Origin of the sequence: Centipeda periodontii DSM 2778 (assembly GCF_000213975.1) — a bacterium.
Lineage (GTDB): Bacteria > Bacillota > Negativicutes > Selenomonadales > Selenomonadaceae > Centipeda > Centipeda periodontii.
The window spans coordinates 906,235-951,352 of sequence record NZ_GL892076.1 but is presented as its reverse complement, the minus strand read 5'-3'; the positions used below and the strand labels follow the sequence as shown (position 1 = coordinate 951,352).

Genomic DNA, 45,118 nt, shown 5'->3' with positions numbered 1-45,118 from the left:
GCCGTGTTCTCACGAAAACACGGCTTTTTTTATAGATTTTCATCCCAGATCGTCACTTATGTGAATTATTTATCACATAAGTGACAGTATGTGCTACTTGTCCATCATCGCATACATCCACTCCCGCAAAACACGGGCATGATTAATCTCAGGATCCTTCGCGCCATAGAGCAATGTGATATTCTCCCCTGCTTTGAGATGCTCGGCGACGGTGACCATATGCGTTGGTCCGGCCGTACCGGTCGAGAGCTCCACGCGGTATTTTTCGGCAAACTCCGCAAAGTGCTCCGCCTTGTGCCCGAACCATGTGCGCAGCTCCGGCGACGGAGCAATGTCCTTCCACCAGTCCGCGAGTGCCGCACGCGACTTGGAGATGCCGCGTGGCCAGAGGCGATCGACGAGCACGCGGAACCCGTCATCCGGCTCTGCCGCCTCGTAGATGCGCTTGATGCAAATTTCCGCCATGTTACCCCGCCTCCCGTTCCATATAGTCGCGCACAGAGGTCGTCTCCCCCGATTGGAGTGCATCGATCAGGCGATTGATACGCGGCGGCGGTGTCCATGCGAGCGGCAGGAAGCAATCCGTGCAGCTGTTATACATCGCACGCAGATCGTTCTCCGCATGGCGGCGCAGAAGGGCATACTCTGCCTTGCGATGCTCATAGCGGCGCCCGGCGCGCAGATAGCCGATCGTCGTGACCACTCCCCAGAGGACGAAGTAGTACGCCCAGATGAAGTTCGGCAGAAACGGTGACAGCGGGAAATAGACGAGTGCCGCGACGAGTCCGCCGACGAGCATCCAAAGACCGATGGATGGGCGACTCATTCCACTTTCAATGTAGTCCAGATCCTCAACCACCTGATAGAGATTGCTGTGCTGTACAAAGTACCCTCGCATCCGCTCCAACCCGTCGATCTGTGCCGAACGCTCCTCTGGAATCGGCGCCGGGGCGTTCAGCACAATTTCCTCCGGCATGGCACGCCTCTTCTTTTCTGCCGTATCCGCAATAAAGCTCCATGTTTCAAGTTCATCATCGATGAGAGCCCGCTCGCCACAATGCGGACAAATACGCGTAAGTCCCTCGATTTTCGCACCACATTCCTTGCAAATCATATTATTCCTCCTTACTGTTAAATTTTTATTACGTATTTTAACATACATCGCCATTTTTGTCTAATGAAAAAGTCAGTATACATAAAGAGGCTGCTATGCGAGATTCTCAGCTTCACATAGCAGCCTTATTCGTCCTTTCCCCGCATGTGGGGCAGGCTATAAGGGAGTTATTCTTTTTCCCGCCGCTTCTTCGAGCGATAGCCGAGCCACAGCACGAGCAGCCATGCGGGCAGGATCGGCACGGCGAGCTGCATGCCCGGAATCTGCGCCATCATGACGACGACGCCGATGAGGAACACGATGCAGAGATAGTTGATCCACGGATAAAACGGTGCACGGAATTTGATATGCCCCCTCTCGCGCTCCATCTTGCTGCGAAATTTCAGATGCGTCACAACGATCGTCACCCAGCTGATGACGGCGGCACACGTTGCGATCGAGATGAGGTAGAGGAATGCGTCGCCCGGGAAGAAATAGTTCAGAAATACCACAATGAGGGTAATGCCCGAGGAGATCAGAATGCCGAGCACGGGTACGCCGCGTGCGGAGAGACTCTTCAATACGGATGGCGCGTCTCCGCGCTGTGCGAGTCCGTAGAGCATGCGGCTGTTGCTGTAGATCGCGGAGTTGTAGACGGAGATCGCGGCGGTGAGCACGACGAAGTTCAGGATGTGCGCGGCGGCGGGAATACCCACGTTTTGGAAGATCTGAACGAAGGGACTTGCCTCCATACCGACCTCGTTCCACGGCCAGAGTGCCATGAGCACCGCCATCGTTCCGACATAGAAGATCAAAATACGCCAGATGACCTGATTGATCGCCTGCGGAATCGTGCGGTCGGGATCCTCCGCCTCGCCCGCAGTGATGCCGATGAGCTCGATGCCGCCGAACGAGAACATGACGACGGCGGTTCCGAGGAAGAAGCCCCACCAGCCGTTCGGCAGGAATCCTCCGTGTGCCCAGAGATTGCTCACATTGTCGGGAAACGGCGCACCCGTCACGAGCAGCCAGCCGCCGAGTCCAATCATGAGGACGATCGCCGTGATCTTCACGAGCGCCATCCAGAACTCCATCTCACCGTACGCGCGCACATTCGTGAGGTTGAGCACGGTGATGACGGCGAGGCAGATGAGGGCGGAAAGCCACTGCGGGAGGTCAGGCAGCCAAAAGTTCATGTAGATGCCGACTGCCGCCAGCTCCGCCATGGAAACGATGATGTAGTTGAACCAGTAGTTCCAGCCGGAGAGGAAGCCCGGAAAGTCGCCCCAGTATTTGCCCGCATAGTGACTGAACGAGCCCGAGACCGGCTCATCGACCGCCATCTCGCCGAGCATGCGCATGATGAAGAAGATCATGACGCCGCCGAGGAGATAGGCGAGCATGACCGCAGGTCCCGCGAGCGCAATCGTGGATGCCGAGCCATAGAAGAGCCCCGTCCCGATCGCGCCGCCGAGGGCGATCATCTGGAGATGTCTGTTCTTGAGCCCGCGCCGAAGCGCGGGTGATGCTTCCTTTTCCTGCATAAAAACTCCTTAATTGTTAGCCGCGCTGACGATCCTTGAGTGCCTGCTCCATCTCGCGCTTGGCGTCCTTTGCCTTGAGCGTCTGACGCTTGTCATAGTTGTGCTTGCCGCTCGCGAGTGCGAGCTCGAGTTTTGCCCGTCCGCGCTTGAAGTAGACCTTGAGCGGGACGAGTGTCATGCCCTTCTCGCGTGTCTTGCCGAAGAGTTTCAAAATCTCCGCCTTGTGCATGAGCAGACGGCGAACGCGCAGCGGGTCATGGTTGAACCGATTGCCCTGTTCGTAGGGGCTGATGTGCATGTGGTCGAGGAATACTTCCCCGTTCTTGATGTAGGCGTAGCTGTCGCGCAGATTCGCACGACCTGCGCGCAGGGACTTGACCTCCGTTCCCACGAGCTCAATGCCCGCCTCATAGGTCTCATGGATGAAATAGTCATGCCGCGCCTTGCGGTTCTCGCAGGCGATCTTAATGCTTTCGTTCTTCTTCCCCATAGAAATTCCTCACTCGGCGTTCCCCGTCCCGCCCTCGGTTTTGCGATTCATACGACGCGTGGGACGCGGGGCACGACGCGGCTTCTCGGTTGTCTCCGCCTCCGGCCGCTGCGCACGGTAGCCCGGTGGATCCGGCCAGACGGCGCTGTTGAGGCCCGTCACCCTGACGCGGTGGTAGTCGCGCGGCTCGCGCTCGTCACCGTAGCGATCATTCCCTCTGCCGCCGCGTGCACGATCACGACGATCGCCGTCATTCCGCGTGGGACGCTGTCCGCGCCCGCCGTCCGCTTTGGACGCTGCGGCACGCGGCTTTGCAGGGACACTCGCAGCTGCCTTGCGCGCCGCACGCTCGCCCTCCTGCACACGCTTGCCGTGTGTACCGTGCGCGCCGCGTGTCTTCTTGCGGCGCTCGGCAGGTGTCACTTCAATATCGGCGATGATGGGCTCACTCTTGCGGTCGCCCTTCTTTTTGCGTGAGCGGCGTCCGCGCCCGCCCGAAGAGGTCGTTTTTTCATCCGCCTTGGTCTTTGCCGGAGCCTTTACAGGCGCCGCCATGTTCGGCTCATAGACACCGTTGTCCTTCAACACGAAGTCGAGCGTCCGCGCCTGTACGTCGGCGCGCGTGATGATGATGGTCACCGTGTCGCCGAGGCGGTAGCGTGCGCCCGTGCGTTCGCCGACCATCGCATACTGCTCCTCGATGTAGCTGTAGTAATCGTTGATCATTGTGGAGACGTGCACAAGTCCCTCAACGCCGTTCTCGAGTTCGACGAAGATGCCGAACGCCGTGACACCGCTGACAACACCCTCGAACGTCTCACCGACGAACTGCGCCATATACTCGATCTTCTTCATATCCGTCGTCTCGCGCTCTGCCTCGATGGCGATGCGCTCACGCGCGGAGGAGTGTTCCGCCGCGTCCGGCAGCATCGCGCGCAGCCGCTCCCGCTTCTCCGGGTCAATATGCCCTGTCGCAAAGGTCTCGCGCAGGAGTCTGTGCACAAGGAGATCGGGATAGCGGCGGATGGGCGAAGTAAAATGCGTGTAGTAGCGTGCGGCGAGCCCGAAATGTCCGAGGCTCTGCGTCGAATAGCGCGCCTGCTGCATGGAGCGCAGCGCAACCGCGCCGATGATGCGCTCCTCGGGCGCGCCCTTCACACGGTCGAGGACAGCCTGAATGTCGCGCGGGCGCACCTTTCCATCCTCATCGACGTTCAGCCGCAGTCCGAGTGCGGCGAGAAGACTCTGAAAGCGCTCGATCTTCTCGGCGTTCGGCGTCTCGTGCACGCGGTAGACAAACGGCTCCTCCTTCAGCTCCATGTGGCGCGCAACCGTCTCATTCGCGATGAGCATACACTCCTCGATGATGGACTCACCGATCGAACCCGTGCGCTTCACGAGCGCGACGGGATGCCCCTCCGCGTCGAGCTTCACCTTGATCTCGGGCAGCTCAAAGTCAATGGAGCCGCGGCGGTGCCGCTTCGCACGCAGAGCTTCGCGCAGACGGCGCAGGGTCCCAAGCATCGGGTGGATGTCCTCGTTGTCCGAAACAAACGGCTCCTCACCCGCAAGGATTTTATTCACCAGTGTATAGGTCAGCCGACGTGCGACGTGAATCACACACGGCACAATCTCGTAGCTTTTTACCTCACCGTCCGCACCGATCTCCATCTCACACGCCATCGAGAGGCGATCAACGCCCTCGTTCAGGCTGCAGATCCCGTTCGAGAGCTCCTTCGGCAGCATGGGTATGACGCGGTCAACGAGATAGACACTCGTGCCGCGCCGCGCTGCCTCCACATCCAGCGGCTCGCCCATGCGGACGTAGTGACTCACATCGGCGATGTAGACGCCGAGGAAGAATCCGCCGTCCTTCTCATATGCGTAAATGCCGTCATCGATGTCCTTCGTGTCCTCGCCGTCGATCGTGACAATGGGGAAATCACGGCGGTCACGCCGCCCTGCATACTCCTCGGGCAGCGGGTTCTCGGGGCAGCACGCGGCTGCCTCTGCCACGGTGGGCGGGAATGCTTCGTCAAGGTCATAGGCGCGCATCACAGCGAGCACATCCACACCGGGATCCCCCGTCTTGCCGAGCACCTCGACCACACGTCCCTCGGCGCTGCGCCGCTCCTCGGGCCACTTCGTGATCTCTACGACCACCTTGCTGCCCGTCTTTGCGCCGCCGAAGTCCTTTTTCAGAATGAAGATGTCGCGCCCGATCTTCGCGCTGTCAGGCGTGACGAAGCCGAATGCCTTGCTGCGCTCAAACGTGCCGACAATATGCGTATTCGCACGTTCAAGGATGCGGATGATCTCGCCCTCGCGTGCACGTCCCGGCATCTCGGACGGGGTCACACGCGCCACGACGCGATCGCCGTGCATGGCGGTCGCAAGCGCAGAGCCGGGCACAAATACATCCGACTCATCCTCCGTTGCGCGCACGTCAGGGATGATAAAACCAAATCCCTTGGGCGACATGGAGAGCCGCCCCACGACGAGGTTCATGCGGCTCGGCAGTCCGTAAAGTCCGCTGCGGTTCCGAATGATCGCTCCCTCCGCCTCGAGCGCCATGAGTGCAGACGAAAGAAGCGGCTCCTCCTCAGCGGAGAGTCCGAGTCCCGTGAGAACCTCCGCCGCCGGCAGCGGGCGATAGGCGTCCTCCCGCATAAAGGCGTGAATTCTCTCTTTCAACGTATCCAATTGTTCCTGTTCCATATGTCCCTCTTTTTTCCGTTCCTATTCCGATTCATCCAGCAGGAATGATGCCGTACGCGCAAAGACACGCTCCCGGATCCCCAAATCGAGCGGCAGCAAATGCCCCGCATCCGGCAGAATGTATTTCTCGCACCGTGGGCTTCGGACGTTCTCATAGAGATAGTCCGCGCTCTTCGGATCTGCCGTGTGATCGCGCTCCCCGTGCACGATCAGGATGGGTGCCGTAACCTTCGCAATCTGCCCACAGAGGATCGCGATGACATCCATCATCTCGTGGATGGAAACGAGCGGCATGCGCCGATACGTATTGTTCGCACCGCACGGCACATTCTGAAGCCTCCGCCGCGCCTTCGGCACATAGCGATCCACGCACGCCTCACGCGTCGGCAGATGCTCGATCCCCTGCTCGGGTGCGATCATGATGGGTGCACCGAGGCTCACAACGTGGGCGACGTCCGTCTCGACGGAGAGGAGCATGGCAAAAACCGCGCCCATCGAATGCCCAACCACGGAGACTTGCTCACACACGCCGCTGAGGATGGCAGAACCGTCGCGCACAGAGTCCATCCAGTCCTCATGCTCCATGCGGCTCAGATCCTCGACCGTCGTCCCGTGCCCCGCGAGCCGAATGGCAAGCACGGTAAAGCCGCGTGCGTTCAGATATTCTCCCATGAGGCGCAGCTCTGCCGGCAGCCCCGTGAATCCGTGTATGAGGAGCACGCCATGCGCCCCACCGGGCAGCAAAAACGGCTCCGCTCCCTCAAGATGCATGACGATTTCTCCCTTCTCTCCGACATGTTTTCCACCTGAAAAAATCCCTGCACCGCTGAGACGGCAACAGGGATATTCGTCAACTCGACATCCGCGCAATCACGATCGTAATCACACCGAACAAAATCGCGAAGACGATGGTCACACGCGCGAGCAGCGCATCCATCCCGCGCGCCTTACCCGAGAATACCGTATCTCCGCCGCCGTCGAGGCCGCCCATGCCGGCAGACTTCGCCTCCTGCCCGAGCACGGACGCGATGAGAATGATCGCAACGATTGCATCAAGTACCATTAAAAGCGTGAGCAAGAAAAAGCTCCTTCCTTCACTCATATGAATTATTTCCGTCTATCATAGCACAGTAAGCGGCGTAGTGGCAAGCGAAATGTATCAAGGGCCCGTCGATTTCGATAGATCGGCACAAAGTTCAATTGGAGTATAAAAAACTACTGCCGATAAACACATGCTTATCGACAGTAGCTGGGACTCGTTAATTACGAATATTAACCATCTCTTCCCCAGTCAGATACCGCTTCAGGTCTTCCAGTCCGATCTCCACAGAGGTCATCATGGTATCGCACGAGGTGCCCGCAAGATGACTCGTCAGCGTAATATTGGAAAGCCGCAAATACGGATGATCCGCAGGCAGCGGTTCCACATCATACACATCGATGGCTGCGCCGCCAATCACATGATCCCGCAATGCGTCTGCCAAGGCTGCCGTATCGACCAAACCTGCACGCGCCGTATTGATGAGATATGCGGTCGACTTCATTTTGGACAGTTCATCCTTGCCGATGAAGTGCTCCGTCTTTTCCGAGAGCCGCAGATGAAGCGTCACCATATCCGACTGACGCAGCAGTTCATCCAGCGCTACGAATTCAACATTGTGATCGGCGAACTGTTTTGGATCGGCATACGGATCATGAACAAGAACTTTACATTCAAATCCCTGCAGACGCATTCTCACGCGCTGACCGATGTATCCATAGCCGATGATGCCAACGGTCATCTTGCGCATATCATGAATGTAACTCTGGTTATCGTACTTCTTGCACCATTTTCCTTCCATGAGGAGGTGATGACTGCGCGCAATATTCTTGTTCTCTGCAATCATCATGCCGACAGTGAAATCAGCTACCGCATTTGCGCTGCGCCACGGCGCATTGATGAGCTTTACGCCCTTCTCCGTTAAGAGAGGAACGTCTGCATTCTCGTAACCGCCGCGCAGAACGGCTGCCACCTTGAGATGCTTTGCCTTCTCGATAACCTCTTTGTTGATGGACGCGACATGCACGACAAGAATATCCTTATCCGCACAGTTTTCCAACAGAGCCTCACATGTGGGAGCAGCATCAATCCCCTTATGTTCAATGAGAGTCATACGATCCGTAATCGGCCCCATTGCATACATATCTTTATCTTCGACGATGGTGATCTCCGCGCCAAATTTCTCCAATGCGCGCAGTTCTTCCATCATCTGCACGGTAATGCCGCCATCCGCAACACAAAGGATTTTGGTTTTTTCCATAATCAATACCCCCAATATTTCTGACGAGTCTCCTGCCGATATGGCGGCAGGGACTCCCATGTCACAAATGGAGCCTCAAGCCTTTCCTGCCGAACCGACCAGATCGATCTTCTGCCGCACGACCTCCTGCAAGGCAGCAAGCGGCTTCTGATAAAGCTGGTGCGGCCAAATCGCCAAATGCTCCGCGCTCTCCAATTCCGCCTTGAGTGCTCCGTTGAACGCGGTCAGCATCTCAGAAAAGATATTCAGCTTGCATATGCCGTTTGCAACGGATTTACGAATCAGCTCATCCGGCGTTCCCGAGCCGCCATGCATCACCATCGGCACAGTCGATATTGCGTTCAGCTCTTGCAGCCGTTCAAAATGGATCTTCGGCTTGTGCACGTAAAGTCCGTGCGCCGTTCCCACTGCGACGGCAATGCAGTCCACCTGCGTGCGATCGATAAAATCTGTCAATTCATTCGGCTGTGTAAGAAAGTCATCGGGATTGTCAAAGGTATCCTTCTTCGCAGCACCGATCTCGCTGCTCCCTACAATGCCGTCTCCCACATGACCGAGCTCCGCTTCTACGCTGACATCGAAACGATGTGCATACGCGACGACCTCGCTTGTCTTTTGAACATTCTCCTCCAAAGGCAGCATAGAGCCGTCAAACATCACGGAAGAAAAACCGCCGTCGATGCAACGCTTGATAAACGAAAGGTCCACGGCGTGATCGAGATGGATTGCAACAGGAACGGTTGCTGCCTCGGCAATTTTGCGCAAATAACCGAGCCAATAGGAAAGCCGATCACCCGCAAGATCAACAGCCAACCCCATCAAGATGACCGGCGATTTCTTTTCTTCCGCAACCTCCGTGACAGCCAGTGCCATATCAAGGTTGCTCACATCAAATGCACCGACAGCATATTTGCCCGTTCTCGCGTCTGCCAACATCTTCTTCATATTTACCAAAGGCATATAGATCCCTCCTCGCCACTTCAGTCAACTGCATTCCAGTCCCACATCGTCTGCGAACTCGTCATAATCCCATCAAATCCGCGCTGATAGAGTCGCTGTGCAAAATCAGCCCGACTGACAAAACCGCTTGCAAAAATCTTACCGGAAAACACTTTGCGGAATGCATCAAGAAACTCATATGCACAGATTGCAGGTCTGAGCTCGATGGCATCCGGCTTTGTCACCTCAATGGACCGGAAAGCCATCTCCAACGACAGGGAATCTAGGAGCGCAATCCTCCAAATGGTCTTTAGCCCGACTGCCTTCGCCCTACTGACCTGGTATACATTCGAGCCGATGACGGCATCCACCTTGTAGGCTTTCTTCAGCATCTCAAAGGCAATTGTATCCGTTCCGAGACCGCCAATGAGCTCGTGGTTGACAACGACTTCCTTCCCATTCTTATGACATAGTGTCGTAAGCTCGGCAAGATTTCCGATATGAGATACCGTGCTCAGCAGAATTTCGCCCCGCTCCAATTTCAGCGCCTTGTCCAGATTCCGTATATCCCGCACGGAGGGGATCAGCATAAATGTCCTAGCCATCTTGCTTCTCACTCCAATACTCCAACAAATGACGGTTCTGCCGCTGCCATTCCACATATCGCTTTTGATAGAACGCGGCCTTTTCCGGATTGGGAACGACAGGCGATTTCAGCTTGACTGAGCGTTCGAAGGCTTCTTCATAGCTCTTGTATACACCCGCACCGATGCCGGCAACGATAGCAACGCCATGCGCCCCCGTCTCATCACACTCTACAACTTCGACCGGCAGGTTCATGGTATCGGCAAAAATCTGCGTCCACACAGGGCTCTTTGCCATTCCTCCCGTCAATCGGATGAGCGTTGCGGGCAGTCCGGAATCAATAAGAAAGTCAATATGATGTTTGTGAATGAACGCGATCCCTTCGACAACTGCATAGCACAGTTCGCCGTAAGATGTATGCGTATTTATGTTGCTGAATCCGGCACGCGCATTGACATGAATACTAGGAGATGCGACAAACGGCTGAAAATACGGCGTATCCATATTCGGCTCTGCCTTTAGAATCCACTCGTTCAACACATCATAGTAGTCGCGCTGCTCATACACGGCTGTCAGTCTTGCCTTATCCCCGAGTACATGATGGAACCATTCGTAGTTCGTCGCGGATGCCCCCGTATACGAACAGTTCAGGTATTCGTTTTTGTGAATATAGGGCATATTACTCGATGCATTTGGTATCACACGATCCGAATGCGTTTCGTTGATACACCACGATCCGGCAATGGACGTAATCACGCCTTCTCCTGTCGCTCCGGCTCCGACAAGACTCGCCAGAATATCCATCATTCCTGCAGCGATCGGAGTTCCCTCTTTGAGCCCGGTCAGTTCTGCCGCATCCTTCGTCACAGTGCCGACGATCTGCTCCGGACTCGAATACAACGTCGGCAGTTTGTCGAACATCTCCGGAATACCGTATACGTTCATCAGTTCTTCCGAGTATTCCATCGTATCCATATCAACCATGAATGAACCACCGATGACATTGAGATCCGTAGCAAACTTGCCGGACAGGCGGTACATCAGATAGTCCTTGAACATCAACACGCTGCCGATTCGGTCATAGACCGCACGCTCATGCTCCTTGTACCAGCGCAGGATCGGTCCCGGCTCTCCTGCAAACAGCGTTCCATGCACCATGCGGTTGATCTTATCATAGGTGCCCTCCCGCTGATACAGCGCGATAATATCATTGGCACGATAATCCTGCGAAAAACACCCGGGCGCAATGGACCAACCTTTTTCATCGAGGAATACGATGCCGTTGCCAAAAGAAGTAATCCCTATGCCGGCAATATCCTCTGCCGCGACACCGGACTTCTCGATCGCCCGCTTGATGCACTGCGATACCATGTGCCAGAGCTCATCGACATCGAACTCCTCAAATCCTCTGCCGCGCGGCGCAAGATGCATGCGCTCGGAGCTTTTCGTCGAGGACGAAGCGACCACCTTTCCCGCTTCATCAAAAATGACCGCCTTGCTCGATGTGTTGCCGGCATCGATTCCGATTAAATATTTTGCCATGACAGCCCCTCCTTTCGTGTCTTTACCTCATCAGCATGCCGCCCGTGGCGTCCAGCGTGATTCCCGTCAGATAGTCCGCCTTATTCGAGCACAAGAACAGGATGCTGTACGCGACTTCCTCCGGCTCTGCGACTCTGCCCAGTGGAATTCGCTGACAGTAATACTCTCTGCATGTCTTCAGCACCTCGTGAATCATGGGCGTATCCATAATTCCAGGCGCAACTGCATTGACATTGACACCATGCGGCGCAAGCTCGCGTGCAAGCGACACCGTAAAGGATACCAGTCCGCCCTTGGAAGCCGCATAGTGCGCGTGTCCCGTTGTTGACCCGGTAAACGCCGCCTGTGACACAACGTTCACAATCTTCCCTGGCCTCTTCTGATCGACCAGATACCGAGCAAAATCACGACATAAAACAAATGGACTGATCAGATTGACCTCTATTGTATGCCGAAATGCCTCCTCCTCCATATCGAGGACATAGGCCTGCGGCCAGATGCCTGCAGCATTGACGAGAATATCCAGCGTATCGAACGCCGCAAGCGCCTCACGCACGACATCGCTGCGCCCGCTTCCGCTCAAATCACATGCGATTCCCGCGGTCCGTATTCCATATCTGTCCCGCAGGTCAGCTGCAAGTGCGGCACATTCATCCCCATGCCGACTGACCGCAATGACGTTCGTTCCCTCCTGTGCAAAGAGCTCACAGGTCGCTCGCCCGAGCCCTTTCGTGCCTCCGATCACGAGCGCATTTTTTCCCTGTAATCCGAAATCCATCGCACACCTCATTTCTGCCGCACAATGCAGCGCGATGTCAGATCACCGGAGAGCGCCCCCTCCATCTCACGAGCAAGCAATACGGGCGAATGCAGGAAGGCATCTACCGTCCCTCCTGCCAAATGAGGTGTGATGGTAACGTTGTCAAGACCGACCAAGGGATCATCCTCTTTGAGCGGCTCATGCTCAAAGACATCCAACGCCGCTCCCTGAATTCGTCTTTCCTTCAGCGCCGCATACAGAGCTGCTTCGTCGACGAGTCCGGCACGCGCCGTGTTGATGAAATATGCTGTCGGCTTCATCAAGGAGAAAGCATGCGCATTCATCATCCCCTTCGTCTCGTCGGTAAGGCGGCCGTGTATTGTCACAAAATCTGCTTGTTCAAGCAGTTCGTCCAAAGAAGCGCGTACAACGTAATCCGGCAATGTGTCCGCATAGGGATCGTAGCCGAGTATCCGCACATCGAATCCATGCAGCCTCTTGGCAACCTTCCGACCGATCTGCCCCATACCGATGATGCCAACGGTCTTATCCTCCAGATCGGGTACCGTCGCAGCATTCACATAGTCGCGAACCCAACGCCCCGCTTTCAGATTTGCATGCGCACGTGCAATATTGCGGCATTCGCTCAGAATCATTCCGATGGTGAAATCAGCGACGGCAGTCGCATTGCGCCCCGGGGTATGGTAAACGGTGACACCTTTCTGCGCCGCGTATGTCACATTCACATTTTCATATCCGCCGCGCAGAACACCAATAAATCGGAGCTTCGTACAGGCATCCAGAACCTTCTTTGTAATCGGACAGAACTGCGTAATGAGGATCTCCGCATCACGCAACTTCTTGATGAGCGCGTCCGGTACGTCATAGACTTCGCTCCCCTGCGTCTCCACCTGCAGATTGATCCCCTGCAGTTCCTCATAATCTTTCAGCGGCCAGTCGAGCACCTCGATCTGCACGCCTTTCTGCCGATATCCCGCAAATCCTTCCTCGATATACCGTGCCGGTATCAGGAGATCGCCTATCCCGATGAGTTTCATATGCACCGCATCTCCTTTACTTTCCGATCATCTCACCCAATTTTACCAAAGCCCAGCCAGCCGGTGTATTGTAAGACGACACCAGATTGCCCAGCTCGGTCGACGTAACATTGCTTGGCAGCCTCACATTTGCCTGATCTGCTGCAACGCCATAAATCCCCGACAAGTTGCTTCCTGCATAGAGCGCAATTGTCACGATAAAGAGTCCCGTAATAAAGATGCGGAACATATTGCGCTTACAGAAGGGAGCCACCATGGAGATGACGAACACGATCGATGCAAGATCGACGAACGGCAGCATGCGATTCCCCGGCAGAATGATCGAGATGAAAAGTGCGGCAGGAATGAGCAGCAGCCCTGTTGCGATAATACATGGCTCGCCGATCAGAAGCGCCGTATCCATGCCGATGTTGAATTCCCGTCCCGGGAAGATCTTTTTCAGCACCGTCTCCGCCTGATCGCGGACAATCATGACGCCCTCGACAGTAATCTCTACCATTTTCGGCAGGAGGATCATAACAGCAGCCACTTGAACCGCAAGGAATGCACATTGTCCAACGCCCCAACCGGCAAGCACGCCCATGCCCGCGCCGAGAATCGTGGCAAGCGTAATGGGTTTTCCAAGAACACCTAGTTTTTGGATGACGCCCTCCGGGCTCAGATTGATCTTGTTGAGTCCCGGTATCCGCTCAATAACGGCATTGACTGCAATTCCAATAGGAACATAGACGCCACATGTGGCATGAACGAAAGCGACACCCTTGATGTTGTACATTTCCTGAATCGCCGGCGCAGTTTTATCCGCAATGATAAAGGCAATCAGATAGAGTATAAGAGCGGCTGCCGTTCCGAGAGCCAGACTGCCCGTCTCATAGTAGACCATGGAACCCGGCAAGAGAATCAGCCAGTAGTTGAAAATATCGATGTTTAAGATCTGTGTTCTCTTCAATGCCAGCAGCACCATGTTCAAAATGATGGCACCTGGCACAACCATCGGAATCAGAGGAGACGACCAGCCAATTGCTGCACTCGTTGCCCATCCTGCATCGATAACTGTCAGGCTCGCACCGAACCGCTCAACCATATCCTCCGAGGCGGGGCCCAGGCTGTTCAGAAGCATGGACACAATCAAGTTAATCCCGGTAAAGCCAACGCCGACCAGCATCCCTGCTTCAAATGCCCGACCGATCGACAGCCGGAAGCAGATCCCCAAGATAAAGAAAATCACGGGCATCATAACAGTGGGTCCCAATGCCAAAATTTGATTCAAAAACTCCATGATGGTTCACCTCGATATCAGAAATCTTTACCAGATCTGCCGACTCTCACCGATAGATCTCCTTCGCCGCAAGCATTCCGGCTAAGGTATACACTGCCGCCGTTTCTTCTTCGCCGGAAGCCTCAACCGTAACCTCGCTGCCGCATGTGATGCCGAGCCCCATGATCTGCAAAACATCCGTCGCCTTTGCCGTCTTACCATTTGCATGAAGCATGACGTCTGCCTGAAATTTCGATGCTTTGTCGGCAATCAATACTGCCGGCCGAGCGTGAAGACCAGAGGCATTTTCCATGGTGATGGTCACTTTCATCTTTTTCCCTCCTTTCCATACCTGAGAACACAATTTTACAAATAAAAAACGGTATTAGGGGACAGGCTTATGCCTTATCCCGTAATACCGAATTCATCTACATTATTCAGTAGTCAATCTATTTTGTTGTGAAAAAATTTCCTATCTTCTCTAATTGATACGATTGTATCACATCTCTAAAAAATACGCAAGAAGAATTTCTAGAATTACTGATAAAATCTTAATTCTTACCCACTCTCCACCATCGCCGCCGCGAGCGCGGCACCGAGTCCCGAGCCGCAACTGGCGAGGATCGTATCGACCTTCGGCGCATCCTCTCCGAGGAGCTCTGCAAACACGTCTGCCATCGTCTCCTTGACGAGCGGCATCTTCTCATAGACGGAACCGTCAACGGCAATATGCTGGGGACGGATCTCCCCCTCACCCGTGATCTGCCAGAGCGTCCCGACAAACGTCGCCGCGATGAGCCGCACGGAGCGTACGACAATGGTACGCGCAAGCTCACGTACGCACACGGCATCCTCTGCCGAGAGCATTTGTCCGGTCGCTGTTTCGACGATGGATGCCGCCGACTGCGCATCTCCGTTCACATCCTCAAGTATGCGGCTGATGTCGACGCTCGTAAAGGCATGCATGTGCTCCTTCGTTCCGAGAAGCTCGGCGAGTGCCATCCCGAAGAGCTCGCCCATGTAACGTCCCGAAACCATCTTTTCAAGGCGCTGCTCGCCCTTTTTCTCCGATGCAGCGTCGAGTGCGATGTCGAAACGGTTCGGAACGAGCTTCGAAAATCCCCCCGACTCCATGTTGAGGATCATCGGTGCATTTGCCGTACCCGTATAGGACTCGAGGTAGCAGGTGTTGTGCCCCGTGGCATAGATCGCACCGATCTTCGTATCGCCATAGATGTAGGCAGCCGAGAGGAGCACGGCGACCGTGTCGTTGATGACGGAGTTCGGCGTGACATTTGAGAGTCCCTGACGCACAAGTGCTGCCCGCAGGAGATCGTTGACGACCTCGCCCTCGACGCCGCGCGCAGCAAATTCCTTTGTCCAGATGATCAGGCGCGCGTTGTTGATATTCGTCTGACTGGACGGAAAGGAGAAGGTGTGTCCGAGAAGATACGGTGTCTCATGATCGCCACCAACCACCTCATCGACGAGGCCTGCAATGAAGTCAAACATCTCCTCACCCGTCGCCTCCGCGCCGATGAAGTCGTAGACACCATCGACCTTGAGCGGCTTTGCGACGTGGGAGAGCATTTCATATTTCCCGTTGCCCGCAAGGCGGTAGAGCAGGACGCGCACGTTCGTCCCGCCGAAGTCGAGTGCGAGATAGTCGCCGCGCTCCTCGCCCGTCGGGAGTCCCAGATAGGACGGCAGCATGCGCAGGGAGGAATCGGGCGATCCCGTGAGACCGAGGCGCATGTCCTGTCGAAAAGCTGCTGCCGCCTGATGCAGATGCTCCGTATCTATCGTAAACGCAGCGATAATATCATCGTAAAGCACGGGATCAAATGCCATATCTATTCCTCCTCATGGACCGGAGGCTCGTCTTGCTCCTCCGCTACCGTATGCAGGAGATGAACAAGCACGCGCGTAATGCGCACGCCGTCCACCTCCTCGACGTAGAACAGCGTTCCCGCATGGGCCGCCATCTGCCCCACGCGCGGCGCCTCGCCGAGCTGGTCATAGAGCCAGCCGCCGATGCTGTCCACATCCTCATCCTCGATCCGCACCGCGAGGAGGTCGGCAACCTCCTCGAGCAGCAGTTTCGCATCCACAGAGCACACATCTCCTGCGCGCCACTCGACGCTCTCACGCTCCTCGTCGAACTCGTCGCGGATATCACCGACGATCTGCTCGATGATATCCTCAACTGTCACCATACCTGCCGTGCCGCCGTACTCGTCTACCACGATCGCGAGCTGCGAGCCCTGCTCCTGCATCGTACGCAGGAGGACACTGCCATCCATGCTCTCAGGCACAACGAGTGCCTTTCGGATATAGCGGCGCAGGTTCAGCCGCTCCCCGCGGATGAGCGGCGGCAGGAGGTCCTTGACGTGGATAAAGCCGATGATGTGATCCTTGTCCTCGTAACAGACAGGATAGCGCGTCTGCTGTTCCTCGAGGATGGTCTTGATGCGCTCGGCAGACGTATCGTCGAGATAGAGGCAGATCATGTCCGTGCGCGGCACCATGATCTCGCGTGCGTTCAGCTCCGTAAACGAGAATACATTGTCGACGAAGTCCGCCTCCGTGCTGTTGATCAGCCCTTGGCGGAAACTCTCCTTCATCAGGAGACGGATCTCCTCCTCCGTGTGCGCGTCCTCATTCTCCCCCTTCACATCATAGCCGAGGCGGCGGCTGATGTAGTTCGCCACTGTGTTCAGGATCCAGACAAATGGACGCATGACGCGACCGAAGAGCACCATCGGGAACGCGATCGCGAGCATGATGTTCTCGACGTTTGCAATCGCCATGGATTTCGGCGTCAGCTCACCGAGCACGATGTGCAGCGAGGTGATGATCGTGAACGCAATCGCAAGTGCGGCCGTGTGCCCCACCTCATCGGGCAGACCTGCCGCCTGTGTCACAGGCAGAATGAGTGTCGCAATCGCAGGTTCGCCCACCCAGCCGAGTCCAAGCGATGCAAGTGTAATGCCGAACTGTGTCACCGAGAGCGAGTAGTCCAGATGTTCCGTGAGCTGCTTGGCGTATCCCGCGCGACTGCTCCCCTCTGCGATCAGCGTCTCGAGGCGCGATGTTCGCATCTTCACACAGCAGAACTCCGCCGCAACAAAGAAGCCGTTCATAAAGATCAGAAAAGCAACGAGCAATATGTCAAGCAATGTGGGCAATATGTCCACGAACGATTTCCCCCTTTGGAAATGGATAACGCAGTGCCGCGTACTCAGGCGCGCGGCAATCGCACCAGTTCAATCTCCATGCGTGCGGCGAGTGCCCTGAGTTTGTCCATCTCCCGCTCATCCACGAGCGAGATGACAGCCCCCGCCTTACCCGCACGTGCCGTGCGTCCCGCGCGGTGGCGGTAGGTGCGCACATCCTCTGGCAGATCGAGATGGATGACATAGTCCACATCCTCGATATCGAGTCCGCGCGCGGCAAGATCGGTGGAGATGAGGAGCTCGGCGCGTCCTGTGCGAATGGCGTCAAGCGCCGCGCGCCGCTGGTCGCGCCGTTCCTGTCCGATCAGTGCAACGGCTTTGATGTCCTCGAAGCGCAGCTTTTCGAGTGCGTGCGCTGCATCGAAGCTGCGTCCGACAAAGACGAGTCCGCGTTTGATCGGCAGACGGCGCGTCAGCTTTTGCACCGCCTTTATTTTATCACGAAACGATACAATATGATAGTAATTTTCATACGTATCATTCGTACCCTCCACGCGGATGCAGCGCAGCGTGCAAAGACTCTCTGCCATGCGTATGGCGGACGTCCCCGCCGTTGCAGAGAGGAAGAGCATCTGTGTTTCCTTCGGCAGAAGCCGGATGACGGAACGCACGTCATCCAGATGCTGCTTACCGAGGAGTCGGTCGAACTCGTCCAGAACGAGAACCTTTACACCCGTGAGCTTCAGCTTGCCGAGGCGGTTCAGTTCCTGCACGCGCGGCGCGGAGCCGACAACGAGTGCTGGCTTCTTCTTGAGCGCCTCGATCTGCCGCTTGATGTTCGCCCCACCGATGAGCGCCTGCACACCGATCGGCAGTCCTGCCGCCTGTGCAAGTTCGCGCGCGACCGTCGCGATCTGCATGGCGAGCTCGTGCGTCGGCGCGAGGATGAGCACCTGCGTCGTGCGCACGGCGGGATCGACGCGCTCTAGGATCGGCAGGAGATAGGCGAGCGTCTTGCCCGTCCCCGTCGGCGCCTCACCGATGAGGTTCTCCCCTGCACGTGCGGCAGGGATGAACGCCGTCTGTATCTCCGTCGGCGCCGCGATGCCGCGCTTTTCGAGCGCGGCGATATAGTTTTCGGGCACGCCGAGCGATGAAAATGTCCTCATAGTATTCTCCGAGTCAATCAAAAAACAGCGCATCCATCTCCGCCTGTTCATCTGCTGTCGGCGTGTAGCTGCCGCGCGCAACGGGCGTAGGTGCAGACGCGGGCGACGGCGCTCCCGCCGCTCCATTCGCGGCGCGTGGGATCCGCTTCCCCGTAAAGTCCGGCTTACCGTCCGTATCATTCGCTGTCATACGGCACTGAGGGAATGCGGAGCAGCCCCAGAAATCACCGTGCTTCCCCTTGCGCTTCATCATAACGCCGCGCCCGCATGCGGGACAGGGGACGCCTCCGCCGCCCGAGATTGTCGCCGTCAATGCCGCAGCGCAGAGCTCGCGCGCAAACGCCGCCTGTCCCGCGAGGAATTCCTCGGGCGTCCCCTCGCCCTGTGCCATCGAATGCAGACGATCCTCCCAGACTGCCGTCGCATCGGGATAGGTCATCGCATCGGGGAGCGCGTCGATGAGGAGATACGCCTCCGCCGTCGGCGTCAGCACCTTCTTCTTGCCGGCGGCGTTCAGGAATTTGCGCCGGATCAGATCCTCGATGATGCTCGCGCGCGTCGCCTCCGTCCCGATGCCGGAGACATCGCGCAGCATCTTCTTCGCCGCCTCATCCTTCACATATTTGTGGATTTCCTTCATGCCCTGCAAAAGTGTCGCAGGCGTAAAGCGCGAGGGCGGCTTCGTCTGGCGCGTGGAAAGGTCTGCCGACACGTAGTTCGCCGCGTCTCCTTTCTTCATCGGAGGCAGTACGGCGCTCTCCTCGTCCTCCTTCTCCGCGTCCTCGGTCTCGCTCTTTCCCGTGCGATACATCGCGCGCCAGCCCGCCGCGCGCTCCGTGCGCCCGCTCGCCGCAAACAGCTCACCGTGATAGGTGACTTCGACCTTCGTCTGATCGTAGACGTAGTTCGGATGAAACTGTGCGATGTAGGCACGCGCAATCAGTCCGTAGATATTGCGCTCCATCTCACTGAGCCGCGCGAGATTCACGGGCACGGTCGTCGGAATGATCGCGTGATGCGCGGAGATCTTCGCGTCGTTCCACGCGCGCGACTTCTGCTTTGCATCCGCCTCACGCGCCCATGCAGAGAGCTCCGAACCGTCAAGTGCGGCGAGATTGCCAAGGATCTTCGGCGCGTCCTTGTGCTGACTCACGGGCAGATACTCCGCATCCGAGCGCGGATAGCTCGTCAGCTTCTCCTCGTAGAGTTTCTGCGCCGTGTCGAGCACCTGCTGCGGCTCGTAGCCGTAGCGCTTTCCCGCAAGCACCTGCAATGCGGAGAGCGAGAATGGGAGCGGCGGCGGCTCCTCCTTCTTCTTGCGCTCGTAGCGCGTGATCTGGGCGTCCTGCGGCGCGCCGCCAAATGACTCCAAAGCTGCGCGTGCCGCCTTTTCGTCTACGAGCCGTCCCTCTGGATCGAGCGGCGTGTACTCCTCCGACGGCTTCCATCGTGCATGAAACGATTCGCCCGACTTCTCGTGACGAAATACCGCATCGAGCAGATAATATGTCGCGGGTTTGAAGTTCTCGATCTCGCGCTCACGGCGCACAACGAGCGCGAGCGTCGGCGTCTTGACGCGTCCGATCGGGAGCACAAGCCGATCGTGCCCCGCACGACGTGCTGCCAGCGTGTAGGCACGCGAGAGATTCATCCCGATGAGCCAGTCCGCGCGTGCCCGCGCGAGCGCCGATCGTTTCAACGGCAGGAAATCGCGATTGTCGCGCAGATCATTAAGCGCGTCGTGGATACTCTTATCGTCGAGTGCATTGATAAGGATGCGTCGTACAGGCTTTTCATTGCCGAGATAGTCCAGAACCTCGTCCACGAGCAGCTGCCCCTCGCGGTCGGGGTCGCCGCCGTGCACAATCTCATCCGCGCGCTCGATCAGCCCCTTGACGACCGCGAACTGCTGCGCCGCACTCTCGTTTACGACGAGCCACCACTCTTTGGGCAGGATCGGCAGATCCTCCGTGCGCCAGCGTTTCAGTTTTGGATCGTATTCCTCCGGCTCCGCCTGCCGCAGGACATGGCCGAAGAGCCACGTCACCACGCCGCCGCCCGTCTCGATCCACCCCTGCCCCTTGCGGTGCGGATCCGGCAGACACGCAGCGAGCGCGCGCCCGACACTCGGCTTTTCCGCGATATAGAGCCTCATGCAAACACCTTCGTGAGCGCCCAAACAAGGAGCACAAGCCAGAGGATCAGAACAACGGACGCCACGACAAGTACGAGTGTCCCATAGTGAGTCACGTTACGTTCCGCCTCTGCGCGCGCATCCTTCGGCAGCATGCGTACGAGAAACTCCGTCGCCGCCGGCAGGATAATCATGTCGTCCACGGCACCGAGCAGCGGGATCGTATCAGGCACGATGTCAATCGGACTCACGAGATAGAGCAGCGTGAGGGGGAACAAGAACTTCACCGCGCGCGGCGTATCACGCCGCAGCATTGCAAAGAGCAGCACGGCAATATCACGCCGCAGTGCACGCAGCAGCACCAAGAATCGCAGCATAGAAACCTCCGATCATTTCACGTCATCATGCCCAGTATACCATTCCACCCGCACTCTTTCAAATGGAAAAGGACAGACGCACGACGGCGTCTGCCCCTATTTATCCTAATCCCATAACTTCCACGGTGCCATGCCGGTCTGCCACAAGTTTTCCAGTACTATTTTCTCCCGCAAAGTATCCATACATTGCCAAAATCCACGGTGCAGGTAGCTCTTCAATTCATTCTCCCGCGCGAGCCGCATGAGAGGTTCTTGCTCAAAAACCGTATCATCTTTCTGGATTAAATCGAACACAGTAGGTTCCAGCACCATATACCCAGCATTGATCGGCGCACTGTCCTCCATCGCTTTTTCGCGAAAGGCGTGCACCGTATTGTCTAATCCAATATCCAAGATCCCCTTCTGCTGTTTCTGCATGACGGCAGTCAATGTCGCAGCCTTTCCATGCTCCTTGTGAAAGTGCACCACCTTTTTGAGATCTACGTCGCAGACGCCGTCGCCGTAGGTCATCATGAACGTCTCATCTCCAATATATTTCCGTATCCGACGAAGGCGTCCGCCCGTCATGGTTTCAAGCCCCGTATCGACGATAGTGACCTTCCACGGCTCCGTATGCTGATTGTGTACGATCATACGGTTCTCCTGCGTAAAATCAAACGTGATGTCCGATGTATGCAGAAAGTAATCAGCAAACCATTCCTTAATCATGTGCTGCTTATACCCGGCACAGATAATAAAGTCATTGAAACCGAAATGACTGTAGCCCTTCATGATATGCCAGAGAATCGGCATGCCACCGATCTCCACCATTGGTTTCGGGCGGCGTTCAGATTCCTCCGTGATTCGCGTTCCAAGACCTCCTGCTAAAAGCACTGTTTTCATAGAATCCTCCCCTGTGTATGATCTTTCTCCAAAACAAGCGGGACATACATATTGCGCTTCAATTCCTCCTCCGGCAAAAACGGCGCCATATCCTCAAGCTGTGGAGAGCAGAGGTGCCCGTTCGGCAGCCGCTTGGTCACAAACTTTGCCCTCGCTCCTCCACAGAGCAGTAGTCTGCGTCCGGTTTTCCTTCCGTTTCGTTTTGAACGAAAAATCAACGCCAATCTGAGGTTCTATTTTATCAGTAATTCCCTAAAATATCAAAATAATTTTTACGAACATCGATGAGATGATAGGTTTAGGGAATCGCTGATAAAATGAAGTCCGTCAGATTGGCGTAGATTTTTTCGTCCGAACAAGGAGGTAAACCGGACGCATAGCCAGAGCTATGTGGAGGATTTGCTGACGAAGTGCGGGCAAAAAAGATGCGCCAAGATGATGGTGCTGAATTTATCAGTGCTTCCCTAAATTGTGAGCCCAATACAAAAAACCTCAGGACTCCTAAGAAATAGAAGTCCTGAGGGACAGATTCATTTCATCATGCTTTACGCAAGCGTAACCAGCGGCTTGCCCGTCATCTCCTTCGGGATCGGCAGCCCCGCCAGCGTCAGGAGCGTCGGCGCGATGTCGCAGAGCGCGCCCGTATGCACCTCCTTGATGCGGTCAGAGACCACGATGAACGGCACGGGGTTCGTCGTGTGCTTCGTGAACGGCTGATTCGTCTCGTAGTCCCACATCTTGTCCGCATTGCCGTGATCCGCCGTGATGCAGACCTCGCCGCCGACCTCGCGGATGGCATCGACAAAGCGCCCGACGCAGGTGTCGACCGTCTCGACCGCCTTCACAACCGCAGGGACAACACCCGTGTGTCCGACCATGTCGCAGTTCGCATAGTTGAGGATGATGAAGTCGTACTTCTTTGACTTGATCGCCTCGACCACCTTGTCTGTGACTTCGATCGCACTCATCTCGGGCTGCAGGTCGTAGGTCGCGACCTTCGGCGAGTGCACGAGGATGCGGTCCTCGCCCTTGTACGGCTCCTCAACGCCGCCGTTGAAGAAGAACGTGACATGCGCGTACTTCTCCGTCTCAGCGATGCGCAGCTGCGTATAGCCGAGATCCTGCACATACTGACCGAACGTGTTGTCGATCTCCTCGGGTGGGAACGCCACGAGTGCATTCATGCCCGCCTCGTACTGCGAGAACGTCGCAAACGGGATCTTCAGCGACTCATCGCGCTGGAAGCCGTCAAATTTCTCATCCACAAATGCATGCGTGAGCTGACGCGCACGGTCGGGACGGAAGTTGTAGAAGATCGCGCCGTCGCCGTTCTTCATACCGAGATATCCCTCGACCACGAACGGAACAACGAACTCATCCGTGACACCCTCTGGCTTCTCGCTCGTGTCGGCGTAGGAGGCAAGCACGCCGTCGACCGCCGTCTTTGCCGTCGACTTCGCCTTTGCATGCGCAATCGCCTCGTAGGCGAGTTGCTCGCGCTCCCAGCGGTGATCGCGATCCATGGCGTAGTAGCGGCCGCTGACCGTCGCGATCTTGCCGACACCGATCTCCGCCGCCTTTTTCTCGACCGCCGCGAGGTATTCCGTCGCGCTCTTGGGCGGCACATCGCGCCCATCGAGGAACGCGTGGATCCAGACCTCGGTCAGCCCCTCGCGCTTCGCGAGTTCGAGCACGCCGAAGAGATGATCGTCATGGCTGTGCACGCCGCCCGGCGAGACCAGTCCCATGACATGCAGGGCGCCGCCGCGCTCCTTCACGCCGCGTACAATCGTGAGCAGCGCCTTGTTCTTGAAGAAGTCGCCGTTCTTGATGTCACGCGTAATGCGCGTGAGCTGCTGATAGACGATGCGCCCCGCACCGATGTTTGTGTGCCCGACCTCGGAGTTGCCCATCTGCCCGTGCGGCAGTCCGACGTATTCGCCGGATGCATTGATCTGATTGTATTTGTATTTTTTCTTCAGCCCGTCGATAACCGGCGTATTCGCCATGGCAATGGCGTTGTACTTCATATCGTTCGGGTCACCGTTGCCGAAGCCGTCCATGATGATGAGGGCGACAGGTGCATTCTTAAGTTTTGCCATAATATTGATATCTTTCTAAGAGCTTTCGCTCAAGACTCAGGAGGCGCAGATTCTCTGCCTCTGCAAAGAATCCGCGCCAACCTAAGTTCATTTATGTATCTTGGGGAAAATCAGAAATTGACGATCGCCGCGAAATCCTTTGCCTTGAGCGCCGCACCGCCGACGAGTGCGCCGTCGACGTTCGGCTTCTCCATGAGCCCCGCGATCGTATCGGGCTTCACGCTGCCGCCGTACTGGATGCGCACACCCTCGGCTGCCGCCGCGCCGTACTTCACCTCGATGGTCTTGCGGATGTGTCCGCAGACCTCCTCTGCCTGCTCGAACGTCGCCGTCTTGCCCGTACCGATCGCCCAGATCGGCTCATAGGCGATGACGAGCTTCGCCACGTCCGACGCCGCAAAGCCCGCAAGCGCCGCCTCGATCTGGTACGCAACATAGGCGAGGTACGTGCCCGCCTCACGGATCTCAAGCGACTCACCGCAGCAGATGATCGGCGTGATGCCCGCCGCATATGCCGCATGGGCACGCTTGTTCACGCCCTCGTTCGTCTCGCCGAAGTAGTCGCGGCGCTCGCTGTGACCGAGCACGCAGTAAGAGACGCCGAGCTCCGTCAGCATATCCGTCGAAATCTCGCCCGTGTAGGCACCGCTCTTCTCCCAGTGCACGTTCTGTGCGCCGACTGCGATGTTCGAGCCCTTGACCGCCTCCGTGACACCCGCGAGCGCCGTTGCCGTCGGGCAGACCACAACCGTCGCCTTTGCGTCCTTGACGAGCGGCGCGAGCTCCTTGACGAGCGCGACACCTGACGCGACCGTGTTGTTCATCTTCCAGTTGCCTGCAATAATCGGTGTTCTTGCCATATATATTTTCTCCTCTGTTGTCTTTCTTACTCGTCTGCGAGCGCCGCGATGCCCGGCAGCACCTTGCCCTCGAGCAGCTCGAGCGTCGCGCCGCCGCCCGTCGAGATGTGCGAGATCTTCTCGGACAGCCCCGTCTTCTTCAGCGCCGCGATGGAGTCACCGCCGCCGACAATCGAAACTGCGCCTTCCTTCGTTGCCTGTGCAACCGCACGCGCGACCGCCTCTGTGCCCTTTGCAAATGCGTCGAACTCGAACACGCCCATCGGGCCGTTCCAGATCACCGTCTTTGCACCCTTGAGGGCATTCACATACTCCTCGGATGTCTTCGGCCCGCTGTCGAGCGCCTGCCAGCCGTCAGGAACCTTGTCCACATCGACAATCTTCGTATTCGCATCTGCCGCAAACTTGTCGGCAATGACAAGATCGACGGGCAGAACAACCTTGACGCCCTTCTTCTCCGCCTTCTCAAGCAGCTCCTTCGCGAGATCGATCTTATCGCGCTCGCAGAGGGAGTCGCCGACGGCGTAGCCCTTCGACGCGTCAAAGGTATGCGCCATGCCACCGCCGATGATGATGGTGTCCACCTTGTCGATCATGTTCTCGATCACGCCGATCTTGTCCGAGACCTTCGCGCCGCCGATGATGGCGACGAACGGACGCTTTGGATTCTCAAGCGTCTTGCCGATGTAGTTGATCTCCTTCTCCATGAGGAAGCCCGCAACCGTCTCAAGATACGCCGTGATGCCGACATTCGAGGCATGTGCGCGATGTGCCACGCCAAAGGCATCATCGACTGCGATGTCCGCAAGCGAGGCGAGCTGCTTTGCGAACTCCGGATCGTTCTTCTTCTCCGCCTTGTGATAGCGCAGATTCTCAAGGAGCAGCACCTCGCCCGGCTTCAGATCGGCGGCAGCCTTCTCTGCCTCGGGTCCCACGCAGTCCGATGCCCACTTTACCGGCTGACCGAGGCACTCCTCCAGACGCGCCACGATCGGACGCGTCGAGAACTGCGGCTCGCGCGCCTCCGTCGGGCGTCCGACATGGCAGGCGAGAATGACCGCAGCGCCCGCATTCAGGAGATGCTGAATCGTCGGGAGCGTCGCACGGATGCGCGTGTCATTCGTGATATGTTGATTCTCATCCATCGGCACATTGAAATCCACACGGACGAATACTTTTTTCCCATGCGGATCAATGTGCATCATTGTCTTTTTATTCATATTGTCCCCTCCAGAAAGGAATCGCTGAACGTATCAGTGTTTCCCTAAATAAAAACGAGGTTCGGCCCAAACGTCGGCCGGACCTCGTGAAAGATCGTATGCACACGGTAACCGAATCAAAGCGCTAGCAACTCCGATCCGTGTCCCGTATATCTCTGTTTACTTGTCTCAGCCGAGTTCCGCAAAATACTTGATCGTGCGAACCATCTGGCTCGTGTAGCTGTTCTCGTTGTCGTACCAAGAGACCACCTGAACGAGCGTGTTGCCGTCGCCCGTGTCGCTGACCATCGTCTGTGTTGCATCGAAGATCGAGCCGTACGTCGTACCGATGATGTCGCTCGAAACGATCTCGTCCGTGTTATACCCGAACGATTCCGTCGCTTCCTTCTTCATCTGCGCGTTGACCTGATCGACCGAAACCTTGCCCTCGACCACAGCGTAGAGAAGCGTTGTGGAGCCCGTCGGGGTCGGAACGCGCTGCGCCGAGCCGATGAGCTTGCCGTTGAGCTCGGGAATGACGAGACCGATCGCCTTCGCTGCACCCGTGGAGTTCGGAACAATGTTGAGTGCTGCTGCACGGCTACGGCGCAGATCGCCCTTGCGCTGCGGACCGTCAAGCACCATCTGATCGCCCGTGTAGGCGTGGATCGTCGCCATGATGCCGCTCTTGATCGGAGCGAGATCATTGAGTGCCTTTGCCATCGGCGCAAGGCAGTTCGTCGTGCAGGATGCTGCCGAGATCACCTTATCGTCCTTCGTCAGCGTCTTGTGGTTGACATTGAATACAACCGTCGGGAGATCATTGCCTGCGGGAGCGGAGATGACGACCTTCTTCGCACCGGCCTTCAGATGCGCCTCAGCCTTTGCCTTTGCCGTGTAGAAGCCCGTGCACTCGAGCACGACATCGACATCGTGCTTGCCCCAAGGGATCTCTTCCGCCTTTGCCTGTGCATAGATGTTGATCTTCTTACCGTTGACCGTGATGGAATCCTCGCCGGCCTCAACAGAGTCCGCATACTTATAACGACCCTGCGTCGAGTCATACTTCAGGAGATGTGCGAGCATCTTCGGGCTCGTCAGATCGTTGATTGCGACGACCTCATAGCCGGGAGCATCGAACATCTGACGGAACGCGAGACGACCGATACGGCCAAAACCATTGATAGCAACTTTTACTGCCATTGAAATACCCCCTGTTGAGTCCCAAATTCTTGGCGCCGCGTGCCCTTGCCGCTGCGCTCTTCATACGATTTATATTATAAACCATTCCCAATAAAAGTCAAACTTTTTATCTTTCGTGGAGGGCTTTTCGTGCAAGATTTTATACAGATGTAAAATTCACTTGCCACATCACACAAATCTTCGGTAGAATGTGGCTGTAACGTTCGCGCCCGTATTTTCGATCATGAAAAGAGGAAAGCTTATGACCACAAACATTCTTGACATGGAAACTCTCGCCCTCGATGAGGAGGAGCGTGCCCTCGTCATTATCGATCAAACGAAGCTCCCGAACAAAGCCGAATACCTGCACCTCAAAACGCAGGGCGAAATTTGGACAGCGATCCGCGAACTCCAAGTACGCGGCGCTCCCGCAATCGGCGATGCTGCCGCCATCGGCATCTACCTCGCCGCGCTTGAGATCGACACGGACGACTACGACGAATTTGCGCGCCGTTTTCATACCGCTGCCGACTATCTCAACTCCTCGCGCCCGACTGCCGTCAACCTCTCATGGGCACTGAACCGCATGGAGAATATCGTCAAGAACGCAGAAGGAAAATCCACCGCCGAGATCCGCACACTCCTACGTGACGAAGCCCTCCGCATCAAGCAGGAGGACATCGACATCTGCAAAAAAATAGGCGAGCACGCGCTCACCCTCGTAAAACCCGGCTACGGACTTCTCACCCACTGCAACGCCGGACAGCTTGCCACCGCCAAATACGGCACCGCAACCGCCGTCATGTACCTCGGACACAAAAAAGGCTACAACTTTAAAATCTACGCCGATGAAACGCGCCCCCTTCTGCAGGGCGCACGTCTCACTGCCTATGAACTCAGTGCCGCAGGAATGGACGTCACACTCATCTGCGACAACATGGCTGCCACCGTCATGAAAAACGGCTGGATCGACGCCGTCTTCGTCGGCTGCGACCGCGTCGCTGCCAACGGCGACGTCGCCAACAAAATCGGCACCTCCGGCGTCGCTATCCTCGCCAAGCACTACGGCATCCCCTTCTACGTCTGCGCCCCTTCCTCCACCATCGATCGAAACACGGCAACCGGCGCCAACATCTGCATCGAACAGCGCCCCTCAGAAGAAGTCACCGACATGTGGTATAAGGAACGTATGGCTCCCAAGGGAGTGAATGTCTATAACCCAGCGTTTGATGTCACGGATCACGAGCTGATTACGGCGATCGTGACAGAGGGGGGGATTTTTAAGAACTTTGCGCGAGACTTTGTAAGAGAACTATAAATTTCGTTCTTGGTAAAAAGGGCAGTTGCACGAGCCTATAAGACTTCGTGCAACTGCCCTTTTCATTCCTACAACTTTTCTTTATACCACTGAATTGCTTCTTTAATCCCATTCTCGAAATCATATTCCGGTTCATAGCCGAGCTTTTCCCGAATCTTCGAGATATCCGCGCCGCTATGTCGAATATCACCCTTGCGTTCCGATCTGAAAATCGGCTTCAAATCTTTTCCGAGAAGCTTGCTGAGAACCGTATACATCTCGTTCAGACTCGATCGTTTCCCGGAGGCGACATTGTACGCCTCGCCCGCCGCCTCATGCGGCGCAACACACGCGAGAAGATTTGCCTGAACAACATCCTCCACATAGACAAAATCACGCGACTGCTCACCGTCCCCGTGGATCGTCGGCGGCTCATCGCGGAGCAGGCACTCGATGAACTTCGGAATCACCGCCGCATACGCACCGTTCGGATCCTGGCGGCGACCATACACGTTGAAATAACGCATCCCGTAACAGTCGAGACCGTAGTGCATCGTATACTGATGCGCATACTCCTCTGCGGCAAATTTTGTCACCGCATATGTCGAAAGGCGGTTCCCGACAATCTCCTCCCGCTTCGGCATCGTCTCGTCATCGCCATAGACGGCGGAACTCGACGCATAGACAAACTTCTTCACACTATTTTTCGCCGCAGCCTCCATCATGTTGACCGTGCCCATGATATTCGTCAGCGTATAGTCGACCGGCTTCTCGATGCTCTCCGGCACACTCACTCCAGCGGCATGATGCAGAACATAGTCCACACTATCACATACATGGTTGCAGATGTCGGCATCCCGAATGTCGCCCTCGATGAACTCGAACTTTGGATTGCTCCGAAATCCCGCGATATTCTCTGCATACCCCGTGGACAGATTGTCCAGCACACGAACCCTGTGCCCCATCGACAGGATCGCTTCGCACAGATTCGAGCCGATAAAGCCCGCGCCGCCGGTAATGAGAAATACACTGCTTTCAGGAAATACAGCTGTACGGCAGTTCATAGTACACCCTCCCAGATATATCACGCAACAAAACAATACTGAGGGAAGGGTATACCTCATCTCACTTTATCCTACCCTTTAGAGTTTCCCCATATAATTTTATCATCCACGTCAATATCCTCACCGGTTTGAATCTCCATTACCTTCAACAGCGTCTCCGCCCGTATCGTATGGAACGAGCCGCGTGGGATACGCACAGTCTGCCCCTCGGCAACGGCGAACTCGTTGCCGTCGAGCTTCACCCAGCCGCGCCCTTCGATCACCGTCCACGTCTCATCGCGTCGCTCGTGCAGGTGATAGGTCAGAGAACGTCCCGGACTGAGTGTGATCTTGATCGTGAGACTCTCCGTTTCCGCGTCGATAATGCGAAACTCGCCCCATGATTTTTCGGTATACATCACAGGAGTATGGAGTTTTTCGGCATAGGGTTTCATCGCGCTGGAGCGCTCCTTATCCGAAATGAGAATGCCCTCTGGACTCGCCGCAACCACAACATCCTTCAGTCCCATGCAGAGGATCGGCATGGGGAGCGTATTCACAACATGGACATTTTTGCACATCTCATCCATCGTGACACGACCGATCGAAGACTCAGGCATCACCTCGGCAAGCGTATTCCATGTACCAATGTCAAGCCATGTCCCGCTATAACGCTGAACTGCAATATTTTTTTCTTTCTCAACCACGGCATAATCAAAACTAATTTTGGTGAGTTCCTCATAGCGGTTGAAAAGCTCCTCATAGTCCGTATAGTCCAGCAGTTCACGTGCCTTTCCAAGCGCATAGCCAAGCTTGAATGCAAAGACACCGCTGTTCCATAATGCTCCCTGCGCAATGTACTCCTCAGCATTTTCCTTATCCGGTTTTTCTTTGAACGACTGCACCATGCTCTGTGCTTCTTGGGACACAGGAATTATATAGCCATACTTCTCACTCGGATATGTCGGCTCAATTCCCATCAAGACAAGGTTCGCAGAGTTTTCCCGTTCCGCCTCCTCAAGAAGCCGGAGAACCGCATGGAAATAATCCCCGTCGACATAAGGGTCGGCAGGGCAAATTGCGACTGCTTCATCGAGAGAAACACCACGCACCTCATGCAAATATGCGCAGACCAAGGAAATCGCCGGGAACGTATCACGCCTGCATGGCTCAATGGAGATATTCACCCCCGATCCAAGCTGGCGTCGAATCAGAGAAACCTGTTCCCGTCCCGTCGCAACGGTAATCGGTATATTCGATGCAACGTTTTGCATCTGACGACAGACACGCTGAATCATCGACTCCCGCGTGCCATCTTCTCGTTTCAGAAGTCGGAGAAACTGCTTCGAGTAAAGGTCATTCGATAGCGGCCATAACCGCTTGCCCGCACCGCCGGAAAGTAATACGATTTGCATACCATTCTCTCTCACAATTATATTATGAAATACGGGAAACCTCTACCACAGAAGCCTCCCGCATTCCATATTTTATGCTTTATCCTGCAAAAATGTTTTAATTGTCGCTACAAGCTTATCGAGCTGTTCCTTGCTCAGCCCGTGATGACACCCAACGTAGAGTCCGTAATGGTCCAGCCACTCGGCAACCGGATAGTCATGCTCGATGTCGCCAAAGAGTTTCTTGTAAACAGGTTGGTTCAACAGCGGAAGCATCGGTCGTGTTTCAATGTTATTCTTCTCTAAGAAATGCGTAAAATCATCCCGCGTGAATGGTGCATCTTTCTTGATGACAATCGGATACATCATAAACGAATGATCGACATAATCCGGATACTTAGGAAGCTGTAAATACTTCTCTGTTCCCTGCAACCTCTCGCTAAGATAATGCGCGTTCTCCTTGCGCGTATTCATAATCAGATCACGATTCTCGAGCTGACCAAGCCCAAGAGCACCTTCCAGCTCGCCAATGCGGTAGCTGTAGCCCATACGCACCATCATAAAGCGCTTGTCCATCTCGGTCTGCATACGCAGCTTGCACACCTGTCTCGGGTCAGATGCCAAGCATGTCTCACAGGTACAGGCACGTCCATGCGCGATAAGCGAGCGGGAAATTTCCGTCAACACCAGATTATTCGTCGTGATAACGCCCCCGATGCCTGTGGTGATCGTATGCGCAACATAGGTACTGAACGCAGCCATGTCGCCAAAGCTGCCAATCTTTTTCCCCTTATAGGTTGCAAAATGCGCTTCTGCACAGTCTTCCAAAATACGCAGACCATGCTTTTCTGCTACAGCCATGATTGCATCCATCTCACACGGCTGTCCAAATGTATGCACTGGAATTGCCGCAACGGTCTTATCCGTGATGCGCTCCTCCATTTTGAAGGCATCCATGTTATACGAGATTGGATCCACATCGACAAAGACAGGTTTCAATCCTGCATGAATACAGGCATTCGATGTGGCAATAAAGGTAATCGCAGGAACAAGAACTTCACTGCCATCTTCCCACCTGTAGACTTCTTTCATTGCCTCTAGGCAAACGTGCAGGGCAGACGTTCCACTGTTACAAGCGACACCATACTTTTGGTCATGAAGTCGCGCAAACTCTTTCTCAAATTTATGAACCATCTTCCCCTGCGAAAGACGTCCTGCATCCAATGCCTCATTGACATAGCGTTTCTCAGCATCACTGACATACGCATACCCAACACCAATCTTTTCCATATCTGTGCTCTCCTTCTAAAACACGATTATGCAGAAAGATATCCTTGCTCAATCAGGACATCATACTCTTTTTCTAACTCCTGAGAAGAAAACTTCTTCCCCTTTATTATTTTCACCTGTTTTATTACATCTGCTCTCGTAGCATTCCCATGCAACAAAGTAGTTGCTACATAATCAATCGTTGTCAACGCTTCAAGTTCCATAGGGGATTTATCATAAAAAGCTGCACGCACTTCATCAACAAGAGCACTTTCCGCTTCTGCAAGAGCACTTCCCTCTTCAAGTTGAGTGCTTGCTGATTCTTTCATGATAATCCGATGTGTCTGCCGAGATGTATCAATATCTAGCCACTCCTCATTTTCAAGAATATGGATAGCGTGATCCAACCTTGCACTATACGGACCAAAAAAATGAATCGAATATCTTAGGTCTAATTGAACACCTTTCCGCTCAATCAGATACATAAGCTTCTGCAGCTTCTTCTTGCCAGTCTGTTGATCCTTACAAATATCTCCTATCAGGAATGCATATTTTTCAATCAGTTTCATTGAGCTTCCTCCTCATGCGGGTTATACCAATTTCGGACAACGGTTCTTGCTTGTTCAGCTATGTCTGGATGGGCATATAGCCTCCTGATTCCAATTTTATTTGCTAACGCCCTAATAATATGAGATTCATCCGAAATAGAAACTCGTTTCCCCATTCTCTTGTTTAACAAAACAACAGCTTTCTCATCCTCTATGCTAGACTGAACAGGAATTTTATGTGGCATCTTATCAGCAGAAGTATCCTCAATAAAAAGATTCTTTTCAAAATCTTTATGTAGTAGCCCTTTCATCCCCTTATACAGTTCCAAAGAATCTCCTACGGCATGTGCCGATGTTTCATAAACACAAGGGTATACATATCTTTCCACGATATATCGACAATATTCATCCTTACTCATCTTTTTTCGACACTCTTGTAATACACGTACATCATCCCACTTCAAATAGGAAGAAATCTTTTTAGGATACTTCCCATTAGGTAAGATCTGTTGTAGCGCCTTGCCTAAGACAATATCAAAATAACGACGTGTGCGGTGAAAATAGACTTCGGTGAACATAAAGTATCGTGCCAATACAAATTCCTCAAAAACCTTAAGTCCTCCATAATCTATGGCAAGTCGCGGAAACCCATCTTTACCATCAATTGTCAATGAAGCCAACAATCTATCAAGATCATATTTTCCATAGTTGACTCCACAGTAAAGAGAATCACGCAAAAGATAATCCATCTTATCGCAATCGAGTTCCCCATCCATGAAGCTTTTAAGGAAGGTGAACTCCGAATTTATTCCAGAAATCCTGCCACGATATATATCGCAAATCAATTCAGAAGTAATAGCATAAGCTTCGCCATATTGTTCCTTAAATTCATTTCCAATATTAGAAATGTGCTCAGCTATCGATGTCTGTTTGACAATTTTTTCAGTGAAGTCCTCATGCTCTACTCCATCAGGAAAAACTGATTCCGAAGCATGAGAGAACGGCGCATGCCCTAGATCATGTGTTAAAGCAATAAGGCGAAGAATCTGTTCATACCACTCTTTCTTTGCAGATGAAAAAGGATACTCTTCACTTCCATTTTCAACAGCCATACGAAACGCCTTCGTCACCAAGTGCATCACACCAAGTGAATGGCCAAAGCGCGTATGCTCTGCCCCATGGAACACAAGATTTGTCATGGCAAGCTGCTTGATGTGACGAAGGCGCTGAAATGGCGCAGAATCGATAATCTTCTTCTCCAACGGCCGTACTTCAATAAAGCCATGAACAGGATCCCGATATCGCTCCATATACTACACCACCTTCGCAAAAAACGCTTACTTATCTACACAGTGATTTAAAAAATACTGATACGAACGTTCAAGCCCCTCACGCAACGCCACCTTATGCTGCCATCCAAGTTCATGAATACGGGTAGAATCCACAAGACGGCGAGGTGCTCCATCCGGCTTCTCCGTATCATATATCAGTTCTCCATTAAAACCGACAACGGATGCAATCTCCTCTGCCAGCTCCTTCATGGACACTTCCTCACCGCTGCCGATATTGATATGCTCCTCTTCATCATAATTCTCCATAAGGAAAACACAAGCATCCGCAAGATCATCTACATAGAGGAACTCACGCTTTGGACTCCCCGTCCCCCAGAGAGTAACAGAATCCGCCCCCTCCAGTTTTGCCGTATGGAATTTACGAATCATCGCCGGAATCACATGGGATCCCTGCAAATCAAAGTCATCATTCTCACCGTAAATATTCGTTGGCATACAACTGATAAACGGATCATTGTACTGACGATGAAAAAACTTCGCCAGCTCCAACGCCGTAATCTTACCAATGGCGTAGCCTTCATTGGTTGGCTCAGGTTTTCCATCCAAAAAGGCTTCCTCTCGCAGCGGCTGCTCTGCAAACTTCGGATAAATACAGGCACTTCCCAAAGCCAAGAGTTTTTTCACACCGACTTCATGTGCCGCATGGATAATATTCGCATTGATCATCAAATTTACATAGAGAAAATCCGCAGGAAATGTACTGTTCGCCTGTATTCCACCGACCTTCGCTGCGGCGATAAACACATAGTCCGGATGTTCCTGCTTGAAGAAACTCTTTGTCGCTTGTTGATCTGTTAAATCAAGTTCACTATGCGTTCTCAGCAGCAGATTATGATACCCGCTCTTTTGCAGATGACGGACAATGGCAGAACCAACCATCCCTGTATGCCCTGCGACGTAGATTTTATCTGAAAGTTCCATTCAGTATCACCCCATCAAGAAAGATTCTCGCGATACCACGATATTGTTCGGTCGAGACCATCGTTCAAAGAAACAAAATCCTTCTTTCCAAATTCAGAAATTGCGCGACTGACATCAGGAACAACATCTTTCGGAGCACCAGTTAGCCCCTGTTCTTCTTTGGGACATATTACAGGCGCCTTCAGTTTTTCGCCAATCATTCTGGCAAGTTCTGCAATCGTCGTATGCGACACGCCGCCGACATTATAGGTGTGTTCTTTGCCACGCAGAAGAATATTCCACAAAATTGACACCGTATCTGAAATATAACAGCATACGCGTTTGCCTCTGCCCGCATCCATCATCTGAATGGAGCCCCCCAGTGCTTTTCTAATAAACTCATAAAATATGCGTCTGTCTGTTTTGCGACCTCCCGGACCATATAGCAAGGACACCCGACCAATTCGGATGGTCTTATCCGCTCCCATATACGCATGACAAATCGCCTCACCACAACGACTTCCCTCGATATAACAAGAGCGCATGTGATCCGGCATTGTGGTACCAACGGTTGACTCTGTATATGGCATATCCGACGAACCGCTATAAACCTCACTCGTACTTATAAAGAGAAAGCGCCCTGACGGAGCAAGATGAGACAGCAAAAAATCAGTTGCCATTGTTTTTATGCGAATCGTCTTAATCGGATTTTCCATTAGGAGGCTTGGCTGACCATATCCCGCCGCATGAATAATACAATCAAAAGTCGGTAATGTCTCAAAGAACTGACAGTCCGATAAATCGCCACGATAAATCGAAATAGCCGGGTTTTGTTCCAGTTCTTTTAAATGATCTGGAAGCTCCCTGTGAATCAAAAGAGAAACCCCTATCTTATCCATAGAAAACGTATTCCAACGAAGAAGGGAATATGTCATATAGGTTCCAATTACACCGCTTGCCCCTGTAATCAAAACACTTTTGCCAGCCAGAGGAGATAAGTCTATTTCTGACCATATAGATTCAATATCTTCTGTAATAATTCTGTTTCCCATAGTGTATTCTCCTGATATTGTTGTATCACATTTACTGAACGTACTTTTCCAAATCTGCTTTTACCATCATGGACACCAATTCAGAGAATCCGACTTTACGTTTCCACCCCAATTCACGTTCAGCTTTCGTCGAGTCTCCCCAGAGGAGTTCAACTTCTGCGGGGCGATAGAACTGCTCTGACACATCGACAAGGAGTCTTCCTGTTTTGGCATCATATCCTTTCTCATTGACACCTTTTCCTTCCCAACGGATGGAAACGCCTGTCTCAGCAAAAGCCTTCTCAACAAACTCACGCACGGTATGCGTCTCGTTCGTCGCAAGCACATAGTCTTCCGGTTGTTCCTGCTGAAGAATACGCCACATGCCCTCTACATAGTCGCCCGCAAAGCCCCAATCACGCTTTGCTTCAAGATTTCCCAGAGTCAGCTTTTCCTGCAAACCCTTCGTAATCCGAGCAACTGCAAGCGTTATTTTACGCGTTACAAAAGTCTCCCCACGTCGTGGAGACTCATGGTTAAAGAGGATTCCGTTGCAGGCAAACATTCCATAAGATTCACGATAGTTCTTCGTGATCCAAAATGAGTAGAGCTTTGCCGCCCCATAAGGACTCTTGGGATAAAATGGAGTTACCTCGCTCTGCGGAGCTGTCTCAGGCAATCCACCAAAAAGCTCCGAGGTCGACGCCTGATAGAACCGAATAGGCAGCCCACTCTGGCGAATCGCTTCAAGTAGACGAATCGTACCGACACCTGTCGCCTCTGCCGTATATTCCGGCACCTCAAACGATACGGCAACATGTGACTGCGCCGCAAGATTATAGACCTCATCTGGCTGAATCTTGCGGATGAGTGCATGGGCATTACTCGAGTCCGTCATGTCACCATAGTGCAGGAAAACACGATTGGCAAGCACCAGATCATTCAAGATATGATCGATCCGCTCTGTATTTTGGCTGCTCTGTCTGCGAATGATGCCGTGTACCTCATATCCCTTTTCCAACAATAACTCCGTAAGATAGGAGCCATCCTGCCCCGTAATTCCTGTAATCAAAACTTTCTTCATTGAGATTTCCTCCCTTGAATCTTACTCATAAGAATATCTCTAACTTCACCTATGTATAGGCAGACACTACGAAACTCCTCACGTCGATGGAACACAATGACCTGCATTCCCAACATCAAAATTCCTGCGCAGAAACACTTGATCATTAGCCCCATGTACGTTGATGAAAAAAAGGGGGCACTTAATATTTGGTCAATCAACAAGACTTCCAGTAGAACGACGACACTCCACCATGCGTGATTCCACAAATATTTCTTCATACTCCGCCGGAAGATCACACGAAAGACAAACTGCACCCGACTATAAGTGATAAACCACAGCCCTATAATCGTACCAACCATAACACCGACAAGTCCGAGGTAATGGGATAATATCACTGATAGAATGAAATTCATTACAGCAGCCAAAACCAAATAGCCACGATCATTTTCAAAAATGCCGTATGTGTTTCGAAAATTACACGCATTTTCAAACTGCATACTTAGAAATACTTTACATGTCAATGCCACCACATAGGCATCCTCAAGCAAGAAATCTGCTCCAAAAAACAAAGTTACAAATGGTTGAAGTACAATAAAGTAGACGCAGGCAACATAGCCCCCAATCAAAAAATAAACGAAATCCAACATACGATAAACACGATAGCTCTTTTCTCCATCAGCCGTATGAAGTAAATTCGCGATTGAAGGAACAATCCCCTGTAAAGTCTTATACAAAAGTTTATAAACACCATCGTAAAGGAGAATATAGTTCGCCACCAGCCCGGCCGTTCGCAGCCCCAAAACAGACGAAATAACAATCACGTCACACCCGCTATAGACGGCATAAGACAGTTTGTGAATCAGTAAATTTTTTACATCCACAAAAAACTTTCGTTGTATCAGATCCTGTATAGTAACCTTGACAGTACACAGAAACGGGTATTCCTGTCCAAGACGATGCGATATAATCAAATTCGCCAAAATATTAAAGCAAAGTGCGGAGAGTGCATACATTGTATAACTCTCCCAGATCACAATCGTAGCGAACTTCACAAGGTTTGCAGCAAACGAACAGACAAGATCTATGCGAATACAGATATAGTCCTTTTGGTCTGCAGCAAATAACGTACGTCGATATGCCAGAAAGTAGGTGCTTAAAACTGTACAAATTTGGATCACATAAACGAATTGGACATACCCCCATTCAACACTATTATCCCGTACAATCCACGGCAAAAAGAAGAACAGAGCCCCCCCTATCAGAGCAACCAGCGTGCCTATGATGAGATAGATATATCGATAGATACTCATCAACATATTAATTTCGGCTTCGTTTTTATTTGCAAGTTCTCGATAAAGGCCGTAGCTGACCACGGCACTGATTCCCATTTCAGCAATGGACAATAGAGAAATTATATTGGTAAACAACCCCTCAAGACCAAGGAACTCAATAGGTAAATGACGCGTAAATGCCTGCCGTATCAATATGCCAAAAAGCGCTAACACGACATAAAGTGTCATCGAGTATATGCTATTGTGCAACACATTTGCTACTCGCATGATTTATCCCTGATAAAGACCTTTATCCAATACCTTGAGATATGTATATGATTCTTTTCTGGACAAGCGAATAATTCTTGTCAATATAGACACTTGAGATAGTCCACAAATAAACCCCTCGCAGCTGGCTAACGTATACATATCCCGAATAACCTCCAGGCCATTTAGATAGCGATTCATAGGGCGGGCGTTTTTTTCCATCGCTATAAACAGTTCCGTATCACCTCTCAAAACATCTTTATAATAAAGCAATTTTGAACCATATCTCTCACGTAATACATCCAATCTCCTTTGGTCATCGGTAGCCAAGAAGATATAGTCATAGTCATGCTCTCCCAAGGCTTCATCAATAGCTTCTATAAATTCATCCGCTGTAACCATATTGGGGTGATTTCCCCAGTTTAATGCAAAATCCGTACCACGAATATGTACTCCTAATATATTTTTTTCCTTCCAGTTGGCACATAGCTGTTCCGTATCTAAACGAAACATTTCAGCCGTCTTTGCATTCAAATGTATATACTTTCCATAAATATTGGCCAATTTTTCCAAATATACATCATCAACAATATATCCACATGGCATATTCGGATTCAAGTTTCCTAAATCCCGTTCTATTCGATACGCATGCATATGATGAAAGAGAAACACGCGATTACTTTGATAAACATCTTCTATGGATATATCACTCACTTGATCAAAATAATATTCAAAGGGATTGTCTTTCCCATCGACAGGCTCATTTTCTGCATATAAACAGGTTTCTCGTCGGAAACTAACAGCTGGAACAAATCCCAGCTGATCAGCTTCAAACAGGGCATATAAGATTTGACGCAGATATGCCCCCATTCCAATTTTTCCACCGTCTATCTCTATGAAATAGATGTTTTTTTCTTGATTTTTCTGCCCAAAGGACTGGATTCGAATAACATCAGGATCATGATTTATATTCATAACCTGAGAAACAAAAGCATCGTCTTTTCTGTTTCGCCATACTCTTTGTAAATAATTAAGTCTGGGAAAATCAGATAGTTTTTTTTGTATATATTTACGCACCGCAGTCTTATAAAATGAGAAATTTATTACCATCTTCCCTCACCACTTCTTAACGCTCAGTCATTTTCTAACAGTTTGTCTGAAGAACACCTCAAAAACCAAACTGCTCCCGTTGGGAATCCCATGCTTTGCTCATACATTGAATTCCATCATATAAACTCGTAGCAGGATACCAGTCCATCTCGCATTTTATTTTGGAAATATCCAGTATGTTGCTCTTTACATCCTGCATTCTTTTCTCTTTATATATGACATGAATTTCCTTCCGCGTCAACATACGAATTACAGTTAAAATCTCATTCAAAGTCACCCCCTTTCCACTTCCAATATTAAAGATACGCTCATCACCCTGATAGGACATCATTTTCACACAAACTTCTACCAGATCATCGACAAAAATATAATCACGTACAGTCTCTCCATTTCCCCATATTTCAATCTCCTTTTCTGTAAGTACGTGAGCAAGGAAAACAGCGATTACGCCTTGTCTTCGAGCGGGCTCCTGTCCCAGACCATATGGGTTTGATATGCGCAACACCAGATAATCCAATCCATACATAACTCTATAGTATTCCAGTGTTCTTTCCAAAATCATCTTCGACATACCGTAGGCACATATCGGATTCGTGGGGTGCATTTCATCTATGGGTAAATATTGAGGTTCACCATACACCGTTCCTCCAGATGAAAAAAACACCAGCTTAATACCTTTTCTCGCACAACAATCAAATAGAGCAAAAGACGGCATAACATTTTGTGCAAAGTCCAACTCCAAGTTTTTATTGGCAGGTCCCGTTGCACTAATAAGAAAGAATACGCAGTCTACACCATTTAACGCAGATTCAAAGTCAGTTTCCTTGGAAAAATCGCCACAGATCACTTCGACTTTTTCAAAATAACACTTGACCTCATGCAGTTTATTATAATCTCGTGCATATACAACAACTTCGTGGTTTTCTTTCAACAAACCTCGTACCAAATTTTTTCCTAAAAATCCTGTTCCGCCAACGATAAGACAACGCATTATGATCGCCCCCCCTACCCCCTCCAAATATCACTGAACGAGAAATATTCTGCAACATGATATTCGAGTATCTCAATTAGCTGTTCAACTTATGACCTTTGCGTGCAAAACTGTTCTATCGCTTACCTTCTTATCCAATCTACGATAATACATTTTGGTATGAATCACTCCTGCGATCACTCTTGCCAGCTGATAGCTTTCTGATTTCATAATGAATGCAAAGATTTTTCCTTTTAAGGTCTTTGGACGAACACAGTGTATAAATGATAAATCTGAATGACTTAAAAAAAACGCTCTTATTTCAGCCGTGCGTTCTCCTCCCTGCACCATCAATCCAATATTTTTTACAAACTCTCCCAAAATATGAATCTCAAATTCACTTTTTCGGTCTGATAATTCTAATTGATCGATCAGCTCCTTCCCCGTTTTATACATGATGTAAAGGTCTTCTAGGTGGCTGATTTTAGCACTCATCACAAAGATGCTCGTAGGAGAATTCGCAATATGTACATACGACGATGTATTTTGAGCGTAAATTTTAGGACGGTGCATTAGTATTTTGGAATTGATATACATATCTTCTCCTTGAGAGATATTTTCCCCAATAGAGATATTATTTTTCTCGATAAATTGGCGAGAAAAAAGTTTGTCCCATACAGCAGATGCCTTAGACAAAAGAACCCATTCAGCAGCAATTTCAAGCGGCAGATAGCCCGACCTTAGAAAATTCTTCTCGACATAAAGCCCATCCTGCAAAAAAAACGTCTTCTTATTGTTAAAAATATAATAATCTGCCGGATTTAACAGTGCCCGCTCAATGTTTTTCAGATAATCCGACTCTACATAGTCATCACCATCCACAAAGGCAATATAGTTTCCCTTCGCTCTGGCAATCCCGTATCGTCTTGAGTCTACACATCCACCATTTTTCTTATGAAACGTATGGATCCAATCATATTGCTCGCTGTAGGAGTCACATATACCAGCTGATTCGTCGGCCGAGCCGTCATCAATCAAAAGGATTTCTACTGAGAGCGCCGTCTGCTTTTGTCCTAAAAGACTCTCGACACAACGCCGAATCACTTTGTCGTGATTGTAAACAGCTACTATAACACTCAGATCCATTATGATTTCTCCATCCTTCTCTTATGCAGAAACTTTTTCCAACGAAAATGCAACGCACCATTCGCAACATTATTTACGATCTCTTTGAGTCGTGCTTTCTTTCGTCCTAAATTCAAGGACTCCAAAAAAGACTGCCGACAAAAATCTTTGATTTCGTTCACCATTAAATCTTTTTCGCAGATAAATTGATTTCGTATCATAAGATATGGAGGATATTTTCCTTGTGTAACATCCTCTAACAACTCACTTTGGATGTCCATTCTTCTTTTCTGAAAGTGGATATATAGCCACTCATCTTTTTTTATTTGATTCTCGTCCACATAGAGGCGCTCCAATGTACCATGATTCCAAGAAAAGATCTGATACTCTACATCTTTTATATTATCTACCAAGTGAAACGGTAAACGGTTACAGTCAATATCCGCCATGACAGGTTCAATCCATTGCTTAATGTTATGCTCTTTGCAGACATCAAGCCACGGTTCAAACTCGTCAAAGTGGCAACTATATTTCGTCGAAAATACATATCGATAATCAACGAAAAGATGAGAACTATGCGCCTTATACAATTCTCTCAAAAGCTCGGTATTTCGGAACAGGGTAAGATGTCCGCGTGCGAGAATACGGTCATACGATTCAAGAACAGCCTCTGTAATAAAATGATCCAGCTGCCCGAAAATCATATCATTGTCGCAGAATCCCCAAAAATCATATTCTCTGAGTTCTCTCTTAAATACCACTCCATAAGAAATTCTATAGTCACAGAGTTTATACGGTTGTTCAAGACAAATTGGAAAAGAGAACTGTTCCTGTATTCGTTCTCGAATATAGGAAAATGTACAATATACGACATGCACGTTATCGGGATAGCGAAATTCTCTTTTGTCATCCGTAAAAATAAGCCAATCAAACAAAGGATTTGCTCCACAGGAATCTAGAAAAAACTGAAAATACGAGTTAAACTTCCCAAAATACGGTATGATAAAACAGCATTTTTTCATATCATCTGCCTCAACATTTCAAGCAAATCCAACTATCCTGCATAATCTCACAAACGGTATCATTGGCATACCAACGATCGGGTGCGATCACTGTTTTGTTTGGTGCATCGCCAAGATACTGCGCCCACCAGCTAAAACTGCTATTGGATATAATAAAATGTTTGCAATGTGACATGATGTAAAGCGACATTGCATCCTGTGAGCGCCCCGAATCAAAATGAACGGCATACGGAAAGTCCAAAATCTGTGCAGCTTTGTCTACCTCATCTGAAAATACAAAGAAGGTGCAGTTTGGATGCAGTTCACGCATCTTGTGCATTGCGTCTTGATAAAATTCCTTTGTGCAAACTTGATGGATACTGTTTCCTATGTAATCTCCCAACCGTATCGTAATACAAACAGAATTTGTCGACTCAATTTTCTTAAGCCACTCACTCTCGTCAGGTGAAGGCTCTTCCTTCGGTGTAAACTCCTGAATCAATTTTGACCGAATATCATCAATAAAGCGCGCCGACTGAAAATATCCGTCACAAAAAATATCCTCCGGAATCTCATCCGGAAGGGGATGATAGCCATAGGTCAATAGCAATAAACCATTTCGTACATTTCTCTCCCAGTGACGAAGCTGATATTCGTTCACCTCATGACTGTTATGTTTTCTGCTGTAGATTCGATCGAAAAAAAACAGCAGTTTTCCTGTCAAAGTCATTCTCATGACTTCGATTTTTTTACTGGTGAAACGAACCGAGGGACTCAATACATAGCGATCCAAATGGGAGTGCCACATCGTATCAAGCTCATCTTTTCGATCGTAAATCAGAACCTCCTGCCTAGTTCTCTCCTGCAAGGCACGGGCAAACGCATAAATAAACAACTGATTTCCTAGCCGGCCCTTTAGACGAACGCCTATCATACACCCCAACCTCATTTCTCAACTACATACACCCTATGAAATAAACATATTATGTTGGAAAATGGGCGCTACCATTCGTTCATACGTCATATTCCCAATACCTAGATAGTACCATACTAAACAAAAAATAATGCTCAATAAGACGATTCCTCCACCCGCCTTTAAATCAAGTTTACGTACAAGAAGTCGTTCGGGAAAGAAATCTCCTAAAAACATATAGTTAAAAATTAATACGGCACGAAGATAGCGCATAAACACAGGATCAAACGCATAAAGAGGTATGATAAACAGCGAATAAATATTTAATCGAAACACGAGGTTGGTATATGCTGTTTGCGGGACTTTTCGATAAATATGAGCTACTAAGAATACAACAGATAGATGCAGACTCGCCCAAAAGAGAAATTTAAATATATCACTGCTTTCCGCGTACGTCTCAAAATAAAGTTCCACTTTATCCGCCGGAAAGATAATTCCTGCAAGCGACGGAATCATGCTTGATACTACACACAATCCCCCCCATATCAGTGCCATAATAAATTTTTTATTTCGCGTAAATCCCTTATGTGTAAACCGATCTAATAGCCAAAACACAATATAAAAAACGACTGCACTATGGAAGCCTAATGCCAAGATAAAAATGCCAAAAAACTTCGCTTGATTTTTCCAGCCATCTCTGTTTAAGTATTGCAGTGCCCAAAGGCTCAGCGCCATAGCTGGGAGAAAACGCTTCTGAATGACCATTTCCACAAAGGGATAAAGATATAACAACGCAAAAGCTAAATTATAATTCCTTGCGTGTTTTTGTATCTGCCATGCAATAAGAAGAACTGAGAATATGGATATGAGCAAGTTGTAGGTAGTAAACTCCAATCCATATTGGTTAGCATAGTCTGCTGATATTTGATAAGCAAATCCCAGTATGGAAAAATCGTATCCACTATTTCCAATGGCTTCATACAAAGCCTCATTGATCGGAAAGTCCAACGCGAAGGTGTTTCCGCCCAACAGTAAGATCATCCATATAAGCTGAATAGCATATAGTAACGGTGAGCGCTTCACGATTATGCCGAGCAGAATCAAAAAGCCGGTAAAAAAATACGCTGCATCTGCACCAATCGGCACAATCTTCTCCCCCTCTCCCGTTCAGTCACAGGTTTTTACTAAATTGG

At 51.7% G+C, this 45,118-nt stretch carries 41 protein-coding genes; 1 reads left to right on the top strand and 40 read right to left on the bottom strand.

Annotation, left to right across the window (positions count from 1 at the left end):
* Nucleotides 1–93: 93 nt before the first annotated feature.
* From HMPREF9081_RS04275 to gap, 25 genes are all read right to left on the bottom strand, one after another.
* The gene (locus HMPREF9081_RS04275; protein WP_006305775.1) at nucleotides 94–465 is read right to left on the bottom strand and encodes a DUF488 domain-containing protein; all 372 of its coding nucleotides are present in this window, start codon (nucleotides 463–465) and stop codon (nucleotides 94–96) included.
* A 1-nt stretch (nucleotide 466) separates the two neighbouring features.
* Nucleotides 467–1,114 carry a hypothetical protein gene (locus HMPREF9081_RS04270; protein ID WP_040394479.1) on the bottom strand — a complete coding sequence of 216 codons (648 nt, stop codon included), beginning with the start codon at nucleotides 1,112–1,114 and terminating at the stop codon, nucleotides 467–469.
* Nucleotides 1,115–1,281: 167 nt separating this feature from the next.
* Entirely contained in the window at nucleotides 1,282–2,637 is a 1,356-nt protein-coding gene (locus tag HMPREF9081_RS04265; RefSeq protein WP_006305772.1) for an amino acid permease, read from the bottom strand.
* A 16-nt stretch (nucleotides 2,638–2,653) separates the two neighbouring features.
* Nucleotides 2,654–3,127 (bottom strand): SsrA-binding protein SmpB, encoded by a 474-nt coding sequence (gene smpB / locus HMPREF9081_RS04260; protein ID WP_006305771.1) that lies wholly within the window; start codon nucleotides 3,125–3,127, stop codon nucleotides 2,654–2,656.
* A gap of 9 nt (nucleotides 3,128–3,136) precedes the next feature.
* Nucleotides 3,137–5,845: a ribonuclease R gene (gene rnr / locus HMPREF9081_RS04255; protein ID WP_006305770.1), complete on the bottom strand. Its 2,709-nt coding sequence runs from the start codon at nucleotides 5,843–5,845 to the stop codon at nucleotides 3,137–3,139.
* Nucleotides 5,846–5,866: 21 nt separating this feature from the next.
* Nucleotides 5,867–6,616, bottom strand: a complete 750-nt coding sequence (locus HMPREF9081_RS04250; RefSeq protein ID WP_006305769.1) for an alpha/beta hydrolase — start codon at nucleotides 6,614–6,616, stop codon at nucleotides 5,867–5,869.
* A gap of 79 nt (nucleotides 6,617–6,695) precedes the next feature.
* Nucleotides 6,696–6,908 (bottom strand): preprotein translocase subunit SecG, encoded by a 213-nt coding sequence (gene secG, locus HMPREF9081_RS04245; protein ID WP_006693319.1) that lies wholly within the window; start codon nucleotides 6,906–6,908, stop codon nucleotides 6,696–6,698.
* A 196-nt stretch (nucleotides 6,909–7,104) separates the two neighbouring features.
* Nucleotides 7,105–8,145: a 2-hydroxyacid dehydrogenase gene (locus HMPREF9081_RS04240; protein ID WP_040394474.1), complete on the bottom strand. Its 1,041-nt coding sequence runs from the start codon at nucleotides 8,143–8,145 to the stop codon at nucleotides 7,105–7,107.
* 75 nt (nucleotides 8,146–8,220) lie between these two features.
* The gene (locus HMPREF9081_RS04235; protein WP_006305766.1) at nucleotides 8,221–9,105 is read right to left on the bottom strand and encodes a class II fructose-bisphosphate aldolase; all 885 of its coding nucleotides are present in this window, start codon (nucleotides 9,103–9,105) and stop codon (nucleotides 8,221–8,223) included.
* 20 nt (nucleotides 9,106–9,125) lie between these two features.
* Nucleotides 9,126–9,689, bottom strand: a complete 564-nt coding sequence (locus tag HMPREF9081_RS04230) for a glycerol-3-phosphate responsive antiterminator (protein WP_006305765.1) — start codon at nucleotides 9,687–9,689, stop codon at nucleotides 9,126–9,128.
* Nucleotides 9,682–11,211: an FGGY-family carbohydrate kinase gene (locus tag HMPREF9081_RS04225; RefSeq protein ID WP_006305764.1), complete on the bottom strand. Its 1,530-nt coding sequence runs from the start codon at nucleotides 11,209–11,211 to the stop codon at nucleotides 9,682–9,684. Before HMPREF9081_RS04225 ends, HMPREF9081_RS04230 begins: the two co-directional genes overlap by 8 nt.
* A 22-nt stretch (nucleotides 11,212–11,233) precedes the next feature.
* Nucleotides 11,234–11,989, bottom strand: coding sequence for an SDR family NAD(P)-dependent oxidoreductase (locus HMPREF9081_RS04220; protein ID WP_040394472.1), 756 nt, complete (start codon nucleotides 11,987–11,989; stop codon nucleotides 11,234–11,236).
* 8 nt (nucleotides 11,990–11,997) lie between these two features.
* Nucleotides 11,998–13,029: a 2-hydroxyacid dehydrogenase gene (locus HMPREF9081_RS04215; RefSeq protein WP_006305762.1), complete on the bottom strand. Its 1,032-nt coding sequence runs from the start codon at nucleotides 13,027–13,029 to the stop codon at nucleotides 11,998–12,000.
* A gap of 16 nt (nucleotides 13,030–13,045) precedes the next feature.
* A complete protein-coding gene (locus HMPREF9081_RS04210) occupies nucleotides 13,046–14,308 on the bottom strand; it encodes a PTS galactitol transporter subunit IIC (RefSeq protein ID WP_006305761.1) in 1,263 nt (420 codons plus the stop codon).
* A 46-nt stretch (nucleotides 14,309–14,354) separates the two neighbouring features.
* Nucleotides 14,355–14,618: an HPr family phosphocarrier protein gene (locus HMPREF9081_RS04205; RefSeq protein ID WP_006305760.1), complete on the bottom strand. Its 264-nt coding sequence runs from the start codon at nucleotides 14,616–14,618 to the stop codon at nucleotides 14,355–14,357.
* A gap of 227 nt (nucleotides 14,619–14,845) precedes the next feature.
* The gene (locus tag HMPREF9081_RS04200; RefSeq protein ID WP_006305759.1) at nucleotides 14,846–16,138 is read right to left on the bottom strand and encodes a hexokinase family protein; all 1,293 of its coding nucleotides are present in this window, start codon (nucleotides 16,136–16,138) and stop codon (nucleotides 14,846–14,848) included.
* Nucleotides 16,139–16,140: 2 nt separating this feature from the next.
* Nucleotides 16,141–17,484, bottom strand: coding sequence for a hemolysin family protein (locus HMPREF9081_RS04195; RefSeq protein WP_006305758.1), 1,344 nt, complete (start codon nucleotides 17,482–17,484; stop codon nucleotides 16,141–16,143).
* A gap of 44 nt (nucleotides 17,485–17,528) precedes the next feature.
* Nucleotides 17,529–18,632 carry a DEAD/DEAH box helicase gene (locus HMPREF9081_RS04190; protein ID WP_040394470.1) on the bottom strand — a complete coding sequence of 368 codons (1,104 nt, stop codon included), beginning with the start codon at nucleotides 18,630–18,632 and terminating at the stop codon, nucleotides 17,529–17,531.
* Between the two features lie 13 nt (nucleotides 18,633–18,645).
* Nucleotides 18,646–20,787 (bottom strand): DNA topoisomerase III, encoded by a 2,142-nt coding sequence (locus HMPREF9081_RS04185; protein WP_006305756.1) that lies wholly within the window; start codon nucleotides 20,785–20,787, stop codon nucleotides 18,646–18,648.
* Nucleotides 20,784–21,143, bottom strand: coding sequence for a YkvA family protein (locus HMPREF9081_RS04180; protein WP_006305755.1), 360 nt, complete (start codon nucleotides 21,141–21,143; stop codon nucleotides 20,784–20,786). The genes HMPREF9081_RS04185 and HMPREF9081_RS04180 overlap by 4 nt, the downstream gene beginning before the upstream one ends.
* 105 nt (nucleotides 21,144–21,248) lie before the next feature.
* Nucleotides 21,249–22,025 (bottom strand): glucose-1-phosphate cytidylyltransferase, encoded by a 777-nt coding sequence (gene rfbF / locus HMPREF9081_RS04175; RefSeq protein WP_006305754.1) that lies wholly within the window; start codon nucleotides 22,023–22,025, stop codon nucleotides 21,249–21,251.
* A gap of 545 nt (nucleotides 22,026–22,570) precedes the next feature.
* The gene (gpmI, locus tag HMPREF9081_RS04170) at nucleotides 22,571–24,127 is read right to left on the bottom strand and encodes a 2,3-bisphosphoglycerate-independent phosphoglycerate mutase (protein WP_006305752.1); all 1,557 of its coding nucleotides are present in this window, start codon (nucleotides 24,125–24,127) and stop codon (nucleotides 22,571–22,573) included.
* A 110-nt stretch (nucleotides 24,128–24,237) separates the two neighbouring features.
* Entirely contained in the window at nucleotides 24,238–24,987 is a 750-nt protein-coding gene (gene tpiA / locus HMPREF9081_RS04165; RefSeq protein WP_006305751.1) for a triose-phosphate isomerase, read from the bottom strand.
* 26 nt (nucleotides 24,988–25,013) lie between these two features.
* Nucleotides 25,014–26,207: a phosphoglycerate kinase gene (locus HMPREF9081_RS04160; RefSeq protein ID WP_006305750.1), complete on the bottom strand. Its 1,194-nt coding sequence runs from the start codon at nucleotides 26,205–26,207 to the stop codon at nucleotides 25,014–25,016.
* Between the two features lie 168 nt (nucleotides 26,208–26,375).
* On the bottom strand, nucleotides 26,376–27,389 hold the full coding sequence (gene gap / locus HMPREF9081_RS04155; RefSeq protein WP_006305749.1) for a type I glyceraldehyde-3-phosphate dehydrogenase: 1,014 nt from the start codon (nucleotides 27,387–27,389) through the stop codon (nucleotides 26,376–26,378).
* Nucleotides 27,390–27,630: 241 nt separating this feature from the next.
* Here gap and mtnA point away from each other — a divergent pair, with 241 nt between their 5' ends.
* Nucleotides 27,631–28,686 (top strand): S-methyl-5-thioribose-1-phosphate isomerase, encoded by a 1,056-nt coding sequence (gene mtnA, locus HMPREF9081_RS04150; protein ID WP_040394468.1) that lies wholly within the window; start codon nucleotides 27,631–27,633, stop codon nucleotides 28,684–28,686.
* Between the two features lie 68 nt (nucleotides 28,687–28,754).
* On the opposite strand, the gene HMPREF9081_RS04145 is transcribed toward mtnA, so the two are convergent.
* The 15 genes from HMPREF9081_RS04145 to HMPREF9081_RS04075 all read right to left on the bottom strand — a co-directional run bounded on the left by HMPREF9081_RS04145 (nucleotide 28,755) and on the right by HMPREF9081_RS04075 (nucleotide 45,071).
* The gene (locus HMPREF9081_RS04145; protein WP_006305747.1) at nucleotides 28,755–29,729 is read right to left on the bottom strand and encodes an SDR family oxidoreductase; all 975 of its coding nucleotides are present in this window, start codon (nucleotides 29,727–29,729) and stop codon (nucleotides 28,755–28,757) included.
* 71 nt (nucleotides 29,730–29,800) lie between these two features.
* Nucleotides 29,801–31,123, bottom strand: a complete 1,323-nt coding sequence (locus HMPREF9081_RS04140) for a sugar phosphate nucleotidyltransferase (protein ID WP_006305746.1) — start codon at nucleotides 31,121–31,123, stop codon at nucleotides 29,801–29,803.
* A 72-nt stretch (nucleotides 31,124–31,195) separates the two neighbouring features.
* Nucleotides 31,196–32,392, bottom strand: coding sequence for a DegT/DnrJ/EryC1/StrS family aminotransferase (locus tag HMPREF9081_RS04135; protein WP_006305745.1), 1,197 nt, complete (start codon nucleotides 32,390–32,392; stop codon nucleotides 31,196–31,198).
* 26 nt (nucleotides 32,393–32,418) lie between these two features.
* Nucleotides 32,419–32,940, bottom strand: coding sequence for a Panacea domain-containing protein (locus HMPREF9081_RS12770; RefSeq protein ID WP_006305743.1), 522 nt, complete (start codon nucleotides 32,938–32,940; stop codon nucleotides 32,419–32,421).
* Complete coding sequence (locus HMPREF9081_RS12765; RefSeq protein WP_006305741.1) at nucleotides 32,937–34,229, bottom strand: HD domain-containing protein; 1,293 nt, start codon at nucleotides 34,227–34,229, stop codon at nucleotides 32,937–32,939. The genes HMPREF9081_RS12770 and HMPREF9081_RS12765 overlap by 4 nt, the downstream gene beginning before the upstream one ends.
* A gap of 27 nt (nucleotides 34,230–34,256) precedes the next feature.
* Nucleotides 34,257–35,192 (bottom strand): GDP-L-fucose synthase family protein, encoded by a 936-nt coding sequence (locus HMPREF9081_RS04120; RefSeq protein WP_006305739.1) that lies wholly within the window; start codon nucleotides 35,190–35,192, stop codon nucleotides 34,257–34,259.
* Between the two features lie 14 nt (nucleotides 35,193–35,206).
* Complete coding sequence (locus tag HMPREF9081_RS04115) at nucleotides 35,207–36,223, bottom strand: NAD-dependent epimerase/dehydratase family protein (protein WP_006305738.1); 1,017 nt, start codon at nucleotides 36,221–36,223, stop codon at nucleotides 35,207–35,209.
* Nucleotides 36,224–36,254: 31 nt separating this feature from the next.
* Nucleotides 36,255–37,286: a GDP-mannose 4,6-dehydratase gene (gmd, locus tag HMPREF9081_RS04110; protein ID WP_006305736.1), complete on the bottom strand. Its 1,032-nt coding sequence runs from the start codon at nucleotides 37,284–37,286 to the stop codon at nucleotides 36,255–36,257.
* Entirely contained in the window at nucleotides 37,283–38,788 is a 1,506-nt protein-coding gene (locus tag HMPREF9081_RS04105) for a lipopolysaccharide biosynthesis protein (RefSeq protein ID WP_006305735.1), read from the bottom strand. Before HMPREF9081_RS04105 ends, gmd begins: the two co-directional genes overlap by 4 nt.
* A 42-nt stretch (nucleotides 38,789–38,830) precedes the next feature.
* On the bottom strand, nucleotides 38,831–39,916 hold the full coding sequence (locus tag HMPREF9081_RS04100; RefSeq protein WP_245529853.1) for an O-fucosyltransferase family protein: 1,086 nt from the start codon (nucleotides 39,914–39,916) through the stop codon (nucleotides 38,831–38,833).
* Nucleotides 39,917–39,974: 58 nt separating this feature from the next.
* Nucleotides 39,975–40,907, bottom strand: coding sequence for an NAD-dependent epimerase/dehydratase family protein (locus tag HMPREF9081_RS04095; protein ID WP_040394464.1), 933 nt, complete (start codon nucleotides 40,905–40,907; stop codon nucleotides 39,975–39,977).
* An 84-nt stretch (nucleotides 40,908–40,991) separates the two neighbouring features.
* On the bottom strand, nucleotides 40,992–42,032 hold the full coding sequence (locus HMPREF9081_RS12760) for a glycosyltransferase family 2 protein (protein WP_006305732.1): 1,041 nt from the start codon (nucleotides 42,030–42,032) through the stop codon (nucleotides 40,992–40,994).
* Nucleotides 42,032–43,033 carry a DUF6625 family protein gene (locus tag HMPREF9081_RS12755; RefSeq protein WP_006305731.1) on the bottom strand — a complete coding sequence of 334 codons (1,002 nt, stop codon included), beginning with the start codon at nucleotides 43,031–43,033 and terminating at the stop codon, nucleotides 42,032–42,034. The genes HMPREF9081_RS12760 and HMPREF9081_RS12755 overlap by 1 nt, the downstream gene beginning before the upstream one ends.
* Nucleotides 43,034–43,043: 10 nt before the next feature.
* Nucleotides 43,044–43,946, bottom strand: coding sequence for an alpha-1,2-fucosyltransferase (locus HMPREF9081_RS12745; protein ID WP_050795009.1), 903 nt, complete (start codon nucleotides 43,944–43,946; stop codon nucleotides 43,044–43,046).
* Between the two features lie 33 nt (nucleotides 43,947–43,979).
* Nucleotides 43,980–45,071, bottom strand: coding sequence for an EpsG family protein (locus HMPREF9081_RS04075; protein WP_006305729.1), 1,092 nt, complete (start codon nucleotides 45,069–45,071; stop codon nucleotides 43,980–43,982).
* Nucleotides 45,072–45,118 lie beyond the last annotated feature (47 nt).

Bases quoted from the DNA above. Each gene is read 5' to 3' on its own strand.
- HMPREF9081_RS04275 (WP_006305775.1), bottom strand. From the start codon at position 465: ATGGCGGAAATTTGCATCAAGCGCATCTACGAGGCGGCAGAGCCGGAT.
- HMPREF9081_RS04270 (WP_040394479.1), bottom strand. From the start codon at position 1,114: ATGATTTGCAAGGAATGTGGTGCGAAAATCGAGGGACTTACGCGTATT.
- HMPREF9081_RS04265 (WP_006305772.1), bottom strand. From the start codon at position 2,637: ATGCAGGAAAAGGAAGCATCACCCGCGCTTCGGCGCGGGCTCAAGAAC.
- smpB (WP_006305771.1), bottom strand. From the start codon at position 3,127: ATGGGGAAGAAGAACGAAAGCATTAAGATCGCCTGCGAGAACCGCAAG.
- rnr (WP_006305770.1), bottom strand. From the start codon at position 5,845: ATGGAACAGGAACAATTGGATACGTTGAAAGAGAGAATTCACGCCTTT.
- HMPREF9081_RS04250 (WP_006305769.1), bottom strand. From the start codon at position 6,616: ATGCATCTTGAGGGAGCGGAGCCGTTTTTGCTGCCCGGTGGGGCGCAT.
- secG (WP_006693319.1), bottom strand. From the start codon at position 6,908: ATGGTACTTGATGCAATCGTTGCGATCATTCTCATCGCGTCCGTGCTC.
- HMPREF9081_RS04240 (WP_040394474.1), bottom strand. From the start codon at position 8,145: ATGGAAAAAACCAAAATCCTTTGTGTTGCGGATGGCGGCATTACCGTG.
- HMPREF9081_RS04235 (WP_006305766.1), bottom strand. From the start codon at position 9,105: ATGCCTTTGGTAAATATGAAGAAGATGTTGGCAGACGCGAGAACGGGC.
- HMPREF9081_RS04230 (WP_006305765.1), bottom strand. From the start codon at position 9,689: ATGGCTAGGACATTTATGCTGATCCCCTCCGTGCGGGATATACGGAAT.
- HMPREF9081_RS04225 (WP_006305764.1), bottom strand. From the start codon at position 11,211: ATGGCAAAATATTTAATCGGAATCGATGCCGGCAACACATCGAGCAAG.
- HMPREF9081_RS04220 (WP_040394472.1), bottom strand. From the start codon at position 11,989: ATGGATTTCGGATTACAGGGAAAAAATGCGCTCGTGATCGGAGGCACG.
- HMPREF9081_RS04215 (WP_006305762.1), bottom strand. From the start codon at position 13,029: ATGAAACTCATCGGGATAGGCGATCTCCTGATACCGGCACGGTATATC.
- HMPREF9081_RS04210 (WP_006305761.1), bottom strand. From the start codon at position 14,308: ATGGAGTTTTTGAATCAAATTTTGGCATTGGGACCCACTGTTATGATG.
- HMPREF9081_RS04205 (WP_006305760.1), bottom strand. From the start codon at position 14,618: ATGAAAGTGACCATCACCATGGAAAATGCCTCTGGTCTTCACGCTCGG.
- HMPREF9081_RS04200 (WP_006305759.1), bottom strand. From the start codon at position 16,138: ATGGCATTTGATCCCGTGCTTTACGATGATATTATCGCTGCGTTTACG.
- HMPREF9081_RS04190 (WP_040394470.1), bottom strand. From the start codon at position 18,632: ATGAGGACATTTTCATCGCTCGGCGTGCCCGAAAACTATATCGCCGCG.
- HMPREF9081_RS04185 (WP_006305756.1), bottom strand. From the start codon at position 20,787: ATGAGGCTCTATATCGCGGAAAAGCCGAGTGTCGGGCGCGCGCTCGCT.
- HMPREF9081_RS04180 (WP_006305755.1), bottom strand. From the start codon at position 21,143: ATGCTGCGATTCTTGGTGCTGCTGCGTGCACTGCGGCGTGATATTGCC.
- rfbF (WP_006305754.1), bottom strand. From the start codon at position 22,025: ATGAAAACAGTGCTTTTAGCAGGAGGTCTTGGAACGCGAATCACGGAG.
- gpmI (WP_006305752.1), bottom strand. From the start codon at position 24,127: ATGGCAAAACTTAAGAATGCACCTGTCGCCCTCATCATCATGGACGGC.
- tpiA (WP_006305751.1), bottom strand. From the start codon at position 24,987: ATGGCAAGAACACCGATTATTGCAGGCAACTGGAAGATGAACAACACG.
- HMPREF9081_RS04160 (WP_006305750.1), bottom strand. From the start codon at position 26,207: ATGAATAAAAAGACAATGATGCACATTGATCCGCATGGGAAAAAAGTA.
- gap (WP_006305749.1), bottom strand. From the start codon at position 27,389: ATGGCAGTAAAAGTTGCTATCAATGGTTTTGGCCGTATCGGTCGTCTC.
- mtnA (WP_040394468.1), top strand. From the start codon at position 27,631: ATGACCACAAACATTCTTGACATGGAAACTCTCGCCCTCGATGAGGAG.
- HMPREF9081_RS04145 (WP_006305747.1), bottom strand. From the start codon at position 29,729: ATGAACTGCCGTACAGCTGTATTTCCTGAAAGCAGTGTATTTCTCATT.
- HMPREF9081_RS04140 (WP_006305746.1), bottom strand. From the start codon at position 31,123: ATGCAAATCGTATTACTTTCCGGCGGTGCGGGCAAGCGGTTATGGCCG.
- HMPREF9081_RS04135 (WP_006305745.1), bottom strand. From the start codon at position 32,392: ATGGAAAAGATTGGTGTTGGGTATGCGTATGTCAGTGATGCTGAGAAA.
- HMPREF9081_RS12770 (WP_006305743.1), bottom strand. From the start codon at position 32,940: ATGAAACTGATTGAAAAATATGCATTCCTGATAGGAGATATTTGTAAG.
- HMPREF9081_RS12765 (WP_006305741.1), bottom strand. From the start codon at position 34,229: ATGGAGCGATATCGGGATCCTGTTCATGGCTTTATTGAAGTACGGCCG.
- HMPREF9081_RS04120 (WP_006305739.1), bottom strand. From the start codon at position 35,192: ATGGAACTTTCAGATAAAATCTACGTCGCAGGGCATACAGGGATGGTT.
- HMPREF9081_RS04115 (WP_006305738.1), bottom strand. From the start codon at position 36,223: ATGGGAAACAGAATTATTACAGAAGATATTGAATCTATATGGTCAGAA.
- gmd (WP_006305736.1), bottom strand. From the start codon at position 37,286: ATGAAGAAAGTTTTGATTACAGGAATTACGGGGCAGGATGGCTCCTAT.
- HMPREF9081_RS04105 (WP_006305735.1), bottom strand. From the start codon at position 38,788: ATGACACTTTATGTCGTGTTAGCGCTTTTTGGCATATTGATACGGCAG.
- HMPREF9081_RS04100 (WP_245529853.1), bottom strand. From the start codon at position 39,916: ATGGTAATAAATTTCTCATTTTATAAGACTGCGGTGCGTAAATATATA.
- HMPREF9081_RS04095 (WP_040394464.1), bottom strand. From the start codon at position 40,907: ATGCGTTGTCTTATCGTTGGCGGAACAGGATTTTTAGGAAAAAATTTG.
- HMPREF9081_RS12760 (WP_006305732.1), bottom strand. From the start codon at position 42,032: ATGGATCTGAGTGTTATAGTAGCTGTTTACAATCACGACAAAGTGATT.
- HMPREF9081_RS12755 (WP_006305731.1), bottom strand. From the start codon at position 43,033: ATGAAAAAATGCTGTTTTATCATACCGTATTTTGGGAAGTTTAACTCG.
- HMPREF9081_RS12745 (WP_050795009.1), bottom strand. From the start codon at position 43,946: ATGATAGGCGTTCGTCTAAAGGGCCGGCTAGGAAATCAGTTGTTTATT.